Consider the following 57,671-nt stretch of genomic DNA (forward strand, 5'->3'; position numbering starts at 1 on the left):
TGCGCTTCGATTTTTTTGACCAACCCGTCATGCATCGCCTGTCTCCTGGTTTGCTCTTGTATGAGTCAGGCGATTCTGAACAGCGAAGCTGACTGCGCGCTTACTCGATCATTCGCGGGCAGCATTCCGGGCACTATGGTTTTCCCTAGCGGTGCCGGGTGTGGCGGCAGCATGGCCGGCCCGCGTCACCGCTCATGGATCGAGCGCGCCGCCCGACCAGCCGGCCGACGGCCGCGAACCCGTCAGCTTCAACGCGACATCGCCTTGCGCGACCAGTCGCTCGCGGTTGCGTGTGACGATGCGCCCGGCCTGCGGCGCGACCAGCACGTGCTCGCTGCCGGGCACGCCAGGATGCGCGACGATCCGCGCGACGCGCTCGCCGGCCTCGACCGTTGCACCGAGTTCGCATTCGTAGACGAGCACGCCCGACGCGGGCGCGATGATCGTTTCCATGTGCGCGATCGGTATGGCCTCGCCATGCCAGTCGGGCGCGCCGGGCGATTCCGCGATCACGCCACGGCCGCGCAGGAACGCGAGCACGCCGTCGGCGTCGCGCTCGGCGAATGCGTCCGACACGTCGGACTGCCCGCGCAGCTCGACGGTCGCGACGAGCCGGTCGCGCAGCCCGCCGTCGCGCATCCAGTGCGCAGCAACGGCACCTTCGAACGCGCCGTCTTCGTCCTCGTCCCACAGGATCGCGACATCGGCGCCGAGCGCCGCGACGAGGTCGCGTCCGGCTGGCCACAGGTCGCGATGCAGGTACACGTACGGCAGCGCCTCGGAATCGGTATGGAGGTCGAGCACGATATCCGCAGCGCACGCGGCGGTAAGCAGCGTGCGCTGCCACGCGGCGAACGTCGTCGCGGGCCGGCGCGTCGCCGCGGATTCGTGGAAATGCCGGTTGAAATTGCGGTGTGTCGCTTCGTGGAAGCGGCCCAGCAGCCGCCCCTGCCGGAATTGTGCGAGCCCGAGCGGGTTGGCCTGCGGCACGACCGTCACCGTGCCGCGCAGCACGCCGCGATCGTGCGCGGCGCACAGTTGCGGCAGCAGCCGGTGCAGCACGAGCATGCCCGCGATCTCGTCCGCATGCACGCCGGCCTGCAGGTGCACGCGCGGCCCGTCGCCGGCCGACAACCGCCATGCGCGGATCGCGAGCGGTTGCCCGTTGTCGCCCGGCACCTGCCAGGCAAGCGTTTCGATCATCGTCTTTTCTCCTTCAGGACCGGCGCGTCATTCACGGTGATTCACGGCGATTCACGAAGTCGAGTGCGAACCGGAGTCGAGGCCTGCGACGAACGCGGCAATGCGCTCGCACGCGTCGGTCAGCCGCGCGTCGTCGACGACGAAGCCGAAGCGCACGAAACCCGACGCGGTGTCGCCGAACGCGCTCGCGTCGAGCAGCGCGACCTGCTTCGCGCGGAACAGCCCCCACGTGAACGCATGCGCGTCCAGCCCGGTGCCGCGCACGTCGACCATCATGAACATCCCCGCCTCCGGCAGCAGGCAGCGCAGCCCCGGCACGTCGCGCAGGCGCGCGTACGCGAGATCGCGGCGGCGCCGGTAGAGTTCGCGCATGTCCGCGACGATCGCGGCCCGGTTGTCGAGCGCGGTGACGGCCGCCTGCTGGATGAAACCCGGCAGCCCGTACAGCATGCATAGCGCGAGCCGCTCCGCGTGCTCGATCAGCTCCGTCGGGCCGATCGCCCAGCCGACCCGCCAGCCCGGCATCGCATGGGATTTCGACAGGCTGCCGAGCGTCACCGTGCGTTCGGCCATCCCCGGCAGCGACGCGATGCTGACCATCTCGCGCTCGAACGTCAGCGCCGCATACACCTCGTCGGACACGACCCACAGATCGCGCTCGCAGGCGAGCCGTGCGATCCGTTCGAGGTCCGCGCGCGGCATCACGACGCCGGTCGGGTTGCATGGCGTCGCGAAGAAGATCGCTTTCGTGCGCGGCGTCACGGCCGCTTCGAGCGCGTCGAAGTCGAGATGAAAGCCGCGCGACGCGTCGACCGGCACCGGCACGAGCGTCGCGCCCGACGCGCGCACGCTCGCCTCGTAAGTGAGGTACATCGGCTCGGGCACAAGCACTTCGTCGCCGGCCTCGCACAGGCACATCGCCATCGCGAACAGCGCATTCTGCGCACCGGCCGTCACGATCACGTGCTCGGCGCCGACTGCCTGCCCCGACGCTTTCGTGTGCTCGCGCGCGATCGTCCCGCGCAGTTCGGCGCGGCCGCGCACTTCGCTGTAATGCGTGTCGCCGCCGCGCAGCGCTTCGACCGCACGCTCGACGATCACGTCGGGCGTCGAAAAATCGGGATCGCCGACGCTCAGGATAATCGCCGGCTCGCCGGCCGCGACCGCCTGCTGCGCCGCGTAATGTATGTCCCATGCGCTCGTGCGCTTGCCCTGCAGGCGATCGACCAGCTTCGAATAGTTCATGCATCCTCCATCGCGCGGCGCCCGTCCGGCTGCCGCGCCGTCAGTGGGTTCATTCAGCGCGGCATGCGCACGGGCACACGCCGCTCGAGCCGGCCGAACGCGCGCTCGATCACGAACGCGAGCGCGACATAGATCACCGCGATCGCCAGCAGCGGCTCGTAGGTCCGCAGCGTCTGCGCGCGGATGTAGTTCGCGGCGCCGAGCACGTCCATCACCGCGACCGTCGACGCGAGCGCCGTCGATTTCAGCAGCATCACGGTCTCGCCTGCCAGCGTCGGCAACAGGATCTGGACCGCACGCGGCAGCCACACGCGCCGTGCGATCATCGACGGGCGCATCCCCATCGCGCGCGCGGCCTCGATCTCGCCTTTCGGCACGCCGCGCAAGCCCGCGCGCAGCACCTCGCCGACATACGCGCCGACGCTGATCACGAGCGCGAACGCGACATACCAGAAGCCGTCGCGCAGGAACGGCCAGAACACGCTGTCGCGCAGCGCGGGCCAGCCCGCGAACAACGAGCCGACGCCATAGTAGATCAGATAGATCTGCACGAGCAGCGGCGTGCCGCGTATCACCTCGGTGAACCCCTTGCTCACGCGCGCGATGACCGGGTTCGGCGACAGGCGCGCGAACGCGACGGCGATCGCGAGCGCGAAGCCGAATACGGCCGAGATGACGAGCAGCTTGACGGTGGTCAGCACGCCGAGCAGCAGCAGCGACCCGTAGGAAGACAATACGCTCAGATCCATGACGTTGATCCGGTTCGATGGGAAAGCATGCGGAAAGGCGCGGTGCGGCTCACGATGCCGGCATCCAGCGGCCGAAGCGACGTTCGATTTCGCGGAACAGCACACCCGACAGCGACGTGATCGCGAAATACACGGCCGCCACCATCAGGTAGTAGTGCATGTACTCGCGCGTCGAGCCGGCCGCCTGCTTCGCGGTGTAGAGCAGCTCGCTGTAGCCGACCACGCTGATCAGCGCACTGTCCTTCACGAGGATCAGCCACAGGTTCGCGAAGCCCGCCAGCGCGTACGGCGCCATCGCCGGCAGCGTCACGCGCCGGAACACGAGCCCCGGCGGCGCGCCAAACGCGCGGCCGGCCTCGATCTGCCCGTACGGGATCGCGAGGATCGCGCCGCGGATGATCTCCGCCGCATACGCGCCCTGCACGATGCCGAGCACGATCACCGCCGCCGCGAAGCCGTTGACCGCGATCGGCCCGACGCCGATCGCCGTCATCAGCAGGTTGATCGCGTCGGTGCCCGCGTAATAGAGCAGCAGGATCAGCAGCAATTCGGGCACCGCGCGGCACAGTGTCGTGTATCCCTGCGCGATCCGTTCGAGCGCGCGCACGCCGGACAGCTTCGCGGCCGCGCCCAGCAACCCGAGCACGATGCCGACGACGAACGCGCCGAGCGAAATCTCGAGCGTCACGCCCGCGCCTTGCAGCAGCGCGACGCCCCAGCCGTCCGGGTCCATGCCCAGGTAGCTCACCCATCCCCAACCGTCCATGCCGCCTCCTCGTCCGTGCGTGCGCCGGTGTATCCGTGTGCCGGTAGCGGCGCGATCAGTGCGGCCAGAGGTCGATCGGGAAATACTTCTTCGCGATCTGCGCGTACTTGCCCGACGCATGCAGCTGTTCGAGCGCCTGGTCCATCTGCAGCTTCAGCGGCGCATCGGCCTTGCGCATTCCCGCGCCGACGCCGTAGCCGAAGATCGCCGGATCCATCTTCACGCTGCCGGGGCCCTTCAGCTCGAACGCCGAACCGTCCTTCGACTTCAGGAAATCGAGAATGCCGAGCTGGTCGAGATACATCGTGTCGATCCGGCCCGCGACGAGATCCGCGTTGCAGTCGTCCTGCGTGTTGTACAGGCGCACCGTCGCGCTCTTGCCGTACGCCGTCTTGATGAACTCGGCGTTCGCGGTCGAACCCTGCACGCCGATCACCTTGCCCTTCAGCCCGTCGGGCGTCAGCGTGAGCTTCGCGTTCTTCGCGCCGACGAAGGTGCCCGGCGTCTCGTAATACGGCCGCGAGAACGCGATCACCTTCTGGCGTTCCGGCGTGATCGACATCGAGTTGAAGATCACGTCGATCTTGTCGCTGAGCAGCGCCGGGATGATGCCGTCCCACGCGACTTCCTTGATCTCGCACTTCGCCTTCATCTGGTCGCACAGCGCGCGGATCAGGTCGGCCTCGAAGCCGCTCCATTGCCCGGTCGGACTCTTCATCAGGAACGGCGGATACGGTTCGGCAGCGACACCGAAGCGCAGCACGCCCGACGACGCATGCGCGGAACCGAGCGGCGCGAGCGCCGCGACGACGATACTGAACAGGCACAGCAGACTGCGTACGACACGTTTCATGGTCGGACTCCTTGCAGGAAAGATTCGGATGTGGCGAGCCGACCCGCGCGCTCGCGGGCGGCTCCGGTGATTCAGTGATGCTGCCGGTGCGCGTTGACGAACTGGCGGCAGCGTTCGCTCTGCGGCGCGTCGAAGATTTCCGCCGGCGTGCCGCTCTCCTCGACGCGCCCCTGGTGCAGGAACAGCACCTTGCTCGACACGTCGCGCGCGAACGCCATCTCGTGCGTGACGAGAATCATCGTGCGGCCTTCGCACGCGAGATCGCGGATCACCTTCAGCACTTCGCCGACGCGCTCGGGATCGAGCGCGGAAGTCGGCTCGTCGAACAGCATGACTTTCGGCCGCATCGCCAGCGCGCGCGCAATCGCGACGCGCTGCTGCTGGCCACCCGACAGGAAAGCCGGATAGACGTTGCGCTTGTCGGCCAGGCCGACGCGTTCGAGCAGTTGCTCGGCGCGCGCGATCGCTTCGGCGCGCGGTTCGCGCAACACATGCACGGGCATCTCGATCACGTTCTCGAGCACCGTACGGTGTGCCCACAAGTTGAAACTCTGGAAGACCATGCCGAGCCGGGTGCGGACCCGCTCGACCTGGCGCGCATCGGTCGGCACCGTACGCCCCTTGCGGTCAACTTTCAGCCCGATCTCCTCGCCGTCGACGACGATGCGCCCGCGGGTCGGCGTTTCAAGCAAGTTGATGCAGCGTAGCAGCGTGCTCTTGCCCGATCCGCTCGCGCCAATCAGCGAGATCACCTCGCCTTCGCGCGCGCTCAGCGACACGCCCTTCAACACTTCCAGGTCGCCGAACCGCTTGTGCAGATCTTCCACCTGCACGCGTTCCTCGACGTCCGTTTTCATGCTCTCCACCCGCGCCAACATGCTGTCTCCTGTGTCGAATTCTCACGCTCGTCCCGTGCGGGATCGCAGCGTCTTGTTGAATGGCCGACCAACCTCATGCGGAGTCGAGTATAGGTGCTGTTGAACAATGGTTCAACAGTTTTAAAATAATCCAGAGCAAGGGTTTTCGCGGGTTTCGCGACGCTTTCATCACCGTAATTGAACAAGCGTCCGGCACTCCCCTATAATCGGTACCATAACGATTCCGTAAGGTCACCACGTGAAAAAGACTCCTGGCACGGCACCGGTTCAGGCACGCAGCCGCGGCATCCGAGAAACACCCGCGGTGCGTCAGCAATCGATCATCGACGCGACGATGCGCTGCATCGCGCGCTACAGCTATTCCGAGACCACGATCGACCGCATCTGCGTGGAAGCGAAGGTCTCGCGCGGGCTGATCAATCATCATTTCCAGTCGAAAGACGAACTGATGGCGCAGACCTACAAGCGGCTCGCGACCGACCTGCTCGACGTGTCGCGCGCGGCGGCCGCGAACGCAACGGGCCCCGAGGAAAAGCTCGATGCGATCATCAAGGTCTGTTTCGCCGCGCCGGTGTTCGCGCCGAAGAACGTGAAGGTGTGGCTCGGCTTCTGGAGCGTCGCGCACAGCGACCCGGTGATCCGCAAGGCGCACAAGGAGCTGTACAGCGGCTACCGGCAAGCGCTGAAGAAGCTGTTCGACCAGATCGCGGAAGTGCGCGGCGGCACCGTCGACAGCGATCTCGCCGCGCTGACGCTGACGGCCGTGATCGACGGCTTCTGGCTGGAGCTGGCGCGCGACCCGACGTCGTTCACCGCGCAGGACGCGCTGACGGGCTGCCTGCGCGTCGTCGACACGTTCCTCCCGCCGCCGAAGACGGCCCGCAAGCGGGCGTAACCGGCTCAGGGCCTGTTCACGCCGATAACGGGCTTGCGCTGGCCCTGACGCGCGCACGCGCCGCCTGGCACCGGCGGCGGCAACGACGGCCTCGCACAATGCGAGGCCGTTCGTCCTTTCAGGCCGCGCGGATCTCGATCAGGTACGGCGCGTCGTGGGCCGCCGCTTCGCTCAGCGCACCGGCCAGCGACGCCCCCTCTTCGACCCGCTGCGCCCCCCACCCGTACGCGCGCGCGATCGCGACGAAATCCGGCGTGTGCAGATCCACGCCGACCGGCTCGACACCCACGTCGACCATCGCGCGCTTGATCTCCCCGTACCCGCCGTTGTTCAACAGCACGACGATCACGCGCGCGCGGTGCTGCACCGCGGTGCCGAGCTCCGCGAGCGTGTACTGGAGCCCGCCGTCACCGGCCACGCAGACGACCGGGCGCGTCGCGTCGCCGAGGCTCGCACCCACGGCGGCCGGCAACCCGTAGCCGAGCGAGCCGAATCCCACCGATGCGTTGAACCAGCTGCGCGGGCGCGGCGCCGCGAAGCCGACGTTGCCCGCATAAACGATGCGCGTCGAATCGCCGACGATCGCCGCATCGGGCAACGCATCGCGCACGCTGTCCAGCAGCGCGAGATCGCGCCTCATCTCGTCGTTCAGTTCCTGCCGCGCCGCCGCGCGGCATACCGCCGCGCGTTCGGCGCCGTCGCCGTCCGCACGCGTGTGCGCATTGGCCCGCCAGAGGCGCCGGAATGCGCGCACGGTTTCGCCGACGTCGCCGAGCAGCGGCAGCGCGGGCACCGCGTTGCGGCACAGCTGCTGCGGATCGATGTCGACCCGCACGAGCGGCGCGGGCATCGCGAAGCTGCGGGTCGCGTACAGATCGTAGTCGGTCGGCCCCAGCTCGGTGCCGAGCGCAACGATCAGGTCGCTGTCGCGCATCAGCGCGCGCACCGCGTCGCTCGACGCCGACCACGCGATGCCGAGCGGATGCGCGGGCGGCAGCACGCCGCGCCCGTTGATCGTCATCACGACCGGTGCATCGAGCGTTTCCGCGAGCCAGCGCACGTCGTCGGCCGCATCGAGCGCGCCGCCGCCCGCGAGGATCAGCGGCGCGCGCGCGGCGGCCGCCTTTGCGCGGAATGCGTCGATGCCCTGGGCCGACGCGGGCCCCGGCGCGATGCGCGGCGGCGCGGCAGGCACCGCCGGCAATGCATCGGCAGGCGCCGCGAGCACGTCGAGCGGAATCTGGATGTGCACCGGGCGCGGGCGTCCGCCCGAAAACACCGCGAATGCACGCGCGATCGCCTGCGGCAGCGCGTCGGCGCGCGGCACCGTGTAGCTGAACGCGGCGACGTTCTCCGCGAACGCATGCTGGTCCGGCAATTCGTGCAGATGGCCGTTGCCCGAGCCGATGTCGCCGGACACATTCACGCTCGAAATGACCAGCATCGGGATCGAATCCGCGTACGCCTGCGCCATCGACGTCGCGATGTTCGTCATGCCGGGCCCGGTAATGACGAAACACACGCCCGGCTTGCCGGTCGCGCGCGCATAGCCGTCCGCCATGAAGCCGAGGCCCTGCTCGTGGCGCGCGCTCACGTGACGCAGCGTGCTGCCGGCCAGGCCGCGGTACAGCTCGATCGTGTGCACGCCGGGAATGCCGAACACCGTGTCGACGCCATAGGCGGCGAGCAGGTCGACGAGGTACATGCCTACTGTTTTCATATCGTTTCCATTCTTCAGAACAGGTTTCAGGATCGTGCAGCGACCGATGCCGTCAGTGCGCGAGCCCCGGCAGCAGTTCGCGCACGCCTTGCGCGAGCATCTGGAACGCGATCGCGGTGAGCACGATGCCGGACAGCCGCTCGACCAGCGTCCTGCCGATCTCGCCGAGCCGGCGACACCACGACGCCGAGCACGCATACGTGAGCCCGATCACGCCGGCATGCAGCACGCAGGCTGCGCTCAATGCCAGCAAGTCGGTTGGCGTATGGAAGCGCGTCGCCGTCGTGATCACGAGCGACATCACCGCACTGCCGATCGACAGCGGGAAGATCAGCGGCACCGCGATGTAGTTGCGCCATTGCGCATACTCGAGCCGCGTATCGCCGCCGTTGCGCTCGTCGTTCGCCGTCCCGCGCATCATCGGGATCGACCACAGGCACAGCACGAGGCCGCCGGTCAGCGTCAGTGCGCCAAGTGTCAGGCCGAGCATGCGCAACAGGAACTGCCCGCCCCATACGGCGCCGACCATCAGCGTCGCGATCCACGCGAACAGCCGGAACGCGATCTGCCGCTGCGTCGCGTCCGGGAAATGCCCGGTGACCGCCGCATACATCGGAATCGCGACGGGCGGACAGAACAGCGTCAGCAGGCCCGTCAGGAACAGCAACACGTCGCTCGACGTCAGGGTCATCGTTCGCACTCGGATGCGGTCGGGTGGATGAGAGGCGCAATGGCATGCGTGGCCGTCGTTCGTCGTCAGCCGAGCTCGGCGCAGAGTTCGGGGATCGTCGAGAACAGATCGCCGACGAGGCCGTAGTCGGCCACGCTGAAGATCGGCGCTTCCGGATCCTTGTTGATCGCGACGATCACCTTCGAATCCTTCATGCCGGCCAGGTGCTGGATCGCGCCCGAGATGCCGACCGCGATGTACAGCTGCGGCGCGACGATCTTGCCGGTCTGGCCGACCTGGTAGTCGTTCGGCACGTAGCCGGCATCGACTGCCGCACGTGAGGCGCCGAGCGCCGCGCTCAGCTTGTCCGCCAGCGGCTCCAGCACTTTGGTGTAGTTCTCGCCGCTACCCAGACCACGGCCACCCGACACGATGATCTTCGCGCTCGTGAGTTCCGGACGATCCAGCTTCGTCACTTCACGGCTCACGAATTGCGACTTGCCGGCGTCGGCTGCCGCTTCGATCTTCTCGACCGTCGCGCTGCCGCCTTCCGCTGCAACCGGGTCGAAGCCCGTCGCACGCACCGTGATGACCTTGATCGGGTCGCTCGACTGCACCGTCGCGATCGCGTTGCCCGCGTAGATCGGGCGCTCGAACGTGTCGGCCGACACGACCGCCGTAATCTCGGAGATCTGCGCGACATCGAGCTTCGCGGCAATGCGCGGCGCGATGTTCTTGCCATAGGCCGTGGCCGGCGCAAGAACGTGCGAGTAATCCTTCCCGATGTTCAGCGCGGTCGCTTCGATGTTTTCCGCCAGGCCCGCTTCAAGTTGCGGCGCGTCGGCCAGCAGCACCTTCGACACACCTGCGATCTTCGCTGCCGCTTGCACGTTGTGGCCCGCGACCAGCACGTGAATGTCGCCGCCGACGAATTTGCCAATCTCGGCTGCCGCCGCCACCGTGTTCAACGTCGCGGCCTTGATCGACGCGTTGCCCACCGTGGGGGCTTCCGTCGGGGCGTCGTACTCTGCAATCACCAGAATCGTCATTTCTTTGCGCTCCCTCTTACAGCACCTTGGCTTCGGTCTTCAGCTTCTCGACCAGCGTCTTCACGTCCGGCACCTTCACGCCGGCTACGCGCTTCGGCGGCTCGACGACCTTCAGCGTCTTCAGACGCGGCGCGACATCCACGCCCAGGTCTTCCGGCTTCACGGTTTCCAGCGGCTTCTTCTTCGCCTTCATGATGTTCGGCAGCGTCACGTAGCGCGGCTCGTTCAGGCGCAGGTCCGTGGTGATCACGGCCGGCAGCGACAGCGACAGCGTTTCCGCGCCGCCGTCGACTTCGCGTGCCACCGTTGCCTTACCGTCGGCCACCGTCACCTTCGACGCGAACGTCGCTTGCGGGAGACCTGCCAGCGCGGCCAGCATCTGGCCCGTCTGGTTCGAATCATCGTCGATCGCCTGCTTGCCGAGGATCACGAGCGAAGGTTGCTCCTTGTCGACCAGCGCCTTCAGAATCTTCGCGACGGCCAGTGGCTCGACGCTGTCGTTCGATTCGACGAGGATCGCGCGATCCGCGCCGATCGCCAGCGCCGTACGCAGCGTTTCCTGCGCCTGCGTGACGCCCACCGACACGGCGATCACTTCGGTCGCCACGCCCGCCTCCTTCAACCGCACGGCCTCTTCCACCGCGATCTCGTCGAACGGGTTCATCGACATCTTCACGTTCGCGATGTCGACACCGGATTGATCGGACTTCACGCGGACCTTCACGTTGTAATCGACCACCCGCTTCACTGCCACCAGTACCTTGATGCTCATTCATCCCCCGTCATTGAATCGTTCAGTCCTGCGCGACTTCCTGCGGCGCGCGTTCGCGCGGTCGCATGTCGCCATCGAAATCGTCGAGCGTCGGGAACGCCATCGGTTCCAGCCGGTCGAGCTGCGCCAGGTATGCGTCGTAACGTTCGAGCACGGCCGCGCGCTCGGCGTCGCCGATATACGGCACGTGATAACCGACGAACGACGGCAGCACGTCGAAACCCGCATAACCGAGCGTGCCGCGAAGCACGTGGCGCAGCATCAGGTCCATCTCGCCGTGTACGCCGTCCGCGCCGAACATGGTGTCGCGGCCGCCGCACGTGTAGGCGAGCAGCGCGCGCTTGCCGCGCATCCCGCCGCGATCGTAGAAACGCACGCCGCCGTACACCTTGCCCGACACGAGCACGCGGTCGATCCAGCCTTTCATGATCGCCGGCATCGAGCACCAGAACAGCGGGAAGCTCAGGATCAACAGGTCGCATGCGATCAGCTTGTCGAGTTCGGCGGCAATGTCGGGCGCGATCGCGTGCGCGGCGACGTTCTCGCGCTGCTCCAGCGCATAGACGAGATAGTCCGGGTTCTTTCGCACGCCGAAATCGGCCGCGCTCGCGACCGGGTTCCACTGCATCGCGTACAGGTCGGACACCGTCACGGTATGCCCCTGCGCTTCGAGCGTGCTCACCGCGCGATGCAGCATCGACGTCGTGAACGACTGCGATTCGGGATGGGCGTGAACGATCAGGACTTTCATGGTGCTTTTCTTCTCCGCAACATAACGTTGAAATCAGACGGACCCGGCCGCGCGCTTGCGCAGCAGCGACAGGCCGATCGCGACACAGGTGGCCGCCAGCAACAGCGTGGAGACCGACGCGATCGCCGGATCGACGTTCTCGCGCATCCCGTCCCACATCCGGCGCGGCAGCGTGTAGACACCCCGGCTCGAAATGAACAGCGTGACGACCAGTTCGTCCCACGACAGGATGAACGCGAACACGGCCGCCGACAGCAAGCCGGGCCGGATCGACGGCAGGATCACGTAGCGCAGCGTCTGCGCGAGGTTCGCGCCGAGGCTGCGTGATGCCTGCTCGATCCGCAGGCCAACCGTCGCGAGCGACGCGGACACCGCGACGACCACGTACGGCACCGACAGCACGACATGCGACAGGATCACCGCCGGATAGCTGTCGAGCATCCCGAGCTCGCCCCACAGCCGGTAGAACGCGAGCGCCGACACGATCGGCGGCACGATCAGCGGAAACAGGATCACGCCGCGCACCAGCTCGCCGCGCCGCGATGCGACCTTCCACAAGCCGATCGCGCACAAGGTGCCGAGCGTCACCGAGATCGCTGACGAAACGAGCGCGATCAGCCCGCTCTGCAGGAAACTCGACACCCAGCCGTCGTCGTCGAGCAGCACGCTGTAATGCCGCAGCGACAGCGCGCCGTCCGGCATCGACAGGTAGTCGCTCGGCGTCAGCGACACGGGCACCGACACGAGCAGCGGCAGCATCAGGAACAGGATCGCGGCCCATGCGACGCCGATCACCAGCGCGCGGCCGGCCGTCAGTCTGGTCTTCATCTTCGATTCCTCCGGTCGGATTCAGCGCGCGCCGAACAGCTCGCGCAGGTCGACGAAACGCGCAAGCAGCGCGAGCGCGGCCAGGATCGACGCCAGCAGCAACGACGCGAGCGCCGCCCCGCTGCCCCAGTTCATGAGCTGCAGGATCTGCGTGCTGATGTATTCGGCGATCATCACCGTGCGTCCGCCGCCGAGAATCACCGGCGTCACGTAGAAGCCGAGCGAGAAGATGAACACGAGGATCGCTGCGCCGACGATGCCCGGCCGCGTCTGCGGGAAATACACCTTGCGGAACGTGACGAGCGCGCCCGCGCCGAGCCCCTGCGATGCGCGCGCGAGCTGCGGGTCGATGCCTTTCATGTTCGCGTACAGCGGCAGCACCGCGTACGGGATCATGAAGTGGATCATCCCGATCACGACCCCGATCTCGTTGCGCATCAGCGGCAGCGGCGCGTCGATCAGCCCGATGCGCATCAGCAGCGTGTTGACGAGCCCCTGCTCGCCGAGCAGGAACAGCCACGAGAACGCGCGCACCAGCACCGACGCCCAGAACGGCACGAGCAGCCCGAACATCAGCGCCATCCGCTGGCGCGGCCCGACGTGCGCCATCGCATACGCGATCGCATAACCGAGCGCGACCGAGCACACGGTCGTGACCGCGCATACGCGCAGCGTCGTCCACAGCACACGGTGCACGCCACGGTTGTCCAGCAGCCGCGCGTAGTTGTGCAGGCCGGGCTCCGGCACCGTGAAGCCGAGCCACAGCACGCGCACGAGCGGATACACGTACAGCACGATCAGCACCGCGAGCAGCGGCACGACGAGCAGCCAGTAGCGATCGGCTTTCGCGCGGTCGAGCGGGACGGCGCCCGCGACAGGGGAAGACAGGGTATTCATGGCGTCACACTCACGAGGCGGCGGCTCAGGACGACATCAGGTCGGTGTACTGCGCGAGCGTCGCTTCGTAATGCTGCGCCCACCACTCGGGGTTCACCTTGCACTGCCTGGCCCAGTTCTCCGGCGTGCCGGGATTGTCCGCGCGCAGCGCCTGCGGTACGGCGGCCGTCGCGGCCGGCGTCACCGGCCCGTTGCCGAGCAGCGACAGCAGGCGCACCTGCGGCTCGATGCCTTGCACGAACTTGATGAACTGCCACACCGCGTCGCCCGACGGATTGTTCTTCGGCACGCCCCACACGTCGCATGACGCGAGCCCCTGCTCCCACGTATAGCGGAACCGTCCGCTGCTCTCGCGCTGCAGCACGTTCGCGCGCGTATGCCAGATGCACGCCATGCTGACTTCGCCGTTGCGCAGCAATTGCAGGCTGTCCGCGCCGGAATCCCACAGCAGCACGTTCGAGCGCAGTTCCTTGAGCTTCTTCATTGCGCGCGGCACGTCGATCGGGTAGACCTTGTCCTTGTCGACGCCGTCGGCCATCAGCGCGGCCTCGAGTGCGCCGCCCATCCACTTCCACAACCCGCGCTTGCCCGGAAACTTGCCGACGTTCCAGAAATCGGCCCAGTTCTTTGGCGGGTTCGCACCGAACTTGCGCGCATCGTAGACGAGCACGTAGCTCAACAGATACGACGGCACGCCGAAATCCGATGCGAGCCCCGGCAACGCATTGCGGCCGACGACCGAATAATCGATCGGCCGCAGGAACCCCTGCTTGCCGAGCTTGATCGCCGCGAAACCGTCGAGATCCATCACGTCCCAGATCACGTTCCGGTTCTCGACCATCGCCTTGATCTTGCCGTCCTCCGGCGACGAGTCGTAGCCCATCCTGATCCCGCTGGCCTTCGTGAACGGGTCCATATAGGCGGAGCGGAACGCGGAACGTGCCTCGCCGCCCCACGCGCTGAGCACGATTTCCTTCGGGTTCGCGGCCAGCGCGTCCTTCGCGCCCGCCGCCAGCAGCGTCGGCGCGAGGCCGGCGGCCGCGCACAGCCGGAGGAAGTCGCGCCGGCGTTGCGATGGCGCGGATTGAAGTTCGCGTGCCTGGTCGAGCAGGTCCTGCAGATGGCGGTTCGTCATGGTGTCTCCTCCTGGCTTGGCAGCGCCCGCACGCATCTCGTCGTTTCCGGGCACCGTTGAATCGGCCGGCGACGCGGGCACTCGCCGCGTCGCGCGGGATGCATCGTTCGTCGCGTCAGTCCGACGCGATCCGGCAAGTCGCGTCGCGCTCCCACTGCACGAATACGTCCATGCCGGTGCGCGGCGACGCGAGTCCGCGCCATGCGGGCACGTCGGCGGTCACGCAGCCGAGCGCCGCGGTCTCGATCTCGAAGCGGTACGACGAACCGAAATAGCTCCAGTGGCGAATCCGGCCGGCCACTTCGTTGTGCACGCCGCCGCACGATGTGGCGGAGACACCGACCTTCTCCGGCCGCAGCGCGAACAGCAGCGCGTCGTCCGGCCGCGCGCCGCAGGCGGGCGCGACAAACCGCGCGTCGCCGACGCGATAGTGCGTCGCCGCGCCATCGCCGCCGAGCGCGACAGCTTCGATGAAGTTGCTCTTGCCGAGGAAATCCGCGACGAAGCGGTTGGCGGGCTGTTCGTACAGCCCGTCCGGCGTCCCGATCTGTTCGAGCCGGCCGTCGCGCATGATCGCGATGCGGTCCGACATCGACAGCGCCTCCTCCTGGTCGTGCGTGACGAACAGGAACGTCGCACCGAGCCGCTCGTGCAGCGCCTTGAGTTCGACCTGCACCTCGCCGCGCAGCTTGCGGTCGAGCGCGCCGAGCGGTTCGTCGAGCAGCACGAGATCGGGATCGAACACCAGCGCACGCGCAATCGCGACGCGCTGCTGCTGGCCGCCGGACAACTGGCGCGGCAAACGGTCCGCGAGATGGCCGAGCCGCACGAGATCGAGCGCGGCCTTCACGCGCTTCACCGCGTCGGGCCCCTTCTGCTTGCGCACCATCAGCGGATACGCGACGTTCTGCTCGACCGTCATGTGCGGAAACAGCGCATAACCCTGGAACACCATCCCGAAGTTGCGTTTCTCGGGCGGCAACCCGACGATGCTGCGGCTGCCGACCCGCAGGTCGCCGGTGGTCGGATGCTCGAAGCCCGCGACGATCGTCAGCAACGTCGTCTTGCCGGAACCCGACGGCCCGAGGATCGTCAGGAATTCGCCGCGCGGAATGTCGATCGTCGTTTCCCGCAGCGCCTGCACGCTGCCGTAGCGCTTCGACACGCGGTCGATCTGCAGGCCCGCGCCGCTCGCCGTGCGCCCCGCCGATTCCGCATGAACCGGATGCGCACCGGGCCTTCCCCGCTCCACACCTGCCGACGTCTCCATCACCGCGCTCATCGTGTGTCTCCTGGTCAACTCACATTTGGGTTGAACGTTCATTTAACAGAACTTATACTATGCCGAAATGCGGTTCGCAAGTAGCGGCGACCCTTGCCGGCTCTGACACACACAACACCCAACACCAAGGAGACAGTGATCAGTATGAGCAACGAGGACATCCGAATCGAACGGCACGACGGCGTCGTGACGCTTCGCCTGAACCGCCCGGCGAAGCGCAATTCGCTCGCGCGGCCGCATCTCGACTTTCTTCGCGACACGCTCGATGCGCTCGCGAACGACCCGGCCGTGCGCTGCCTCGTGCTGACCGGCACCGGCAGCGCGTTCTGTGCGGGTGCGGACGTCGACGAATGGGCCGAGGCCGAGCGCAACGGCGAACTCGACACCTACGGCTGGAGCGAGCGCGCGCACCGGTTCGTCGAAGCGCTGGCCGCCTTTCCGCGCCCCACCGTCGCGGCGCTGAACGGCTCGACGGTCGGCGCCGGCGCCGACATCGGCTTCGCCTGCGACTTCCGCATCGCGAGCACGGCCGCGACGCTGCGCTGCGGCTATACGGGCATGGGCTACAGCCCCGACATGGGCGGCAGCTGGTTCCTGCCGCGTCTCGCACGGCCCGACGTCGTGCGCCGCTACATCTTCCTGAACGAACGCTGGAACGCGCAGGACGCGCTCGCGGCCGGCTTCGTGTCGGACGTCGTCGATGCCGACGCGTTCGCGCAGCACGTCGCCACCTTCGCCGCACGTCTCGCGCAAGGGCCGAGCGTCGCGTTCGGCCATGCGAAGGCGCTGCTCGCGCAGTCGCTCACCCACACCCTCGCCGAGCAGTTGCGCGGCGAGCTGGCGGCCTGCGTCGCTTGCGGTCACAGCGAGGACGGCCAGGAAGCGCTTCGCGCGTCGGTCGAGGGGCGCGCACCTAATTTTGTCGGGAGATGATTCATGGATTTTTCGCTGACTCATGAGCAGGAAATGCTGGTGTCGTCGCTGCGTCAGTTCGTCGAGAAGGAACTGCAGCCCCATGAATTCGCGGTCGACCGTGCGGACGACGTGTCGCCCGAACTCGCCGATTCGATCCGCCGCAAGGCGCTCGAACTGGGCTTCTACGCGTTCAACATGCCCGAAAGCGCCGGTGGCCCGGGCCTCGACTACCTGACGCAGGCGCTCGTCGAGCGCGAGCTCGGCCGCACGAGCTGGGCGCTGCACGTGTTCGTCGCGCGGCCGAGCAAGATCCTGATGGCCTGCAAGGGCGACCAGATCGAGCGCTACCTGAAGCCGACCGTGCGCGGCGAGCGCGTGGACTGCTTCGCGCTGACCGAGCCGGGCGCCGGTTCCGACGCGATGGGCATCCGCACACGCGCGGTGCGCGACGGCGACGACTACGTGATCAACGGCAGCAAGCACTTCATCAGCCACGCGGATACGGCCGATTTCGTGATCCTGTTCGCCGTCACCGGCGAGGAGGAAGTGCGCGGCCAGAAACGCAAGCGCGTGACCTGCTTCCTGATCGACAAGGACACGCCGGGCATGACCGTGCGGCGCGGCCCGCACTGCACGAGCCTGCGCGGCTACCACCAGTCGGAGATCTTCCTGACCGACTGCCGCGTCAGCACCGCACAGATCCTCGGCGAAGAGCATCGCGGCTTCGAGCTCGCGAACGACTGGCTGACCGCCGGCCGCGTGATGGTGGCGGCCAACAACATCGGCCGCGCGCAGCGCGCGTTCGAGATGGCCGCCGAATGGGCCGCGACGCGCCACCAGTTCGGCAAGCGCATCGGCGAATTCCAGGGCACGTCGTTCAAGCTCGCCGACATGCAGACCGAAATCCGCGCGGCGGAACTCGTCACGCTCTACACCGCGCAGAAGCTCGACCTGGGCACGATGACCGACGGTGACGCCGCGCTCGCGAAGCTGCTGGCGACCGAAACGCTCGGCCGCGTGACCGATCATGCGGTGCAGATCTACGGCGGCATGGGGCTGATGGACGAACTGCCGATCGAGCGCTTCTGGCGCGATGCGCGCATCGAGCGCATCTGGGAAGGCACGTCCGAGATCCAGCGGCACATCCTGTCCAAGGAAATCCTCCGACGCTACAGCTGACGCGAACCGTCGCGCCGGCAGGCCCGGCGCGACTTCCGAAAGGACTTTTCATGACTTCCTCTCCCGCAGTCAGGGATCGCCGCACCACCGCCGCGGCCAACCTGCGCCGGCTGCTCGAGCCGGCCAGCCTCGCGTTCGTCGGTGGACGCGGCATCGCGGGCGCCGTGCAGCGCTGCCGCGACTTCGGTTACGCCGGCGATATCTGGCTCGTCAACCCGAACCATGCCGACATCGACGGCGTACGCTGCCACGCGAGCGTCGCCGACCTGCCCGCCGCGCCCGACGCCGTGTTCGTCGCGGTGCCCGCGCGCCAGGCGATCGACGTCGTGCGCGCGCTCGCCGAACGCGGCGCGGGCGGCGCGATCGTCTATGCATCGGGCTTCTCCGAGACCGGCGCCGACGGCGCCGCGCTGCAGCAAGCGCTCGTCGACGCGGCCGGCGACATGGCCGTGCTCGGACCGAACTGCTACGGCCTGATCAACGGCCTGAACGGCAGCGCGCTGTGGCCTGTTGCGCACGGCGCGCCGCGCGTCGAATCCGGTGTCGCCGTGATCACGCAGAGCGGCAACCTCGCGTACAACCTGTCGATGAGTGCACGCTCGGTGCCGTTCGCGTACCTCGCGAGCGTCGGCAACCAGGCATCGGTCGACATCGCGCGCCTCGTCGACGCGTTCGTCGACGATCCGCGTATCCGTGCGATCGGCGTGCATCTCGAAGGCCTGAAGGACGTGCGTGCGTTCAGCGAAGCCGCCGCACGCGCGCTCGCACGCGGCGTGCCGATCGTCGCGCTGAAGAGCGGCACGTCGACGCTCGGCGCGCAGCTCGCGATGAGCCACACGAGTTCGCTCGCGGGCTCGGACGCGCTGTACGACGCGCTGTTCCAGCGGCTCGGCGTGATCCGTGTGAAGGACCCGGTCGGCCTCGTCGAGACGCTGAAGCTGCTCGCGATCGCCGGTGTACCCGAGCGCCGCACGCTGGCCGCGCTCGCGACGTCCGGCGGCGACGCGGGGCTCGTCGCCGATCTCGGCGAAGCACGCGGCATTGCGTTCCCGCCGGTCGGCGACGCGGGCCGCGACGCGCTCGGCAACGTGCTGCCCGCCTACGCGACGATCGCGAACCCGCTCGACTTCACGACGACGCCGTGGGGCGACCCCGACAAGATGCGCGCATGCTGCGACGCGCTGCTGGCCGATCGCCCGGGCGCGGCCGCGATGATCCTCGACTATCCGCAGGAAGCAACCGGCGAACGGCCGCTGTGCGACATCGCGGCCGGCGCGTTCGCGGCGTCCGCGCGCCAGCACGGCGTGGTCGGTGCGGTCATCTCGGTGTTTCCCGACCTGACGCCGCCCGCTCACGCGGCACGCATGGCCGCGGCCGGCATCGCGCCGCTGCAGGGGCTCGCCGAAGGGATCGACGCGATCGGTGCAGCCATGACCTACGGCGACACGCGCCGCCGCATCCTCGATGCCGATGCGCTGAACGCACTGCCCGTACTGCGGGCCGGTCATGGCGACGACGGCACCGCCACGCTGCACGACGAATGGGCAAGCAAGCGGATGCTGGCCGCGCACGGGCTCGACGTGCCGCCAGCCGAATGCGTCGCCCCCGCCGATGCGCCGGCCGCCGCCGAGCGGCTCGGCTTTCCGGTGTGCGTGAAGGTCGTCAGCGATCGCCTGCCGCACAAGACCGAGGCCGGCGCGGTCGCGTTGAAACTTGCGTCACCCGAGGCCGTCGCCGAGGCCGTTGCACGGATGACCGAGCAAGTCGCACGCTACGCGCCTGACGTGCGCGTCGAGCGCATCCTGGTCGAAAAAATGGCCGACGCGCCGCTGCTCGAACTGATCGTCGGCGTGAAGCGCGAGCCGAACTTCGGTCTCGCGATCGTGCTCGGCGCCGGCGGCGTGCTGGTCGAACTGATCCGCGACACCGCGACGCTGCTGCTGCCGGTACGAGAAAGCGACGTGCGCGATGCGCTGCTCGGGCTGAAGCTCGGGCCGCTGCTGACCGGCTATCGCGGGCGGCCGAAGGCCGATCTCGACGCCGTCGTCGCGAACGTGATGGCGATCGCGCGCTTCGCGCAGGCGCACGCGGACACGCTCGTCGAACTGGACGTCAATCCGCTGCTGGCGATGGAACACGGCGCGGTGGCGGTCGATGCGCTGGTGAGGCTCGACACGTAACGCCGGCCTGAAGTGCGCCGGCCCGCTCGCGTTTTACGCGGGCGGGCCGGTGTCGATCGGGCGGAACGAAGCTCAGAGCACCTTGCCGGGATTGAGCAGCCCGAGCGGATCGAATGCGTGCTTGAGCCTGCGCATCGCGGCCACCTCGGCGTCGCTGCGCGAGCAGCCGAGCCAGTCGCGCTTGTAGCGCCCGATTCCGTGCTCGGCCGACACCGAGCCGCCCGCATCGCGCACCAGCGGATACAGCACCGCGTCGACGTCGTGCGCGCTTTCGCCCGCCGCATACGGCGCCGATACGCAGACATGCAGGTTGCTGTCGCCGAGATGCCCGAAGAAGAACACGTGCGCGCCGGGCCAGCGCATCGTCAGCGCGCGATCGCACGCGTCGATGAACGCCGCCGTCTCGCGCGGCGGAATCCCCACGTCGAAATTCACCAGGCCGGGCAGCGCGTCGATCGCGAGCCCTTCCCGCAGCGTCCAGAACGCCTGCGCGTCCGCGGCGCTCTGCGCGAGCGCCGCGTCGTCGATCAGCCCGCGTTCGAGCCAGCCGGCCAGCACGGTTTCGAACCGCTCGGCGGTCTGCGCCGCATCGCCGCTCGCGCACTCGATCAGCACCTTGACGCCGCCATCCGCCGGCAACGGCGCACGAAGGCCCGGCGTGTGTTCGGCGACGTAGCCGTAGAACGCCGACCACATCGTCTCGAAACTCAGCAAGTCCGCGCACGACGCCCGCGCGTCGCGCAGCAGCGCGAGCGCCGCGGCCGTGTCGCGCACCGCGCACAGTGCGGTCGACGGTGCGGCGATCTTCGAATGCAGCCGCAGCACGACACGCGTGACGATGCCGAGCGTACCTTCGCTGCCGACGAAGATCTGCCGCAGGTCGTACCCCGCGTTGTTTTTCAGCAGCTTGTTCAGCGAACTCAACACGGTGCCGTCGGATAGCACGACTTCCAGGCCGAGCACCTGCTCACGCGTGGTGCCGTAGCGGATCACGCGGTTGCCGCCCGCGTTGGTCGCGACATTGCCGCCTACCTGGCACGAGCCGCGCGCGCCGAGATCGATGCCGAGCGCGAACCCCGCCTCGTCCACCGCCTGTTGCAGATCCTGCAGCGTGGTACCGGCCCAGGCCATGACGGTCGCCGCCTCCGCGTCGATCTCGACGACGCCCGTCAGCCGCTCGAGCGACAGCGCGACATCGCCCGCGGCCGGCGCCGCGCCGGCGGCGAGCCCCGTCATCCCGCCCTGCGGCACGACCGTCTGCCGGTATGCGGTGCAGATCGCGAGCGCGCGGCTCACGTCGCCGACGCTGCGCGGCCGCAGCAACGCACGCGGCCGCACGCCCGGCGCTTCGCCGTAGTTCGTGAAATGACGCGCGCCGATCGCGTCGCCCGTGCTCACGCAATCGTCGCCGAGCGCATCGCGCAGCGCGGCGACGACGTCGCCGTTCGAGGAAGAATCGGACATGGTCGACGGGGCCGGCCGTTCCCGGCCCATGGAAAAAGAAGGATCAGAAGTTGTGCCGCATGCCGACGCGCGCGGCGGCCTGCGTGCGGCTCGTCGACGGCGCGAAGCTGTAGCCGATCACCGCGTCGACGCCGTTCGACGCACGCATCCAGTCGACGGCCGCATACACGTCGGTGCGCTTCGACAACGCGTAGTGCGTCCCCAGCGCGACCTCGTGCCAGTGATGGCCTTCGAACGTCGTGTACTGGTAGCCCGCGACGAGCGACAGCGGCGCGGTCGCCTGGTACACGCCGCCCGCCTCGTACACGCGCATCGTCGACGATTGCCCGTAGCCCTTGAACGTCGTGTTGCTGAAGTCGGCGCTGAGCGTCAGCTTGCCGAGCACGTACGATGCGCCGATCCCGAAGATCGACTGCGAATTGATCGCAAACGGCGTCGAGTCGTGCAGGTCGGTGACGGCGCCCGTCGCCGGATCGATCGTCGCGACCGTCTGCCCGAGCATCGTCGTCACGCCCATCTGCGCATACGGGTCGAGCGCCGCGAGCCCGCGCGGCGAATTGAGCCGCGTATAGTTGCCGCCCGCCGAGAAATCGCCTTGCGTATAGGTCGCGCCGACGCTCCACGCGCTGCCGTCGTGGAAACTGCCCGCGTCGTTGCTGAACGAGTACATGCCGCCGACCACCAGCCCGTGGAAGCTGTTGCTGACGAACTTCACCGCGTTCTGCAACCGGTCGCCGCTCTGGCGGTCGAAATCGCCGAGGTGCACGCCGTAGCCGCTGCCGAACGCGCTGACGTTGAACGCCGCGGTGAAGTCGAATGCGAAGTCGTACTGATTGCCGAACGTCAGCGTGCCCCAGTCGTTGCCGAGCCCCACGTAAGCCTGGCGCCCGAACATCGCGCCGCCCTGGTTCAGCTTGCCCGTGCCGAGTCGGAAGCCGTTCTCGAGCTTGAACACGGCCTTGTTGCCGCCGCCGAGATCCTCGGTGCCCATCAGGCCGACGCGGTTGCCGTACGACACGCCGTCGTCGAACAGGTACGCGTGCGCGCCGCCCGTGTTGTTCACGTAGGTGATGCCGCCGTCGATGATCCCGTACAGCGACACGCTGCTCTGCGCGTGCGCATGACCGTGGACCATCACCGACATCATGCCGGCCAGCAGGAAGCGTTTCTTCATTTCCGGTGTCTCCAGTTTCCGCGCGACGCGGATCGATTGTCGTTGTTCGTGAAAGACCGCCCGCCTGCTTCGCTTCGGCATCGCGGCGCTGGCGAGTATAGGTTTCGTTGAATGAATGTTCAATCGATTGAGGCATCGATCGGCACCGGTGTTTACACGCATCGGCGATATCTTTATTGAAAAAACGTTCAACCCGTCATAACATCGGCCGGCAGCCCCGCGGACGACATGCGGGCCCGTTCCGAACCTCGGAGTGCACCGGATGACGCACCACCTCAGCCCCGCCGCCGAGCCGCGCCTGCGCTCGGCCTACGAAGGACAGAAGTCTCGCCCGTACGACCCCGCCGCGCCGATTGCGACGCCGCTGGAACTGCACCGCTGCACCGTGCAGCCCGAATGGGTCGACTACAACGGCCACATGAGCGAATCGTGCTATCTGCTCGTGTTCGGCGACAGCAGCGACGCGTTCTTCCGCTACTTCGGCATCGACGACGACTATCGCGAATCCGGCCGCTCGATCTATTCGGCGGAGACGCACATCCGTCACCTGGGAGAAGCGATGCTCGGCGAACCGCTCAGGCTGACGCTGCGTCTGCTCGATGTCGACGACCGGCGCCTGCACGTGTTCCATTCGATGCATCACGCGACGACCGGCGCGCAACTCGCGACCGGCGAGCAGCTGCTGACGCACGTCGACATGCGCGCGAAGCGTTCCGCGCCGTTTCCCGACACGATGCGCCGGCAGCTCGACGCGATTCACGCCGAACACGCACGCGCACCGCGCGAACCTCATGCGGGCCGCGCGATCGCGATCCGCCGCCCCGCCCCCGCTTCACGCTGAACCCCGACGGAGCCTTCCATGCAGACGAACGACGCCTGGCGTACGCGCGCCGGCCAACTCGAAATCGAATCGCGCGCCTTTGTGGACGGCGCGTTCCGCGACGCACACGACGGTGCGACCTTCGCATGCACGAGCCCGATCGACGGCCGTGTGCTCGCCCAGGTCGCGCATTGCCGGCAGGCCGAAGCCGACCTCGCGGTCGCGGCCGCGCGGCGTGCGTTCGAGCACGGCGCATGGCGCGGCGCGACGCCGCGCGAACGCAAGCGCGTACTGCTGCGCTGGGCCGCGCTGATCCGCGAGCACGCGGACGATCTCGCGCTGCTCGAAACGCTCGACACCGGCAAGCCGATCGCCGATACGACCGCGGTCGACGTTCCGTCCACCGCGTATTGCGCCGAGTGGTTCGCGGAAGCGATCGACAAGACCGGCGGCGAAGTCGTGCCGGCCGACGCGCATCTCGTCGGGCTCGTCACGCGCGAGCCGATCGGCGTGGTCGCCGCGGTCGTGCCGTGGAATTTCCCCGCGATGATCGCGATGTGGAAATGCGCGCCCGCGCTCGCGGCCGGCAACAGTGTCGTGCTGAAGCCGTCGGAGAAATCGCCGCTGAGTGCGCTGCGGCTCGCCGCGCTCGCGGCGCAGGCCGGGTTGCCGGCCGGCGTGCTCAACGTGCTGCCGGGCTTCGGCGACGCGGGCGAAGCGCTCGCGCGCCATCCGGACGTGGACTGCATCGCGTTTACCGGCTCGACCGCGGTCGGCCACAAGGTCGCGCGCTGCGCGGCCGATTCGAACCTGAAGCGCGTGTGGCTCGAACTCGGCGGCAAGTCGCCGCAGATCGTGCTGCCCGACTGCCCCGACCTCGACCGCGCGGCACGCACCGTCGCGCATGCGGTGTTCTACAACACCGGGCAGATGTGCACGGCCGGCTCGCGCCTGCTCGTCCACCGCGCGATCCGCGACGCGTTGGTCGCGCGCGTGCTCGAGATCGCGCCCGAATACGCACCTGGCGACCCGCTGTCGCCCGACACGCGGATGGGCAGCCTGATCGACGCGGCGCAGGTCGAGCGCGTGCTCGGTTATGTCGAGGCCGGCCGCGACGAGGCGACGCTGCTGGCGGGCGGCAAGCGTGCACGTACCGCGAGCGGCGGCCAGTACGTTGAGCCGACCGTGTTCGACTGCCCGCGCGCCGACGCGCGGATCGTGCGCGAGGAGATCTTCGGGCCCGTGCTCGCGGTCACGACTTTCGACGATCTCGATACGGCCATCGCGCTCGCCAACGACACGCGCTACGGGCTCGCGGCTTCGGTGTGGACAGCAAACTTGACGACCGCGCACGAAACCGCACGCCGGCTGCGGGCCGGTACGGTGTGGGTGAACGGCTACGAGGAAACCGACGACATGAACTTCCCGTTCGGCGGCTTCAAGGAGTCGGGCAACGGGCGTGACAACTCGCTGCACGCGCTGGAGAAATACACGGAGCTGAAGTCGACGATCATCCGGCTGCGGTAGCGCGAAACGGGCAGCGCTCGCGGGCCGGACCGCGAGCGCGTCGCGAGCCGGATTCGGCGGACGGGATTCCGCACCGGTCGCTGCATGACCGCAATGCGGTCAACCTTCGCGCGGCACGGCGAGCCAGTCTTCGACTTGCAGCCCCGGGACGCGCTCGAATTCCCGGATGTTATGCGTGACCAGCACCAGTTGCCGCGCGCGTGCCTGCCCTGCGATCAATGCGTCGTAAGGGCCGATCGGCGTCCCGGCCGCGATCAGATGCGCACGAACTTCTCCGGCGTGTTGTGCATCCTCGACATCGAACGATACGACCTCGAACTGAAGCGCCTCGACACGCGCCACGTTCGCAGCCACTCGCTGGCTTTTGTAGGCGCCGTAATAGAGTTCATGTGCGACGATCGCCGGCATCCCGAAATCTCCCGGCTGATGCGAGCGCAGTCGTGACAGAATGGCCGGCTCGCCCTTGAGAATGGCGATCACCGCGTTGGTATCCAGCAAGAACTTCATTCAAACACGTCCAGACCCGACCGCTCCTGCGCGGATGGCTGCGTGGTCGCCGCAGCCTCGAAGTCGGCGTCGACCGGACCGATCAGCGGCGTCAGCCATGCCCAGTCCTGCGGCACCGGCTCGAGAACGACGGACGATCCGTGGCGGCGAATCCTGACTTCGGCCGTATCGAAACGGAAATCCTTCGGCAGCCGGACGGCCTGCGATCCGCCATGCTTGAAGATCTTGGCAATTTCCATCGTCACGCCCTCACGTATCTACAAAATGTATCTATTTTAGCAACTCTACGTGAGGATAACGAGTCGGCCGATCGGCCTGTTGTCGGTGGATGCTTCGGCATTCAGTCCACTCCAGGCGCTGCGATGACGGTGATTTGTCCCCAACATGATCCAACGCCGGATTCATTCCCGTCAGGAAACAATCAATCGCACACCGGCGATTCACCTCCCTGCCCGCACGCTCTAGACTGTCGCATCGCTTCTCATCCCGGATTCACGCAATGACCGACGTCCTGCCGCTGACCACCGACCCCGAATCGGGCCTCAAATACCGGCTGCGCCCGGCTGCCGGCCGCCCCGTTGCCCGCCTGTTGCTGCTGCATGGCGTCGGCGGCAACGAAACCAACCTGCTGAACGTGGCCGGCGTCATCGATCCGCGCATCGAAATCGCGTTCCTGCGCGGTCCGCTCACGTTCGGGCCCAACCAGCACGCCTGGTTTCCGGTGCGTTTCGGCCCGAACGGCCCCGAAATCGACGCGGCCCGCGCGGACGAAAGCCGCATCCAGCTGATCACGCTGCTGCGTGCCTTCCGCTCCCGCGATAACGCGGACTCCGCGTTGCCGACCGTGATCGCCGGCTTCAGCCAGGGCGGCATCATGAGCGCGGGCGTCGGCCTCACGTCGCCGGCCGACGTGACCGCGTTCGCCGTGCTGTGCGGACGCATCCTGCCCGAAATCGATCCGCTGATCGCGCCGCGCGATGCGCTTCGCCCGCTCCACGCGCTGATCGTGCACGGGCGCTTCGACGACAAGCTGCCCGTCTCGTGGGCCGACACCGCCGATGCGAAGCTCACGGCGCTCGGCGTCGCACACGATACGCGGCTGTACGAGGCCGGCCACGAATTGACCGCGGAAATGGCCGGCGATTTCGGCCGCTGGGTTGGCGAACGCACCGGCTTGAACTGACTGCACCGGCGCGCCGGCCGCGAACGGGCCGGCGCCGGTGCGTTCCGTCAGGCGCCCCGCGCCGAATCTGCGACAGCACCCGTACCCGCGGACGCACGCGCATCCGCCGCCAGCTCACGCGCGGCACCGCGCTTCGCCAGCTTCCACCCGACCACCAGCGCGAGCACGACAACCGGAATCGTCGCGATGGTCCACGTGCCGCCCGGATAGTCGAACGCCATCAGCACCAGCACGCCGACGAGGAAGGCCAGCGTGAGCCACGACGTGAACGGCGCGCCGGGCATCCGGAACGACACGGCCTTCAGCTCGCCGCGATCGACCGCGCGGCGGAACAGGATCTGGCACATCACGATGAAGCCCCACGTCGTGATGATCCCGAGCGACGCCATGTTCAGCACGATCTCGAACGCCTGCGCCGGGACGATGTAGTTCAACGGCACGCCGATCGCATTGATCGCGACCGTGATCAGGATCCCGCCGTACGGCACGCCGCGTGCGTTCATCCGCGACACGAAGCGCGGCGCCGATCCGCCCATCGCGAGCGAACGCAGCACGCGCCCGGTCGAATAGAGGCCGGAGTTCAGGCTCGACAGCGCGGCCGTCAGCACCACGACGTTCATCACGGTACCGACGTACGGCACGCCGAGCTTGCTGAAGAACGTGACGAACGGGCTTTCGTGCGAGCTGTACGCCGTCCACGGCAGCAGCATCGTCAACAGCACGACGGAGCCGACATAGAACAGCGCAATGCGCCACATCACGCTGTTGATGGCTTTCGGCAACACCTTGCGCGCATCGGCCGTCTCGCCCGCCGCGACGCCGACGAGCTCGATGCTCGCGTACGCGAACACGACACCCTGCACGATCAGGACGGCCGGCAGGATGCCGTGCGGAAAGATCCCGCCGTGATCCGCGACCAGGTGCAGCCCCGGCATCTGGCCGGCGACCGGATGGCCGCTCGCGAGGAACACGGCGCCCACCGCGAGGAACACCGCGAGCGTCCCCACCTTGACGAGCGAGAACCAGAACTCCATCTCGCCGAACACCTTCACGCCGATCATGTTCATCACCGACACGATCCCGAGCGCACCGAGCGCGAACACCCACTGCGGCACGTCCGTGAACACGGCCCAGTACTTCATGTAGATCGCGACCGCCGTGATGTCGACGATGCCGGTCGTCGCCCAGTTCAGGTAGTACATCCAGCCCGCGACGAACGATGCGCGCTCGCCCATGAACTCCCGCGCGTACGACACGAAGCTGCCGCTGGTCGGCCGGTGCATCACGAGCTCGCCGAGCGCGCGCATGATCAGGAACGCGAACACGCCGCAGACGAGATACACGATCGCGAGCGCAGGCCCCGCGCTCTGCAGGCGTCCACCCGCACCGAGAAAGAGGCCGGTGCCGATCGCGCCGCCCATCGCGATCATCTGCACGTGCCGCGGCTTCAACTGCTTCGCGTAACCGGCTTCGTGCGACGCGAACATCGCATCGGGGTCGGCATGACGGGAATCCGCGCCGCCGGCCGGACCGGCCGGGCGCTCGCTGTTGTGTTTCATCGTGAGTCTCCGTTGTTTCTTGATGTGTCGCGCCCCGCGCGGGGGCGTTTATCGAATGATGGCGCGCAGGGCGCTCATGGCATGCACCGGCGCCCCACGGCCGGCGTCAAAGCACGCGCGGCCGGATCAGCGCTTCGGGCCGAAGCGCCTCGTCGACCTGCGCATCGGTCATCCACTCGCGCTCCAGCACGACCTCGCGAATCGACTTGCCGGTCGCGTGCGCTTCGGTCGCCACGTCGGTCGCGCGCTTGTAGCCGATATACGGATTCAGCGCGGTCGCGAGCGCGACCGAGCGCTCCATCGTTTCGCGCAGCCGCTCGGGATTCGCGGTGATTCCGCTCACGCAGCGCTGCGCAAGCGTCGTGCAGGCAGCCGTCAGATGGCTGAAGCTGCGGAACAGCGCGCTGGCGATCACCGGCTCGAACGCGTTGAGCTGGAGCTGTCCCGCCTCGGCGGCGAAGGTCACGGTCAGGTCGTTGCCGAACACCTCGAACGCGACCTGGTTGACGACTTCCGGGATCACCGGATTCACCTTGCCGGGCATGATCGACGAGCCGGCCTGCACCGGCGGCAGGTTGATCTCGCCGAACCCCGCGCGCGGGCCGCTCGACAGCAGTCGCAGGTCGTTGCAGATCTTCGACAGCTTCACGGCGATCCGCTTGAGCACCCCCGAGACCTGCACGAACGCGCCGCAATCCTGCGTCGCTTCGATCAGGTTCGGCGCGGTGCTCAGGTCGAGCCCGGTAATGCGCCGCAGTGCCGCCAGCGCCTTCTCCGCGTACTGCGGATGCGCGGTGATCCCCGTGCCGATCGCGGTCGCGCCGAGGTTGATCTCGCGAATCAGCCAGCCGGCTTCCTGCAGGCGCGCAATGTCTTCCGTCAGCATCACCGCGTAGGTCGAGAATTCCTGGCCGAGCGTCATCGGCACCGCGTCCTGCAATTGCGTGCGGCCGAGCTTCAGCAAGCCGGAGAACGCGTCGGCCCGCTCCGCGAACGCATCGCGCAGGCGCGCCATCGCTTCGAGCAGGTGCTCGACCGCGAAGCAGGTCGCGACCCGGATCGCGGTCGGATAGACGTCGTTGGTGCTCTGCGCGAGATTGACGTGTTCGTTCGGATGCAGGTATTCGTACTGCCCGCGCGCGTGCCCCATGAGTTCGAGCGCGCGGTTGCAGATCACCTCGTTCGCGTTCATGTTGGTCGACGTGCCGGCCCCGCCCTGGATCACGTCGACGACGAACTGGTCATGCAGGCGCCCTTCGCGAATCTCGACGCATGCGGCGGCGATCGCATCGCGGTACGGCTGCGGCAGCAGCCCGAGCTCGCAGTTCGCGTCGGCCGCGGCCTCCTTCACGGCGGCAAGCGCCATCACGAGGTACGGCAGCGACGCGATGGTGCGCCCCGAGATGTCGAAATTCTCTTTCGCGCGCAGCGTATGGACGCCGTAGTAGGCGTCATCCGGAATGCTTCGTTTACCTAAAAGATCCGCTTCGACGCGGAAGCCGTTTTCTGTCATCGTGCCCTCCTGAATGTCTCGTGCCGCTCGTCGTCCGTCGCTTCCCGACGCGACGGGTTCGCATTCTATGCCTTTGCAAAAACAAGCTCGAATCTGTATTATCGAAAGCGGTTTTGCGTGGGACGCAACAGCGAGAATCGAATGAAGAAAAGCGCGAGAGAAACCGGCATCGATCACATGGGCGCGATGCGCGCGTTCGTGAAAGTGGTCGAAACGGGGAGTTTTTCGGCGGTCGCGAAGGAGATGCACGTGTCGACGTCGACGGTCGCGCGCAAGGTCACGGCGATCGAGGAGGCGCTCGGCGTCGCGCTGCTGCACCGCTCGACGCACAGCGTCACGCTGACCGAAGCCGGCCACATCTACCTGGAACGCGCGGTCACGCTGATCGCCGATCTCGACGATACGCTGCGCGTCGTCGCCGAGCTGAACGCGCAGCCGAGCGGCCCGCTGAAGCTCACCGCGCCGGTTGCGTTCGGCCGCCGCCATCTCGCCCCGCTGGTCGCACCGTTTCTCGCGCGCTACCCGACGATCCAGCTCGACGTGCGGCTCACCGACAACCACAACGACCTCGTGGCCGGCGGCTTCGATCTCGACATTCACGAAGGCGAGAACTACCTGGACAACCTCGTCGTCCACCGCCTGTCGCGCAACGACAGCATCCTGTGCGCGACGCCCGGCTATCTCGACCGCTGCGGGCGCCCGTCCACGCCGGACGATCTCAAGCAACACAACTGCCTGCGCTACGTGCACCCCGAAGGCGATCCGCGCTGGGATCTCGTGAAAGGCGACGCGCATCACAGCCTGCTGCCGGCCGGCAACCTCGTCACCGATCATTCCGAGCTGCTGCTCGAAGCGACCTGCGCGGGGCTCGGCATCGCGGAGTTCGAGATCTGGCTGGTGCGCGACTTGCTCGCGAGCGGGCGGCTCGAAGCCGTGCTGCCGCGCTACCGGCTGCAGAACCGGCTGACGGGCGAATACATCTACATCGCGTATCTGGCGAACCGGCGCAGCTCGGCGAAGCTGCGCGTGCTGAAGGACTTTCTCGCGGAACACCTCGCGCACATCGGCGAGCTGTCGGCGCTGGAACTGACGAAGATTCGCGGCGCAAGCGCGTAGCGCCCGCGCCCGCGTTCACGCCCGCACCAGCCGGCAGGCATCCGCACGCCGCCGCGCACGGCCCGGGTCGCGGGCCGGCGGCAGCGGCGCATCCGCACCGCTCAGGCCGGCTGCAATTCGAACGGGAACGTGGCGTGCCCGATCTCGACGCCCTGCGTGTTGAGCATTGGCGGCCGATGGAAGCCGGCCAGTTGCGCGCGCTGCCCGGCCGTGCCGATCTGCAGCCGCTCGAGGAGTTCGCTGACGACCATGTACAGCACGTCGAGATTGCCGTCCTCGATCTTCACCGAGATGCCGAGCGCGCCATCGGCGCCAAGCTGCCGCGTGCGCGCCGACGCCCGCACGCCGATCCCATAGCACGCATCGGCGCCGAGCTTGCCGACCACCTGCCCGTCGAACGCGTTCATCAGCACCGTGCAGTAGCGCCCGTCGCCGGCCACCAGCTCCGGATAGGCGGTCATCGCACGATGAATGCGCGCCAGCGCGCGCACGCGATCGCTGATTGCGTCACCGCCCGCCTCCACCGTATCCGCGCCGTCGGCCAGCGATGCGTAGAGACGCGCGAGCCGGTCCAGCGCAAACGCCGGCGTCGGCAGGTTGCACCCGTCGATCGCCCAGCCCACTTCATCGTCGCGCAGCCCGCACGCATCGGCCACCACCTGTTTCACGCGCACCTGCATCGGATGCTCGGGCAGATGGTAATCGGCGATCGCGGCGCCGATCGCCTGCGCACCGGCCAGCATCCCGACATGCTTGCCCGAACAGTTGCTGCACATGCCGGTCGGCGTGTAGTCGCGCTTGATCCACGCGCGGTACACCGCGTCGGACAACGGCGGATGGCCGCCGCAACGCAAATCCGATTCGTGCGCGGCGACCTTGGCGAGCATCGCGCGCGTGCGTTCGATGTGCCGATCCTCGCTGCTGTGCGACGCACACATCAGCGCGATGTCCGCATCGTCTAAGCCAAAGCGTTCGGGCGCGCCCGTCTCGATCACCGACAGCGCCTGGGCCGGCTTGGCCGCCGATCGCGCGAGCGTCATCCGGAACGGATCGCCGAACCGGGCCAGCAGCCTGCCGCGTGCATCGACCACAGCCACATGGGCGACGTGCGTGTTCTCGATCGCCTGACCGCGGTACGTGACGACTGCCGGGTGTTGGGTGTCCATCGTGTGTTGTCTCCTTGCTCGGGGCCTGCTTGCCGGGGCCCGTCCAACCGGTACGGCAGTGTATCGAGTCACCGCCGCCGCACACCGGCCGGGCGATGGAAAGCGGTGTTGCACGCGACGCAAAGGCAATCGCGCCCCCACGAAAACCTGACTGAATTAGTACAAGAACCATTCGATCGTTTACAGAATTGGTACCAATCCGTACAATTGCGACCGCAAACGCGAATCATACGCATTTACATTGACGTTTTCCGATGTTCCGCGCTGCCTGGACGGCATCGAGAAAACGCGCCCGCTCACCGAACCTTCTGCTGCCTCTCGATATGCCCGCCCAGTTCAAGACGAGGCCTCGTGCCCTCGTATCGGCGCTGACCTGCTCCGTTTTCCTGACGCCGCTGCTCGCCTCCGCCGAAACCGCCCCGGCTCCCGCCCCCGTTACCGACCAGCCGGCCCCGTCCGCCGACGTGCAGGCGACGCTGCCGACGATCACGATCCAGTCGTCCGCACCATCGGACCTGCAGGTGAAGCGCTCGCCGTCGTACAAGTTCACCGCGCCGCTGCTCGACACGCCGCGTTCGGTCACGGTGATCCCCGAGCAACTGATCAAGGAAAAGAACGTCACGTCGTTCGCGGACGCGCTGCGCTCGGTGCCGGGCATCACGTTCCTCGGCGGCGATGCGGCCGCGAACCCGTCGGCCGACCGTCCGGTGATCCGCGGCTTCGAATCGCGCAACTCGATCTTCGTCGACGGCATGCGCGACTCGGGGCTGCAGAACCGCGAAACGTTCGCGGTCGAGCAGATCAGCGTGATCAAGGGTCCCGACTCGGTCTACGCGGGCCGCGGCTCGGTGGGCGGCAGCATCGACATCGTCACGAAGACGCCGAAGAACGACAACTTCATCAACAGCAGCATCGGCTTCGGCACCGACGGCTACAAGCGCGCGACCGTCGATGCGAACCACAAGATCAACGACACGACGGCCGTGCGCCTGAACGTGATGGGTCACGACGCGAACCAGGCCGGCCGCAACGACGTGTACAACAAGCGCTGGGGGGTCGCGCCGTCGATCGTGTTCGGGCTGAACACGCCGACCACGGTCACGGTCAGCTACTACCACCTGAACTCGTACGACATGCCGGACTTCAGCGTGCCGTTCCGCGCGTCGGGCGGCACGCCGGTGCCGACCGATCGTGGCCAGTTCTTCGGGCTGAACACGCGCGACTACCGCTACGGGCAGACCGACACCGCCGAAGTGCGCGTCGAGCACAAGCTCAACGACGACTGGAAGCTGAAGAACACGACGATGTTCGGCCGCTCGACGCTCGATTACGTCGCGACGAATCCGCAGATCCTCGCGTCGAACCCGAACATGCTGAGCCTGCAGGCGAAGAGCGGCAAGTACGCGCTCAACGGCTTCTCGAACCAGACCGAAGTGACCGGCAGCGCGAGCCTGTTCGGCATGAAGCACACGATGACGGCCGGCGTCGAGTTCAGCCATGAGCAGGCACGTTACGAGGGCTACCTGGTGTCGGATTCGGCCGGCAACAACATCCGCTCGGGCGGCCCGTGCTCGGTGGCCGGCAACTGCACGCCGCTCGCGGGCGGCTGGAACCCGAACATGCCGTGGACCGGCAACATCGTGCTGAACGGAGACAAGGGCTTCCCCGGCGCGACGACGAACACGCGCACCGATACGGTTTCCGCGTACATCTTCGATACCGTGAAGCTGTCCGAGCGCTGGCAGTTCAACACGGGGCTGCGCTTCGACCGCTACGACACGACCGGCAAGCAGGCCGGCGTCGCCGACCTGTCGAACACGTCGAACCTGTTCAGCTACCAGTTCGGCCTCGTGTTCAAGCCGGTGAGCAACGTGAGCCTGTATGCGTCGTACGGCACGTCGTCGAACCCGCCGGGTTCGAACGGCGGCCTCGGCGGCGGCACCGACCAGATCACCGCGACCAACCAGGATCTCGCACCGGAGCGCTCGCGCAACATCGAGATCGGCGCGAAGTGGGACGTGCTGCAGGACCAGCTGTCGCTGACCTCCGCGCTGTTCCAGACCGAAAAGACCAACGCGCGCGTGAGCGACGGCCTCGGTCACACGGTCAACGCGGGCAAGCAGCGCGTGCGCGGTTTCGAATTCGGTTTCGCGGGCAACATGACGCCGAAGTGGCACGTGTTCGGCGGCTACTCGTACCTGAACGCGATCACGACCGACGCGGGCCCCGGCAGCCCGGGCGCATCGGGCCTGCCGATGGTGATGGTGCCGAAACACAACTTCACGCTGTGGACGAGCTACGACGTGATGCCGAAGCTCACGCTCGGCGCCGGTGCGACGGTGATGAGCCAGACCTATGCGTCGGTATCCGCGACGACGAAGAAATGGACGCCCGGCTATGCACGCTTCGACGCGGCCGCGACGTGGCGCGTGAACAAGACGATGGACGTTCAACTGAACGTGCAGAACCTGTTCGACAAGAAGTATTACGCGAGCGCGTACCCGATCTACGCGACGTGGGCGCCGGGCCGTTCGGCGATGGTCACGCTCAACTTCTATCAGTAATGCGGTTCGCGGCGGGAGGGCGCGATGCGCCCTTCCCCGCCTCGCTCACCACGGCAGCGAATACGTCTTCACGTTCGTGAAGCTCTTCATCGCTTCCTGCACGCCTTCCTTGTAGCCCAGCCCCGAATCCTTCATGCCGCCGAACGGCGTGACTTCGAGCCGATAGCCCGGTACTTCGCGCACGTTCACGCTGCCGACTTCCAGCTCGGTGATGAAACGCGTGATGTGGTCGAAGCGGTTCGTGCACACCGACGACGACAGCGCATAGTCGGTGCTGTTCGACATCCGGATCGCTTCGTCGATGTCGCAAAAGCGCATGATCGGCGACACGGGGCCGAAGGTTTCGTATTTCACGAGCGGCATGTCGGGCGTCACGCGATCGATCACCGTCGGCGAATACAGTGCGCCGTCGCGCACGTTGCCGACCAGCAGCCGCGCACCGCGCGCGATCGCATCGTTCACCTGCTGCTCGCAGAACTTCGCGGCGGCCTCGTCGATCACGGTGCCCATGTCGACCGACGGATCGGACGGGTTACCGTACGACCACGCGCGCGTTTTTTCGACAACCAGCTCGGTGAAGCGATCGGCCACCGACTCGTGCACGAGCATCCGCTTGATCGCGGTGCAGCGCTGCCCCGAGTTCTTGTATGAACCCGACACCGCGAGCGTGCTCGCTTCGTCGAGATCGGCGTCTTCCATCACGATGATCGGATCGTTGCCGCCGAGTTCGAGCACCGCGCGCCGGTAGCCCATCCGCGACGCGATCGACTTGCCGATCGATACGCCGCCTGTGAACGTGATCAGGTCGATCGCCGGGTTCGTGATCAGCTCGTCGGCGATCTCCTGCGGATCGCCGGTGATCACTTGCAGCATCTGCGGCGGCAGGCCGGCTTCGTACAGGATGTCCGCGAACAGGTAACACGACAGCGGCACCTTCTCAGACGGCTTCACGACGATCCGGTTGTTGGTCGCGACCGACGGCACGATCTTGTGCGCGACCTGGTTCATCGGGTGGTTGAACGGCGTGATCGCCGAGATCACACCGAGCAGCGGATCGCGCTGCGTGTACACGCGGCGCTTCTTGCCGTGCGGTGTCAGGTCGCACGAGAAGATCTGCCCGTCGTCCTTCAGCACTTCGCCGGCGCCGAACGTCAGCACGTCGGCCACGCGGCCCGCTTCGTACGTCGAGTCCTTGATGCACAACCCGGCCTCGGCCGTGATCAGCGCCGCGATCTCGGCGGTGCGCCCGCGCACGATGTCGGCCGCACGGCGCAGGATCGCCGCGCGATCGTGACGCGTGAGCGTCGGCCGGTAGGCACGCGCGGCCGCGAACGCGCGGCGCACGTCGTCCAGCGTCGCCTTCGGCACGGTGCCGACCAGCGAACCGTCGTACGGGTTGCGCACGTCGATCACTGCGTCGCGCCACACGCGCTGCCCGTCGATGCGCAACGCTTCGTGCCGCACGTCGGATGCGGGAATCGGCTTCAGGACCGTGCTCATGTCGTCTCCGTTTTCGTGCTGCGTGATCGTCGCCACGCTATCGGGTGTCGCGGCGCGCACTAGCGCACCACGACCAGCCCTTCGTATTCGAGGCAGCGGCACAACGTCGCCCATGCCGGCGTATCGGGCCATTCACGCGCGCGGGCATCGATGCGAATCGGCCGCCCGAATTCGCGCGATGCACATGCCAGCAGCGTGTGCGCGATGCCGCTGCGCCGGTAGGCGGGTTCGACGTACAGCCGCGTGAGCGACGGCGATCGCGCGGCACCGGCGCCGCCGTCGATACCGAGTTCGCCGATCGCCTCGTCGTCGCGATACGCGACCGCCGTCGCACGCACATCGTCGAACACGATACGAATCACGCGCTCGCAGCGATCCCTGAACACGACGACATGCATGGCGCCCCCTTCTCCGCATCACGATGCAGACGAACGCGATGCGCGCACGCCCTCCTGCGCCCGCGTACCGGGGAGTTATCCGGATCGTCCAGGGGCGACGAGTTGAGTATCGTCTTGCCACGTCGGCGCGCAGTAGTGCCAGACGACACCTTTCATTGAGTCCACATCCGCGGCGCGACGCGCGTATTCTCGCGACACCGCGCCTCTCGCAGGCCGCGTGCACACCACACGCACCGCCTCGCGTTTCCCGTACCGATCACAGGAGGAAGCATGCCGAGTCGTACCCCGACCGCCCTATGGGCCCAGCAGTTCCGGCGGTCGTCGGCGTCGAGCCTGCAGGACCAGATCCGGCGGATGCTCGTGGCCGCGATCCTCGACGGCCAGCTCGCGCCCGATGCCGCGCTGCCGTCGAGCCGCGAGCTCGCCGACCAGCTCGGCGTCGCGCGCAACACCGTCGTGCTCGCGTACCAGATGCTCGTCGAAGAGGGTTATCTGATCTCGCGCGAACGCAGCGGGCACTTCGTGAACCCGAAGATGCTGGAGGGCGTGCCCGGCTTCGCAACCGCCAAGCCCGGCGAGAAGCCGGACGACAACGACACGCCGGGCCGCCCCGCGTGGGAGAAGCGCATCGCGCATCCGCCGTCGAAGCAGCGCAACATCGTGAAGCCCGCGAACTGGCAGCACTACGAATTTCCGTTCATCTACGGGCAGTTCGACCAGTCGCTGTTTCCGACCAACGATTGGCGCGAATGCTGCCTGAAGGCGCTGTCGGTGATGGAGATCCGAAACTGGGCGCCCGACCTGATCGAGCGCGACGACGAATCGCTGATCCAGCAGATCCGCACGCGCGTGCTGCCGCGGCGCGGCGTGTTCGCGATGCCCGACGAGATCGTCATCACGAACGGCTGCCAGCAGGCGCTGTACCTGATCGCGGACCTGCTGTGCGGCAAGCACACGACGGTCGGCTTCGAGAATCCCGGCTATCCCGACGCACGCAACATCTTCGAGAACCGCAACGCGCGGCTGCTGCCGCTGCCCGTCGACGGCCAAGGGATCGCACCCGACACGCTCGGCGATACGCTGTCGCGCTGCGACTACGTGTACGTGACGCCGAGCCACCAGTGCCCGACCACCGCGACGATGCCGGTCGAACGCCGCCGCGCGTTGCTCGATTGCGCGCAGCAGCACGATTTCGTGATCATCGAGGACGACTACGAAAGCGAGAACACGTTCTCCGGCACCCCGCATCCGGCGTTGAAGAGCCTCGACACGGCCGACCGCGTGATCTACGTCGGCAGCCTGTCGAAGACGTTCGCGCCGGGGCTGCGGCTCGGCTACGTGGTCGGGCCGCGCGAGCTGATCCGCGAGCTGCGCGCGCTGCGGCGGCTGATGGTGCGCCATCCGGTCGCGTACATCCAGCGCGCGTTCGCGACCTTTCTCGCGCTCGGTCATCACGACGCGCTGCTGCGCCGCCTCGCGCATGCGTACAGCGAGCGCTCGCAGGCGCTGATGGCCGCGCTCGATGCGCATCTGCCGGAAGCGCGGCATGTGCGTGTGACGGGCGGTGCGTCGTGCTGGGTCGAGGGGCCGCCGTGGCTCGATGCCACGCGCCTCGCGACCGACACGCAGGAGGCCGGCATCCTCATCGAGCCAGGGAACGTGTTCTTCATGGAGGACACGGGCGACGCGCGCCGCTGCTTCCGGATGGGGTTCTCGGCGATCCCGCTCGAGCGGATCGAGCCCGGCGTGCGGGCGCTGGCGGAATGCATGCGGGCGCAGAAGCCGGGCGCCTGAGTGGATGCGGACAGGTGTCGCGCAGCGGATCGCGCGACCGCCCTCGCGCCTCGCGTCTCGTGCCTCGTGCCTCGTGCCTCGCGTCTCGCGTCTCGTGCCTCGCGTCTCGTGCCTCGTGCGTCGTGCCTCGTGCGTCGTGCGTCGTGCGTCGTGCCTCGTGCCTCGTGCCTCGTGCCTCGTGCCTCGTGCCTCGTGCCTCGCGCCTCGCGCCTCGCGTCTCGCGTCTCGCGTCTCGCGTCTCGCGTCTCGCGTCTCGCGTCTCGCGTCTCGCGTCTCGCGCCTCGTGCCTCGCGTCTCGCGTCTCGTGCCTCGTGCCTCGCGTCTCGCGTCTCGTGCCTCGTGCGTCGTGCACAATCACGCATTCCGGCAACGATTTCGACTATCGTTGCACCGGAAGCATGCCGTCGGTGTCGCGCGAGTCGCTCCCGTGCGACACGCGCAGATGCCCATCGTAACGATCGATCTGCCCTGCGGGGCAACTTGCGGCCCCGCGCCTGCGGACTGCCTATCGAGTACCGGCTGCCTTCACGCGAGCACGCAACATGCATCGATTCGATCGGCACGTTGTTGCTCTCCTTGTCGAAGCGCACTGCGCTCGCCACTCGCCCTCCGAGTCTCCCCGCCAATAAGGCGCCAACGTCGCCTCATCGTTTCCATTCGTTTAGTAAATCTAATAAAAACATTACAAATCCGTTATTCGGATTGACAACAAATTCATACGAATTCTAGTGTTACGACGCAACACGACAGCAACAACCCACAGCGATCCCGGGATTCGATCGTCGGGATCGTCAAGGCAAAAGATGCATCTCCGACTGGAGGGGGCGATCATGAATCGATTCACGACGCTCGCGGCGTTGCTGGCCGCGGCGTGCGCATTGAGCGGGTGTGGAGGCGGTGACGGCAGCGACGGAACGGCGGCCTCGATATTGGCCGCACATCTGGCGGAATCGTCGGCCGGTGCGGCCGACACGACCAAGCTCGACGACAACCGCAGCCTGTCGCTGACGCAATATGTCGATCCGCTGATCGGCACACTTGCGAGCAATTCGCCGAATCCGGTGCCGGCAGGACAGGCCGGCAGCGTCGTGCCGGCCGCCGGGCTGCCGTCGGGCATGGTGCAATGGTCGCCCGACACCAACACCACGCCGGCGCCGAACGACAGCAAGGAACCGAACTCGCCGGCCGGCTACTACTACGACATCCACTCGATCCAGGGTTTCAGCGTCACGCACATGCCAGGCGCCGGCTGCAGCGGCAACAACGGCGAATTCCCGGTCATGCCGACCACCGACGCGACGCAGCTCGTCCCGACCTTCAGTCATGCGAACGAAACGGCCCGGCCCGGCTACTATTCGGTCCTGCTCGATTCGCAGATCAAGGTGGAACTGACCGCCACCCTGCGCACCGGCTTCGGCCGGTTCACCTACCCGGCCGGCAAACCTGCGCTGCTGGTGCTCGACGCGACACGCACCAATACGAAGACCTCGACCACCGGCGCGATCACACAGGTTTCCGACAGCGCCATCTCGGGCAGCACGATCGGCGGCGGCTTCTGCGGCAACTCGGTGCCGGTACCCGTCTACTTCTATGCCGCGTTCGACCAGGCCTTCACGTCGGCGTCGATTTCGCATGGCGTGGCCCAGCTCGGCTTCAGCCCCGGCCAGGCAGTCAGGATGAAGATCGGCATTTCGTACGTCAGCGTCGCCAACGCAAAGGCCAACCTCGACGCGGAAAATCGCGACTGGGATTTCGAGGGCGTGCGTACGCAGGCGGACCGCACCTGGAACGACCGCCTCAACGCGATCCGCGTGGCGGGCGGCACGCTCGACGCGAAGAAGAAGTTCTACACGGCGCTCTATCACGCGCTGTGGGCGCCCAGTACCTTCAGCGACGTGAACGGCCAGTACATCGGCTTCGACAACACCGTGCATCAGGTCGCCAACGGCCAGAAGGCGCAGTATTCGTCGTTCTCGGGCTGGGACATCTACCGCTCGCTGATCCAGCTCAAGTCGATCCTCAACCCGTCCGAGACCAGCGACATGATCCAGTCGCTGATCAACGACGCCGACCAGTGCGGCGCGATTCCGCACTGGGTCAACGACAACGTCGAGGACGGCGTGATGCCGGGCGATGCCGGCTCGCTGATCGTCTCGAGCGCCTATGCATTCGGCGCCCGGCGCTTCGATACGCGCGCCGCGCTGCAGCACATGGTGAAGATGGCGAACATCCCCGGCACCGCGTGCAACAACGTGACCACCAACGGCGGCCGCGCGAGCTACCTGCAGGGCGGCTACATCACCGGCGGCGAGTGGGGCCAGGCTTCGTCGACGCTCGAATACACGAGCAGCGACTTCGCGATCTCGCGCTTTGCCGGCGCACTCGGCGATACCGCCACGCAACGCATGCTGCTGAGCCGCTCGGCCTACTGGCAGAACCTGCTCAATACCGCGCTGACGCCGCCGCTGATCGCGGCGCGGCAATCGAACGGCGCGTGGATACCCGAAACGCCGAGCAGCGGCGACAACTACGTGGAGGGCAACGCCGAACAGTACACGTGGATGGTGCCGTACGACGCGGCCGGCCTGTTCGCGCAGCTGGGCGGCAATACGGCCGTGACGTCGCGGCTCGACCAGTTCTTCACGGTGCTCAATGCCGGCATGAGCCTGCCGAATTTCTACATGGGCAACGAGCCGACCTTCGAGGTACCGTGGCTCTACAACTGGGCCGCACAACCGTCGGGCACGCAGCGCGTGGTGCAGCAGATCCTCGCCAGCGCGTTCGGCACAGGCCCCGACGGCCTGCCGGGCAACGACGACCTCGGCGCCGTGTCGGGCTGGTACGTGTGGGGCGCGCTGGGCCTGTACCCGCAGATCCCCGGCGTGGCGGGCCTGGCGATCGGCAGCCCGCAGTTCCCGCAGATCGACGTGCGGCTCGGCAACGGCCGCACCTGGCGGATCCGTGCCGAGGGCGCGCCGGCCTCGAACTATGTGCAGTCGCTGTCGATCAACGGCCGCGCCCACCCCGCCGCGTGGGTCGCGTACGACGACATCGCCAATGGTGCGACGCTGCACTTCGCGATGGGCAGCGCACCGTCGCAATGGGGCGCGCAGACCCAGCCGCCGTCGTTCGGCGTGCCGGTGGCGGTCAACGCGGCCGACAGCTACAACAACCGCGGCTTCAGCACGGATGGCGCGACCAATACCGACGGCCAGGGCGCGGACTTCGACGGCAGCCTGTTCAGCTACTCGATCAATGCGCTGGGCGCGGCGGGCGTGCAGCCGGGCAAGCCGTTCGCGGTGGCCGGCGCCACCGTGACGGTGGCGGGCGGGCCGCTCTCGCTCGACAACACCGTGACCGTCGGCCAGACCGTGATGCTGCCGCCCGGATCGGCCGGCACCGGTGTCGTGGTGCTCGGTTCGGCCAACAACGGCCCGAGCAGCGGCACCGCGCAGCTGAACTTCGCGGACGGGTCGAGCCAGGCCGTCACACTGGCCTTCGACGACTGGACCCTGAACGGCGGCAGTGCGAGCCCAGGCTCGACGGTGGCCGTCACGATGGCCTACCGCAATGCCGGCAACGGCCAGCAGGACAACGTCAAGACCTACATCTTCGCGCAGAAGATTCCCGTGCCGCCCGGCAAGGTGGTGACGAGCATCGTGCTGCCGCGGCAGGTCAGCGCCGGCAAGATGCACGTGTTCGGTATCGGCATGGCGGCATCGTGATGGCCGCATGAACGGCGGGGGTACGTCGCGCGCGGCGATGTACCCCCGGACGCCTTCTGCTTGCCCGCGTCGCGCGACGTGAAAACCGCCGGGTCGAAGCGGGTTCGCTCCCGATGCCGGTCGAATCCCCCTTCCGCCACTTTCCGGGCACGCCACGCTCACCGACCTGATTCCCCGTCGCGTCATGCGAGACGTTACGAAATCGGATCAAGCTGCGCGTCCCGCCACGTCGGGAACGCCATGAACGGGCGAACGTGCCCGGCGTCCGCCACTGGCCCAACCGAATCCCCCGAACTGGCGCTACCGCCAAAAACGAGCGCTCACTAACGTGTCGATACCGCGTGCCGCATGCGCGCCAGCGCCTTGCGCACCGCCCATCATTCGACAGGAGACACGTTATGTCCGACACGCTCACCGCCCCCGTCACGGCCGCCACGCTCGCGGCGTTTTCCGATGCATTCAACCGGCATGACGCGAATGCGCTGATGGGTTTCATGACCGAGGACTGCGTCTTCGACGCAGCCGGCGGCCCCGACATCCACGGTACGCGTTTCGTCGGCCGCGACGCCGTGCGCGCCGCGTTCGAAGCCGTGTTCAAGACCTTCCCCGACGCGCACTGGGGCCATGGCCGTCACACCGTCACCGGCGAGCGCGGCGTTTCCGAGTGGGTGTTCACCGGCACACACGCCGAAGGCTGGCGCATCGAGGCCGAAGGCTGCGACCTGTTCGAATTCCGCGACGGGCTGATCGCCGTCAAGCGCGCATTCCGCAAGGAACGGCCGAAGCAGCCGGCCTGAGCGCGCTCCTCGCGCGCCAATCACGTCACCCTGCCTGGCGCGCATTTTGAAACGAATCGATTCATTTCATTCCACATTCCCCAACGACAGGCGGAATGGCTTGACCGGCTTTCCCCAGCAAATAGCATCTGGAACAAGACGTTCCATTAATTGAACAATCGGAGACAACCCATGAGCGAACAATCCACTTCCCTGCGTGCATCGACCAGCGGCCCGCAGGACATGACGCCGTCCGAAGCCTTCGTCGAGACCCTCGCGGCCAACGGCGTGACCGACATGTTCGGCATCATGGGCTCCGCGTTCATGGATGCGATGGACATCTTCGCGCCGGCCGGCATCCGCCTGATCCCGGTCGTGCACGAACAGGGCGCGGGCCACATGGCCGACGGCTATGCACGCGTGTCGGGCCGCCACGGCGTCGTGATCGGCCAGAACGGCCCCGGCATCAGCAACTGCGTGACGGCGATCGCGGCCGCGTACTGGGCACATAGCCCGGTCGTGATCGTCACGCCGGAAGCCGGCACGATGGGCATCGGCCTCGGCGGCTTCCAGGAAGCGAACCAACTGCCGATGTTCCAGGAATTCACGAAGTACCAGGGCCACGTCACGCACCCGGCGCGGATGGCCGAATTCACCGCGCGCTGCTTCGACCGCGCGCAGGCCGAGATGGGCCCGACGCAGCTGAACATCCCGCGCGACTACTTCTACGGCAAGGTCAGGGTCGAGATTCCGCAACCGCGCCGGCTCGATCGCGGCGCCGGCGGCGAACAGAGCCTGGACGACGCGGCCGCACTGATCGCGCAGGCGAAGTTCCCGGTGATCATCTCGGGCGGCGGCGTCGTGATGGCCGACGCGATCGAGGAATGCAAGGCGCTCGCCGAACGGCTCGGCGCACCGGTCGTCAACAGCTACCTGCACAACGACTCGTTCCCGGCGAACCATCCGCTGTGGTGCGGCCCGCTCGGCTACCAGGGCTCGAAGGCCGCGATGAAACTGCTGTCGCGCGCGGACGTCGTAATCGCGCTCGGCTCGCGCCTCGGGCCGTTCGGCACGCTGCCGCAGCACGGGATGGACTACTGGCCGAAGGACGCGAAGATCATCCAGATCGACGCCGACCACAAGATGCTCGGCCTCGTGAAAAAGATCTCGGTCGGCATCTGCGGCGATGCGAAGGCTGCGGCCGTCGCACTCACGCAGCGCCTTGAAGGCCGCACGCTCGCAAGCGACGGCTCGCGCGGCGATCGCGCCGACCAGATCGCGACCGAAAAGGCCGCGTGGGAAAAGGAACTCGACGACTGGACGCACGAGCGCGACGCATACAGCCTCGACATGATCGACGAGCAGAAGCACGAGAAACCGTTCAGCGGTGGCCAGTACCTGCATCCGCGCCAGGTGCTGCGCGAGCTTGAAAAAGCGATGCCCGAGGACGTGATGGTGTCGACCGACATCGGCAACATCAACTCGGTCGCGAACAGCTACCTGCGCTTCAACAAGCCGCGCAGCTTCTTCGCGGCGATGAGCTGGGGCAACTGCGGTTATGCGTTCCCGACGATCATCGGCGCGAAGGTCGCCGCACCGCACCGTCCGGCCGTGTCGTATGCGGGCGACGGCGCGTGGGGCATGAGCCTGATGGAAACGATGACCTGCGTGCGCCACAACATCCCGGTGACGGCCGTCGTGTTCCACAACCGTCAATGGGGCGCGGAGAAGAAGAACCAGGTCGACTTCTACAACCGTCGTTTCGTCGCGGGCGAACTCGACAACCAGAGCTTCGCGGCGATCGCGCGTGCGATGGGCGCCGAAGGGATCACGGTCGATCGCCTCGAGGACGTCGGCCCCGCGCTCAAGCGTGCGATCGACATGCAGATGAACGAAGGCAAGACCACGATCATCGAGATCATGTGCACGCGCGAACTCGGCGATCCGTTCCGCCGCGATGCGCTGTCGAAGCCGGTGCGCATGCTCGACAAGTACAAGGACTACGTGTGATGCCGCGTCGCTGACGCAAACGCTTCAGGCCGCGCGCATCGCCGCACGGCCTGAACCCGGCCGGACGCCGTGCCCCGTGCGGGCCGCCGCATCCGGCCTTTTTTACTTCGAATTCCCGATGAAAGCCCTCGACCGCATTCTCGAATCCGCGCGCCGCCAGCCGATGCGCATCGCGTTGTGCGAAGCCGACGATCCGCGCGTGCTGCAGGCCGCCGCACGCGCGACGCGCGACGGCATCGCCCGCATCGTGCTCGTCGGCAACCGTTCGGCGATCCATGCGGCGGCCGCACGCGACGCGATCGACCTCGATGGCATGACGCTCGTCGATCCGGCTACCGCCCCGCAACGCGATGCGTATGCCGACGCGCTGCATGCGCTGCGCGCCAAAAAAGGCATGACCGCCGACGCAGCACGCGACGCCGTGCGCGACCCGTTGACCTGCGCGAACCTGATGGTGCGGCTCGGCGACGCGGACGGCTCGGTCGCGGGCGCCGTGCATGCGACCGCCGACGTCGTGCGCGCCGCGATCCAGCTGATCGGCGTCGATCCGGCGTTCCGGATCGTGTCGAGTTTCTTCCTGATGATGCTGTGCGAGCCGTTCCACACGATCAAGGGCGGGCTGATCTTCTCCGACTGCGCGCTCGTCGTCGATCCGGATGCCGATCAACTCGCCGAAATCGCGATGGCCGCCGCCGACAGCGCGCACGCGCTGCTCGGCGAGGCGCCGCGCGTCGCGATGCTGTCGTTCTCGACGAGCGGCAGCGCGCATCACGCGGCGGTCGACAAGGTGACGGCTGCGACCGCGCTGGTGCGCGAACGGCGCCCCGCCCTCGCGATCGACGGCGACGTGCAGCTAGACGCGGCGATCGTCGCGGAGATCGCCGAGCGCAAGATCGCGCATTCGCAGGTGGGCGGCCACGCGAACGTGCTCGTGTTCCCGAGCCTCGAAGCCGGCAACATCGGCTACAAGCTCGCCGAGCGGATCGGCCGCGCGAAGGCCGTCGGCCCGCTGCTGCAAGGCTTGCGCCGGCCCGCGAACGACCTGTCGCGCGGCTGCAGCGCCGACGACGTGTATCACGTGATCGCGGCGACCACCGTGCAGGCGCAGGCGGCCGCGCAGCGCGCCGCGACCGGCGAGGCCGCGCACGCATGACGGCCGACAAACTGGCGATCCTGATCGCGGTGATCGGCGCCGGCAGCTACTTCCAGACCGTCACCGGCTTCGGGCTCGGGATGATCGTGATGGGCGCGACGAGCGGCTTCGGGCTTGCGCCGCTCGCCACCGTCGCCACGCTGATGAGCGTCGTGTCGCTCGCGAACGGCGCGGCCGCGCTGCCCGGCCGGCTGCATCACATCGACTGGCGCGCAGTGGGCGCGGCGACGCTCGGCATCCTGCCGTCGGTCGTCGCCGGCGTGCTGCTGCTCGAATGCCTGAGCCGCTCGGCGGCCGACCTGCTGCAACTGATCCTCGGCGCGGTCGTGCTGTACGGCGGCCTGAGCGCGGCGCTGCGCCCGACGCCGCTCACGGCGCGCTCGGACAACCGCAGCTTCTTCGTCAGCGGCCTGTTCGGCGGGCTGCTGAGCGGGATGTTCGGCGTGTCGGGGCCGCCGCTGATCTTCCAGTTCTACCGGCAACCGTTGACGCTCGTGCAGATCCGCTGCGCGCTGATCGTGCTGTTCACGACGACCTCGGCCACGCGCGTGCTGTACAGCGCATGCGAAGGCCAGCTCGATCGTGACATCTGGCTGCTGGCCGCGATCGCGACGCCGGTCGTGATGCTGACGACGGTCGCCGCGCGCCACTACCCGCCGCCGCTGTCGCCGGTCGCGTTGCGCCGGCTCGCGTTCGGCGTGCTGATGGCGATCGGCATCGGGCTGATCGCGACGTCGCTGCCGACGCTGCTACGCGGCGTGTAGTGCCGCGCCACGCGCACCGCATCGAGCCGCACTGCGCGGCATTCGGCCGCGACGCGCATATGGTGCCCGCTTCACCGCCGTGCGCCGATCCAGCTCGCGATTTCGACGAGCCGCTTCATGTCCGGCGCCGACGCGAGGTCGATCGCGAGCCGGTGCCGGTAGTACGGGCCGAGATCGAGCCCGACGCCGAGCCCGAGGACTTCGACACGGCCGGCCGCCTCCTGGCGCGCGACCACCTGCTTCAGGTGGTTGTCGAGGTAGAACGGATCGTTCGCGAGCGCCGTCGCGCCGTCCATCGGGCTGCCATCCGAGATCACGACGAGGATCTTGCGCGCCTCCGGCCGCGCCGCGAGCCGCGCACACGCCCATTCGACCGCTTCGCCGTCGACGCCCTCGCGAAACAGGTCGGCCTTGAGGAGCGCGGCGATGCCCGCGCGCGCATGCCGCCAGCGCATGTCCGCGTCCTTGAACACCAGGTGGCCGGTTTCGTTGAGCCTGCCCGGATGGCGCGGCTTGCCGCGCGCGAGCCAGTCCTGCCGCGCGCGGCCGCCGTTCCAGGCGAGCGTCGTGAAGCCGAGCACTTCGGTGGCGAGACCGGCGGCGTCGCCCGCGCGGGCCAGCGTGTCGACCATCAGCGCGACGCCGTCGATCCACGTCTTCATCGATCCCGAGCAGTCGATCAGGAACGCCAGCGCACAGTCGGCGTGCGGCCGCACGCGTTCGAGCCGGAACAACCGCCGTTCGGCCGGCGAGCTGACGAGCTGCGCGAGCCGGCGGCCGTCGAGGCGGCCGTGCTCCTCGCCGAACGACCAGCCGTCGGCCTGCGGCACGACGAGCGCCGCGCGCAGCACGCGTGCGAGCCGCGTGACGTTGATCCGCTGCGCGGCGACCTGGCCGTCGAGCCGGTCGCGATACTCGCGCAGCAGTGTCGCGCGGATCTGCGCGGCCGGCCGGAGTTCGCGGTCGTAACGCGTCGTGTACGCGCGGTAGACCGCGTCGCCGCCATGCAGCACGACGCTGTCGCCCGTCTCCACGAGTGCCGGCAGGTCGATGCCGGTATCGTCAAAATCGACCCATAGCGAGAAATTCGTCAGTGCCTCGTCCTGCTCGCGGGCATCTTCCGTCGCCGTTTCGACGACCGCCGCGCGCGCGTCGCGGATCATGGCCGCAATGCGGCGCGCGAGCGCCAGCGCGTGTTCCGCGAATGCGCGCTGATCGTGCCGGCACCGCTTGAGCCCCGCGAGCGGCACGCCGATCTCGGGCGCAATCGCCGCGCGCGACGCTTCGATCAGATCTTCCGTTTCTTCGAGCACCGGCCAGCCCGTCAGCCGCGACCAGGCGATCTGCGCCACCGTGTACACGAGGATCCCGACATGCGTATCGGCCTGCCCCGACCGGTAAAACGCGCGCGACCAGGTTTCGAAACGATGACGCAGGTTCTGCACGACGCCACGCATCGCGGGTGGCACAAGCGACTCGCAGCGCAGTTGCTCGAGCATTTCGAACAGCACGCGTTCGACGGGATCGTTGCCGCACAACGCGCGATGCAGTTCGGCATCCGAATGCAGGATGCGCAGCGCGGCGCCGTCGGCCGCACCGCGCCACGACGCGAGATCGTCGTCGGCGGCCTGCGCGCGCAGGTGCGGCGCATGGATCGGCAGCGGCCGCAGGTCGCGGCACACGCGGCCCGCGCGGTAATGCAGCGCCGCATCGCGGGTCAGCGCGCGCACGGTCGACGCGCCCAGCGCTTCGCGCGCCGACGCACGGCGCGCGGCGTCGCGATCGGCGCTCACCGCCCGGCTCCCGGCTCGCCCGCGCCGGCACGCGACGCCACCGCCAGCTCCTCGCCGAAACAGCGCTGGTAATACTCGGCGACGACCGGCCGCTCGGCGTCGTCGCACTTGTTCAGGAACGTGAGCCGGAACGCGAGCGCCGGATCGCGAAAAATCTGGCAGTTCTCGGCCCAGTTGATCACCGTGCGCGGCGACATCAGCGTCGACAGGTCGCCGGTCGCGAAGCCGTTGCGCGTCAGCTCGGCCAGGCTCACCATCGATTCGAGCAGCGGGCGGCCGGCTTCATCCGCGAGTTCCGGCACGCGCGCGCGCACAATGCCGATCTCCTCGTCGCGCGGCAAATAGTCGAGCGTGGCGACCACGTTCCAGCGATCCATCTGCGCATGGTTGAGCATCTGCGTGCCGTGATAGAGCCCGTTCAGGTTGCCGAGCCCGACCGTGTTCGCCGTCGCGAACAGCCGGAACGACGGATGCGGATGAATCACGCGGTTCTGGTCGAGCAGCGTGAACTTGCCGTCGCGTTCGAGAATCCGCTGGATCACGAACATCACGTCGGGCCGCCCCGCATCGTATTCGTCGAAGATCAGCGCGACGGGCCGCTGCAGCGCCCACGGCACGATCCCTTCCTGGAACTCGGTCACCTGCACGTCGTCGCGCACGACGATCGCATCCTTGCCGACGAGATCGAGCCGGCTGATGTGGCCGTCGAGGTTCACCCGCACGCACGGCCAGTTCAGCCGTGCCGCGACCTGTTCGATATGCGTCGACTTGCCGGTGCCGTGCATCCCCTGCACGAGCACGCGGCGGTTGCGCGCGAAACCGGCGAGGATCGCTAGCGTGACGTCAGGGTTGAAACGGTATGCGTCGTCGATATCGGGCACGTGGTCGTCGCGCGCGCTGAACGCGGGCACCATCAGGTCCGAATCGAACCCGAACCGTTCGCGGACCGACACCATGCAGTCCGGCTTGTTCGTCACCCCATCCATTGCGTTGCGCTCCTGTCGTTGCTTGTCGTTGCTTGTCGTTGCTTGTCGTTGCTTGTCGTTGCTTGTCGTTGCTTGTCGTTGCTTGCCGTTGCTTGCCGTTGCCTGTCTTTGCCCGATGAGCAGACGTCGATCGGGCCTGCGCCGATCATGTTTACGGAACGATTCGTTCCATCGCTGAAAATCCATGCCGGCTTGCCGCGCCCGCCGCCCGGCGCGGCCGGCCCGCCGGGCCGTTCGGTACAATGCCCGCAGTCCAGTTTCCGGAACGCCTGCCATGCTGCCCGCGGATACGCCCACGCTGCGCGCCTTCGCGCTGCTCGAACATCTCGTCCAGGCCGGTGATGCCGTGTCGCTCGCCGATCTCGCGCGCGAGGTCGACATTCCGAAGGCGTCACTGCACCGGATGCTCGCGTCGCTCGAAGCAGGCGGCCTCGTGATCCGCGAGCCGGGCCGCAAGAACGCGTATGCGATCGGCCCGCGCCTCGCACGGCTCGGCACCGGCGTGATGCTGCATGCGGGCGCGCGGCGGCTGCGCCATGCGATCCTCGAACGGCTCGTCGCCGATCTCGGCGAAACCTGCAACCTGACCGCACTACACGACACGGAAGTCGTCTATCTCGACCGCGTCGAAGCCGACTGGCCGCTGCGGCTCGACCTGAAGCCCGGCTCGCGCGTGCCCGCGCATTGCAGCGCCAGCGGCAAGCTGCTGCTCGCACTGCTGCCGCGCGACGAACGCGCCGCGCTGGTGCGCGCGCTGGCGCTGCCGCGCTACACCCCGAATACGATCTCGGATCCCGAGCTGCTCGAAGCCGAACTCGATCGCACCGCGCACAAGGGTGTCGCGATCGACAACGAGGAATTCGTCGCGGGCATCGCCTGCATCGCGGCCCCGATCGTCGGCGACGACGGCGCGTGCATCGCCGCGGTCGCCGTACATGCGCCCGTGTCGCGCGCACCGCTGTCGCGGCTGCTCGACTGCATGCCGCGCCTGCAGGAAGCGGCCGGCGCGCTCGCGGCGACTTTCTAGCGCCGCACGGCGGCACGCGCGCAACGTCATGACGCGCGCTGGTAATAGATGTTCTGCGGATGCCGCGCATCCGCGAAGAAGAACCAGCGTTCCGCGACCAACCCCGCATACTGGATCACGAATGCCGCGCCGAGCGCGACGGCCGCCGCGACCGACGTCGGCGCGAGCGCACCCGCACCGGTCAGCACGAACGGCACCGCGAATGCGCCGATCAGGAAGCCGGCCTTCACCGCACGCAGCGTGCCGTTGCCCTGCCCGTGAAAGAACTCCCGCGTATTGAATGCGCTGGCCGTGAAACCGCGCGACTTCTGTTCGACCTTCGCGTTGCGGATCCCGGTCGCGCTCTGCACGGTCGACTTCGGCCGCAGCCGCGCATTGCGCGCGAGCGACGCGACCCGTGCCACGCAGCCCGCGAGCGTCAGCACGCAGGCGGCCACCGCGAGTCGGCCCACCAGCGCCGGTGCGAGCCACGCGGCGCACGCCGTCGCCAGCGTGCAGCCCGACGCGCAGCCGAGCAGCACGAAGTTCACGAGTGTCAGCGGGCTCGCCCATTCCTGCAGGAAGCGCAGGCATGCGTAGATCATCGCGGTACACACGAACAGCGCGACGCTCGCAAGCGCGCCGGCCGCGCCGATCAGCAACGTGCCGGGCCAGCCGAACAGGTGTGCCGCGCCATACGCGAACGTGCACGCGAGAAACACCGGCAGCGCGATGCATTCGCGCGACAGCCACGACGTGCGCCACATCGCGATCGCGCGCCATGCGCGTTCGGGGTGGCCGAGATGGAAGAACGACGCGAGCAGGCCGAGCACGCCGAGCGCGACCGACAGCGCGGCGCCCGTCACGTAGAACGACGCGGCCACGTCGACGCCGGCCACGCGCGCGAGCGCCTCGACGATCACGAGCGTCAGCAGCAGGCCCTGTGCGGCGCCGCACAGCGTGGTGAGGAAAACGACCGAAAAGGCTGGGCGCATGGGAACTCCGTCTGTTTCTGGATGAAAGGCGCGGTGCTCAGCGCTGCGTCGCGAGCGACACGAGATCGACGTCGCCGCGCGCCGCGCGGGCTTCGAACGACTCGCTCTCGTCGCGGCCGCCCGACCCGCTGCCGCATCCGCCGCTGCTGCCGCACGCGCACGACGCTTCGGTCTTCACGCGCGGCAGGTAATGGTTCGACGGCCGCGTGTCCCATTCGGGCATCAACGCATAGCCGCCGCGTTCGCGGATCGCGCGCGACACCTCCGATTCGGGATCGTGCACGTCGCCGAACAGCCGCGCCGACGTCGGGCACGCGAGCACGCACGCCGGTTTCCGGTCGCGTTCGGGCAGCGCTTCGTTGTCGATGCGGTCCGCGCACAGCGTGCACTTCGTCATCTCCTTGCGGCCTTCGTCTAGCTCGCGTGCGCCGTACGGGCACGCCCATGCGCAGTACTTGCAGCCGATGCACTTGTCGTAGTCGACCAGCACGATCCCGTCCGACTTGCGCTTGTAGCTCGCGCCGGTGGGACAGACGGGCACGCACGGCGGATCCTCGCAGTGCAGGCACGACTTCGGGAAGTGGATCGTGTCGGTCATCGGGAACACGCCCGCTTCGTAGGTCTGGACGCGGTTGAAGAACGTGCCGGACGGATCGTCGTCGTACGGGCGCAGATCGGCGAGACTGCCGGCTTCGCCCGACGTGTTCCATTCCTTGCAACTCGTCACGCAGGCATGGCAGCCGACGCACACGTTCAGGTCGATGACGAGGGCCATCTGGGTCACGGTCGTGCTCCTTCGATCAACGGTCGTCAGGTTTCGGGCCGGCGGACGTCGCGCGCCGCAGCCGCGCGGCGAATGCGCCGGTTCCCGCGAAATACGCCTGCACGCGCTGCAGCACGCGCGGCGTGCCGGGCAGCGGCGGCATCGGCGCGAACTGCGGCAGCGTGGTCGCCGCATCGGCCTCGGCCGGATAGATCCGTACCTGCACGTCGTACCAGCCGGCCTGCCCCGTGACCGGATCGGAGTTCGACATCCGTGCGCCGTCACGCGCCGCATCCGGCAGCTCGTCGGTAATCACGTGGTTCAACAGGAAGCCGCGCTGCGATTCGCCCGCCTGCGGCCCGAGGTTCCACGCGCCGGCCGCCTTGCCGATTGCGTTCCACGTCCATACGGTGCCGGGCTCGACCGCCTCGCTGTAGCGCGCGCGGCACCGCACCTTGCCCCATGGCGATTCGACGTAGATCCACGCGCCGTCGTCGATCTGCTGCGCGGCGGCCGTCACCGGGTTCACGAACAGGTGGTTCTCTCCGTGGATCTGCCGCAGCCACGCGTTCTGCGAATCCCACGAGTGGTACATCGCCATCGGCCGCTGCGTGATCGCCGCGAGCGGATAGCGGCTCGCATCGGTCAGCCCGCTTTCGAGCGACCGATGCCAGAACGGCAGCGGGTCGAAATAGCGCGCGATGCGTTCGCGCAGATGGTCGGGCGGCTGGCGGCCCGACGTGCGCCCCTGTGCGGCGAGCCGGAATTTCTGCATCACGTCCGAATAGAGCTGGATGACGATCGGCACGCCGAACTTGCGCATCCCGTTGTCGACCGCCCACTGCATGTACGGGCCGTTGCAGTTGCGCATGTACTGCAGCGGCTCCGGCAACCGGTGGTGGTACACGCAATTGTTCTCGGCATAGCGCTTCCACTGGTCGGGGTTCGGCTCGCCGACGACGGCCTTGTCGCCGTCCTTGCCGCGCCAGCCGATCAGGAAACCGGTGCCCGAATTCGGCGCGGTCTGGAAATTGATGACGAAATCGGGATAGTCGCGGTACTTGCGCTGCCCGTCCGCCGTCGTGAACGCCGGAAACTTCAGCCGGCTCGCGAGCTCGATCAGCACTTCCTGGAACGGCTTGCATTCGCCGGTCGGCGGCACGACGGGCACGCGCACCGAGTCGACCGGCCCGTCGAATTCGGAGATCGGCCGGTCGAGCACCGACATCACATCGTGACGTTCGAGGTAGGTCGTGTCGGGCAGGATCAGGTCGGCGAACGCCGTCATCTCCGACGCGAACGCATCGCACACGACCAGGAACGGGATCCGGTATTCGCCGTCGTCGCGCTTGTCGACCAGCATCTTGCGCACTTCCGTCGTGTTCATCGACGAATTCCACGCCATGTTGGCCATGAAGATCAGCAGCGTATCGATCGGATAGGGATCGCCGCGCCACGCATTGGTGATCACCGAATGCATGAGCCCGTGCACCGCGAGCGGGTATTCCCACGAGAACGCCTTGTCGAGCCGCGCGGGCGTGCCGTCCGGATGGACGAACAGGTCCTCGGGGCCGGCGGGCCAGCCGAGCGGGCCGGTGGCGAGCGGCGTGTTCGGCCTGATCTGCGCCGGGTCGTTCGGCGGTTTCGCCGAAGGCGGCACCGCGCGCGGATACGGCGCCTTGTGCCGGAAGCCGCCTGGTCGGTCGATCGTGCCGAGCAGCGACATCAGCACGGCCAGCGCGCGGATCGTCTGGAAGCCGTTCGAATGTGCGGCGAGCCCGCGCATTGCATGGAACGCGATCGGCACGCCCTTCACCGATTCGTGTTCCTTGCCCCACGAATCGGTCCAGCGCACCGGCAGCTCGATCGCGTGCTCGCGCGCAACCGTCTCCATCTCGCGCGCCAGGCGGCGGATCGTGTCCGCCGCGATGCCGGTAATGTCGGCCGCCCATTCGGGCGTGCAATCGGCCACCTGTTCGCGCAGCAGCGTGAACGACGGCGCGACGGGCGTGCCGTCGTCGAGCGTATAGCGGCCGTCGAGCGCCGGCTCGGCGCCTTCCGTGTGATGCAGCACCGCGCGGTTCGTCTTCGTGTCCCACCACATCCGGTTCTGCGGATACAGCGCGTTGACCTCCGGCGCGCCGGCATCGCGCACGAACAGCCCGGACGTGTCGGCATCGGCGCGCAGGTCGATCAGCTCGCCGGCGTTCGTAAAGCGCGACACGAATTCCATGTCGAACGCGTCGCGCGCGATCAGCTCGTGCATCAGCGCCATGAACAGCGCGCCGTCGGTGCCGGGGCGGATCGGAATCCATTCGTCGGCAATTGCCGCGTAGCCGGTACGCACCGGATTGATCGCGATGAAGCGGCCGCCCGCGCGCTTGAACTTGCCGAGCGCGATCTTCAGCGGATTCGAATGGTGATCTTCCGCGGTGCCGATCATGAAGAACAGCTTCGCGTGGTCGAGATCAGGCCCGCCGAATTCCCAGAACGAGCCGCCGATCGTGTAGATCATCCCGGCCGCCATGTTCGCCGAGCAGAACCCGCCATGCGCCGCATAGTTCGGCGTACCGAACTGTTTCGCGAACAGGCCGGTGAGCGCCTGCATCTGGTCGCGGCCCGTGAACAGCGCGAAACGCTTCGGGTCGGTGGCGCGCAGGTGCGCGAGGCGCTTTTCGAGCACGTCGAATGCGACGTCCCACGACACCGGCTCGAACTGCGCATCGCCGCGCTCGGCGCCCGGCTTGCGCATCAGCGGCTGCGTGAGCCGCGCGGGCGAATACTGCTTCATGATTCCCGACGAACCTTTCGCGCAGATGACGCCCTGGTTCAGCGGATGCTCCGGATTGCCGTCGATGTAGCGCACCTCGCCGTCGCGCAGGTGCACACGGATGCCGCAGCGGCACGCGCACATGTAGCACGTCGTCGTCTTGATCTCGGCCTGCTCGTCGCGCTCGCGTGCCCGATGTTCCATCGTCTGTCCTCGTTCGCGGATGAAGGCGCACCCCGCCGGGGGCGCACCCGTGAATCGGTTCATCCATGCTAGTCGCGCCGGCCGCCGACATAAAGTCGCATCCGCCGATCGGTTCTATCGTGCGGCCCGATAGTTGACCCCGGGATCCATCGGGCCGCCGCCGCAAGCCGCATGCGCAAAGGCCCGGCTTGCGTGCCGGGCCTTCGGCGTCATGCGTTACCGGGCATTACCGCGGCGGATAGGCGAGCAGTTCGCTGTCGTCGAGAGGCTCGCGGCGGCTGCGGCGCGTCAGCCCGTATGCGACGACCAGCACGCCGAGGCTTGCGACGCCGAGCCACAGCGGCTTGCGCTGGTCCGGGATGAACGCCATCGCGACGAGGATGCCGACCATGCCGACGATCGCGACCCAGGTGAGGTACGGATACGCCCACATCCTGACGCGCAGCTGGCCGGCGGCCACCGGGTCGAGACGCTTGCGCAGGCGCAGTTGCGAGAACGCGATCAGCACGTACACGAACAGCGCGACGGTGCCGTACGAATTGACGAGGAACGCGAACACGGTATCGGGCGACACGTACGACATCACGACCGACACGTAGCCGAACACCGTGCCGAGCAGGATCGCGCGCACCGGCACGCCGCGCTTGTTGACCTTCGCGAGCGCGGCCGGCGCGTCGCCGTGGCGGGTCAGCGCGAACAGCATCCGAGACGCCGCGTAGAGGCCCGAGTTGAGCGCGGACAGCACGGCCGTCAGCACGATCGCATTCATCACGTTGGCGGCGGCCGGCAGGCCCATCACTTCGAGCGCGCTCACGTACGGCGTGGCCATCTGTTGCGAATTCCACGGGACCAGCGCGACGACGAGCGCGACCGAGCCGACGTAGAACACCAGCACGCGGGTGATCACCGAATTGGTGGCCTTGGCGACGGCTTTCGCGGGCTCCTTGGCCTCGGCCGCCGCGATCGTGACGATCTCGGCGCCGAAGTAGAAGCCGGTCGCCGCGACCGCCCCGCTCATCACCGGCCCGATGCCGAGCGGCATGAAGCCGCCGTGGCCGAGCAGCGTCGGCAGCACGGAAGTCGTGTGCATCGACGCGGGCCACAGGCCGAGCACGTAGAGGCCGCCGAGGAACAGGAACACGATGATCGCGCCGACCTTGATCGACGAGAACCAGAATTCGAACTCGCCGTAGCTGCCGACCGAGATCAGGTTCGTGAGCGTCAGCACGACCAGCAGCGCGAGGCTGATGATCCACGCCGGGGTATCCGGCAGCCAGAACTGGATCAGCTTCGCGCCGGCGACCGCTTCGAGCGCGACGACGATCACCCAGAAATACCAGTACATCCAGCCGGTCAGGAAGCCTGCCATCTTGCCGGGCCCGCGCCAGTTGCCGAATGCGAGCCGCGCGTATTCGTAGAACGAACCGACGGCCGGCATCGCGCAGGCCATCTCGCCGAGCATCCGCATCACGAGCACGACGAGCCCGCCCGTGATCAGGAACGACAGGATCGCGGCCGGCCCGGTCTGCTGAATCACCACGCCGCTGCCGACGAACAGCCCGGCACCGATCACGCCGCCAAGCGCGATCATCGTCATGTGGCGCTGCTTGAGCCCACACTTCAGGTCACTCTGGTTCTTCGAGGGTTGCATGTCTTCTCCATATCCAGTTGTCCGGCGCCGCCCGCGCATCACCGTCGGGTGAGCGCGGGCGCCGCCGGCGACGGCGCGTGCAGGGGCGCCTGCAGCCCCGGCCGCACGGATTTCTGTTGCTTTTCTTGTGTTGGACAGCCCGGCGCACGTTGCGTCACGCCGGGCGATATGCACTGCGTTCAGGGCTTTTCGTCGTTCCTGAAGTACGACACGTAGAGCATCCGCTGCCCGAGCCGCCGGAACGGCGCGAACGGGTGGCCGGGCAGCGGCGACGCGAAGATCGGCAGCGTCTGGCGTGCGCCCTTCCCCGCGATCTGCTCGGCGAGCCGGCGGCCGGCCTGCTGCGAATACGACACGCCGTTGCCGCCGTAGCCGAGCGCGTAGTACACCGACTGCCGCGGGTCGGGCTGGCACACGCGAGGCATCATGTCGTGACTCACGTCGACCCAGCCCCACCACGAATAATCGATCTGCACGCCGCGCAGTGCGGGGAACTTGCGCGCCATCCCTTCCTTCAGCAATTCGAAGTGGCGCGGGTTCGGCGCATCGTCGCCGGTGATCGCGCTGCGGCTGCCGATCTGCAGGCGGCGATCGGGCAGGAAACGGTAGTAGAAGCGCAGCGTACGCGTATCGGTCAGCACCTGCGTCGTGCGGAAATTGCACGCGTCGATCTCCGCATCGGTGAGCGGGCGCGTGACCATCGAGTTCGACAGGATCGGCATCACCTTGCTGCGCAGCGACGGATGCAGCGTCTGCGCCGTGTACGCACCGGTCGCGATGCCGACCGCGCGGGCCCGCACGACGCCGCCGGGCGTGCGCAGGT

General features: G+C 67.6%; 48 protein-coding genes (2 of these 48 cut by a window edge). 16 read left to right on the top strand and 32 right to left on the bottom strand.

Annotated elements, in window-relative coordinates; genetic code table 11:
* From HAV18_RS04990 to HAV18_RS05020, 7 genes are all read right to left on the bottom strand, one after another.
* Nucleotides 1-35, bottom strand: the 5' portion of a protein-coding gene (locus HAV18_RS04990; RefSeq protein ID WP_166953354.1) for a DUF485 domain-containing protein. Its footprint begins 274 nt before the window's first position; the window shows 35 of its 309 coding nt (coding positions 1-35); the start codon lies at nt 33-35; the stop codon falls past the left edge of the window.
* A 157-nt stretch (nt 36-192) separates the two neighbouring features.
* Nucleotides 193-1,203 carry a succinylglutamate desuccinylase/aspartoacylase family protein gene (locus HAV18_RS04995; RefSeq protein ID WP_166953356.1) on the bottom strand — a complete coding sequence of 337 codons (1,011 nt, stop codon included), beginning with the start codon at nt 1,201-1,203 and terminating at the stop codon, nt 193-195.
* A 51-nt stretch (nt 1,204-1,254) separates the two neighbouring features.
* On the bottom strand, nt 1,255-2,448 hold the full coding sequence (locus HAV18_RS05000) for a pyridoxal phosphate-dependent aminotransferase (RefSeq protein WP_166953358.1): 1,194 nt from the start codon (nt 2,446-2,448) through the stop codon (nt 1,255-1,257).
* Between the two features lie 53 nt (nt 2,449-2,501).
* The gene (locus HAV18_RS05005) at nt 2,502-3,197 is read right to left on the bottom strand and encodes an ABC transporter permease (RefSeq protein ID WP_166953359.1); all 696 of its coding nucleotides are present in this window, start codon (nt 3,195-3,197) and stop codon (nt 2,502-2,504) included.
* 49 nt (nt 3,198-3,246) lie between these two features.
* On the bottom strand, nt 3,247-3,963 hold the full coding sequence (locus tag HAV18_RS05010) for an ABC transporter permease (protein ID WP_166953361.1): 717 nt from the start codon (nt 3,961-3,963) through the stop codon (nt 3,247-3,249).
* 55 nt (nt 3,964-4,018) lie between these two features.
* Nucleotides 4,019-4,816, bottom strand: a complete 798-nt coding sequence (locus HAV18_RS05015; RefSeq protein ID WP_166953363.1) for a transporter substrate-binding domain-containing protein — start codon at nt 4,814-4,816, stop codon at nt 4,019-4,021.
* Between the two features lie 71 nt (nt 4,817-4,887).
* The gene (locus HAV18_RS05020) at nt 4,888-5,673 is read right to left on the bottom strand and encodes an ABC transporter ATP-binding protein (RefSeq protein WP_208101694.1); all 786 of its coding nucleotides are present in this window, start codon (nt 5,671-5,673) and stop codon (nt 4,888-4,890) included.
* A 259-nt stretch (nt 5,674-5,932) separates the two neighbouring features.
* On the opposite strand from HAV18_RS05020, the gene HAV18_RS05025 reads away from it, so the two are divergent.
* A complete protein-coding gene (locus HAV18_RS05025; protein WP_347814730.1) occupies nt 5,933-6,589 on the top strand; it encodes a TetR family transcriptional regulator C-terminal domain-containing protein in 657 nt (218 codons plus the stop codon).
* Between the two features lie 118 nt (nt 6,590-6,707).
* Here the strand turns inward: HAV18_RS05025 and HAV18_RS05030 are convergent, their stop codons facing one another.
* The 9 genes from HAV18_RS05030 to HAV18_RS05070 all read right to left on the bottom strand — a co-directional run bounded on the left by HAV18_RS05030 (nt 6,708) and on the right by HAV18_RS05070 (nt 15,693).
* On the bottom strand, nt 6,708-8,309 hold the full coding sequence (locus tag HAV18_RS05030) for a 5-guanidino-2-oxopentanoate decarboxylase (protein ID WP_166953367.1): 1,602 nt from the start codon (nt 8,307-8,309) through the stop codon (nt 6,708-6,710).
* A gap of 52 nt (nt 8,310-8,361) precedes the next feature.
* Nucleotides 8,362-9,000: a MarC family protein gene (locus HAV18_RS05035; protein ID WP_166953369.1), complete on the bottom strand. Its 639-nt coding sequence runs from the start codon at nt 8,998-9,000 to the stop codon at nt 8,362-8,364.
* Between the two features lie 65 nt (nt 9,001-9,065).
* Nucleotides 9,066-10,028, bottom strand: a complete 963-nt coding sequence (locus HAV18_RS05040; RefSeq protein WP_166953371.1) for an electron transfer flavoprotein subunit alpha/FixB family protein — start codon at nt 10,026-10,028, stop codon at nt 9,066-9,068.
* A gap of 16 nt (nt 10,029-10,044) precedes the next feature.
* Nucleotides 10,045-10,794, bottom strand: coding sequence for an electron transfer flavoprotein subunit beta/FixA family protein (locus HAV18_RS05045; protein ID WP_166954147.1), 750 nt, complete (start codon nt 10,792-10,794; stop codon nt 10,045-10,047).
* Nucleotides 10,795-10,822: 28 nt separating this feature from the next.
* On the bottom strand, nt 10,823-11,551 hold the full coding sequence (locus HAV18_RS05050; RefSeq protein WP_166953372.1) for an NAD(P)H-dependent oxidoreductase: 729 nt from the start codon (nt 11,549-11,551) through the stop codon (nt 10,823-10,825).
* 33 nt (nt 11,552-11,584) lie between these two features.
* Nucleotides 11,585-12,379 (bottom strand): ABC transporter permease, encoded by a 795-nt coding sequence (locus tag HAV18_RS05055; RefSeq protein WP_166953374.1) that lies wholly within the window; start codon nt 12,377-12,379, stop codon nt 11,585-11,587.
* A 21-nt stretch (nt 12,380-12,400) separates the two neighbouring features.
* Nucleotides 12,401-13,276: an ABC transporter permease gene (locus HAV18_RS05060; protein WP_166953376.1), complete on the bottom strand. Its 876-nt coding sequence runs from the start codon at nt 13,274-13,276 to the stop codon at nt 12,401-12,403.
* A 25-nt stretch (nt 13,277-13,301) separates the two neighbouring features.
* Nucleotides 13,302-14,411 (bottom strand): ABC transporter substrate-binding protein, encoded by a 1,110-nt coding sequence (locus HAV18_RS05065; RefSeq protein ID WP_166953378.1) that lies wholly within the window; start codon nt 14,409-14,411, stop codon nt 13,302-13,304.
* 115 nt (nt 14,412-14,526) lie between these two features.
* Nucleotides 14,527-15,693, bottom strand: a complete 1,167-nt coding sequence (locus HAV18_RS05070) for an ABC transporter ATP-binding protein (RefSeq protein ID WP_166953380.1) — start codon at nt 15,691-15,693, stop codon at nt 14,527-14,529.
* Nucleotides 15,694-15,837: 144 nt separating this feature from the next.
* Between HAV18_RS05070 and HAV18_RS05075 the strand changes: the two genes are divergently transcribed.
* From HAV18_RS05075 to HAV18_RS05085, 3 genes are read left to right on the top strand one after another with little or no spacing between them, the layout of a single operon-like run.
* The gene (locus tag HAV18_RS05075) at nt 15,838-16,626 is read left to right on the top strand and encodes an enoyl-CoA hydratase/isomerase family protein (protein ID WP_166953383.1); all 789 of its coding nucleotides are present in this window, start codon (nt 15,838-15,840) and stop codon (nt 16,624-16,626) included.
* Between the two features lie 3 nt (nt 16,627-16,629).
* Nucleotides 16,630-17,787: an acyl-CoA dehydrogenase family protein gene (locus HAV18_RS05080; protein ID WP_059530031.1), complete on the top strand. Its 1,158-nt coding sequence runs from the start codon at nt 16,630-16,632 to the stop codon at nt 17,785-17,787.
* 50 nt (nt 17,788-17,837) lie between these two features.
* Nucleotides 17,838-19,967 (top strand): acetate--CoA ligase family protein, encoded by a 2,130-nt coding sequence (locus HAV18_RS05085; RefSeq protein ID WP_166953384.1) that lies wholly within the window; start codon nt 17,838-17,840, stop codon nt 19,965-19,967.
* A 72-nt stretch (nt 19,968-20,039) separates the two neighbouring features.
* On the opposite strand, the gene HAV18_RS05090 is transcribed toward HAV18_RS05085, so the two are convergent.
* Together HAV18_RS05090 and HAV18_RS05095 are read right to left on the bottom strand one after the other, a co-directional pair.
* Nucleotides 20,040-21,431 carry an FAD-binding oxidoreductase gene (locus HAV18_RS05090; RefSeq protein ID WP_208101699.1) on the bottom strand — a complete coding sequence of 464 codons (1,392 nt, stop codon included), beginning with the start codon at nt 21,429-21,431 and terminating at the stop codon, nt 20,040-20,042.
* 43 nt (nt 21,432-21,474) lie between these two features.
* On the bottom strand, nt 21,475-22,605 hold the full coding sequence (locus tag HAV18_RS05095) for a porin (RefSeq protein ID WP_166953389.1): 1,131 nt from the start codon (nt 22,603-22,605) through the stop codon (nt 21,475-21,477).
* A 262-nt stretch (nt 22,606-22,867) separates the two neighbouring features.
* Between HAV18_RS05095 and HAV18_RS05100 the strand changes: the two genes are divergently transcribed.
* Together HAV18_RS05100 and HAV18_RS05105 are read left to right on the top strand one after the other, a co-directional pair.
* The gene (locus HAV18_RS05100) at nt 22,868-23,446 is read left to right on the top strand and encodes a thioesterase family protein (protein ID WP_166953391.1); all 579 of its coding nucleotides are present in this window, start codon (nt 22,868-22,870) and stop codon (nt 23,444-23,446) included.
* 18 nt (nt 23,447-23,464) lie between these two features.
* The gene (locus HAV18_RS05105) at nt 23,465-24,952 is read left to right on the top strand and encodes an aldehyde dehydrogenase (RefSeq protein WP_166953393.1); all 1,488 of its coding nucleotides are present in this window, start codon (nt 23,465-23,467) and stop codon (nt 24,950-24,952) included.
* 99 nt (nt 24,953-25,051) lie between these two features.
* Here HAV18_RS05105 and HAV18_RS05110 read toward each other — a convergent pair whose 3' ends face one another.
* Together HAV18_RS05110 and HAV18_RS05115 are read right to left on the bottom strand one after the other, a co-directional pair.
* Complete coding sequence (locus HAV18_RS05110) at nt 25,052-25,459, bottom strand: type II toxin-antitoxin system VapC family toxin (protein ID WP_166953395.1); 408 nt, start codon at nt 25,457-25,459, stop codon at nt 25,052-25,054.
* Nucleotides 25,456-25,698 carry an antitoxin gene (locus HAV18_RS05115; protein ID WP_166953397.1) on the bottom strand — a complete coding sequence of 81 codons (243 nt, stop codon included), beginning with the start codon at nt 25,696-25,698 and terminating at the stop codon, nt 25,456-25,458. Before HAV18_RS05115 ends, HAV18_RS05110 begins: the two co-directional genes overlap by 4 nt.
* 260 nt (nt 25,699-25,958) lie before the next feature.
* Between HAV18_RS05115 and HAV18_RS05120 the strand changes: the two genes are divergently transcribed.
* Nucleotides 25,959-26,642 (top strand): alpha/beta hydrolase, encoded by a 684-nt coding sequence (locus tag HAV18_RS05120; RefSeq protein ID WP_166953399.1) that lies wholly within the window; start codon nt 25,959-25,961, stop codon nt 26,640-26,642.
* 47 nt (nt 26,643-26,689) lie between these two features.
* Here HAV18_RS05120 and HAV18_RS05125 read toward each other — a convergent pair whose 3' ends face one another.
* Together HAV18_RS05125 and HAV18_RS05130 are read right to left on the bottom strand one after the other, a co-directional pair.
* The gene (locus tag HAV18_RS05125) at nt 26,690-28,201 is read right to left on the bottom strand and encodes an amino acid permease (protein WP_166953401.1); all 1,512 of its coding nucleotides are present in this window, start codon (nt 28,199-28,201) and stop codon (nt 26,690-26,692) included.
* A gap of 106 nt (nt 28,202-28,307) precedes the next feature.
* The gene (locus HAV18_RS05130; RefSeq protein WP_166953403.1) at nt 28,308-29,714 is read right to left on the bottom strand and encodes an aspartate ammonia-lyase; all 1,407 of its coding nucleotides are present in this window, start codon (nt 29,712-29,714) and stop codon (nt 28,308-28,310) included.
* Nucleotides 29,715-29,855: 141 nt separating this feature from the next.
* Here HAV18_RS05130 and HAV18_RS05135 point away from each other — a divergent pair, with 141 nt between their 5' ends.
* Nucleotides 29,856-30,830: a LysR family transcriptional regulator gene (locus tag HAV18_RS05135; RefSeq protein ID WP_166953405.1), complete on the top strand. Its 975-nt coding sequence runs from the start codon at nt 29,856-29,858 to the stop codon at nt 30,828-30,830.
* Nucleotides 30,831-30,931: 101 nt separating this feature from the next.
* Here the strand turns inward: HAV18_RS05135 and HAV18_RS05140 are convergent, their stop codons facing one another.
* On the bottom strand, nt 30,932-31,996 hold the full coding sequence (locus HAV18_RS05140) for an asparaginase (RefSeq protein ID WP_166953407.1): 1,065 nt from the start codon (nt 31,994-31,996) through the stop codon (nt 30,932-30,934).
* 323 nt (nt 31,997-32,319) lie between these two features.
* On the opposite strand from HAV18_RS05140, the gene HAV18_RS05145 reads away from it, so the two are divergent.
* Nucleotides 32,320-34,560: a TonB-dependent siderophore receptor gene (locus HAV18_RS05145; RefSeq protein WP_166953409.1), complete on the top strand. Its 2,241-nt coding sequence runs from the start codon at nt 32,320-32,322 to the stop codon at nt 34,558-34,560.
* Between the two features lie 45 nt (nt 34,561-34,605).
* Here the strand turns inward: HAV18_RS05145 and phnY are convergent, their stop codons facing one another.
* Both phnY and HAV18_RS05155 read right to left on the bottom strand, forming a co-directional pair.
* Nucleotides 34,606-36,060, bottom strand: coding sequence for a phosphonoacetaldehyde dehydrogenase (gene phnY, locus HAV18_RS05150; RefSeq protein WP_166953412.1), 1,455 nt, complete (start codon nt 36,058-36,060; stop codon nt 34,606-34,608).
* Between the two features lie 59 nt (nt 36,061-36,119).
* The gene (locus tag HAV18_RS05155) at nt 36,120-36,458 is read right to left on the bottom strand and encodes a GNAT family N-acetyltransferase (protein ID WP_166953414.1); all 339 of its coding nucleotides are present in this window, start codon (nt 36,456-36,458) and stop codon (nt 36,120-36,122) included.
* A 270-nt stretch (nt 36,459-36,728) separates the two neighbouring features.
* Here HAV18_RS05155 and HAV18_RS05160 point away from each other — a divergent pair, with 270 nt between their 5' ends.
* From HAV18_RS05160 to HAV18_RS05185, 6 genes are all read left to right on the top strand, one after another.
* A complete protein-coding gene (locus HAV18_RS05160) occupies nt 36,729-38,252 on the top strand; it encodes a PLP-dependent aminotransferase family protein (RefSeq protein WP_166953416.1) in 1,524 nt (507 codons plus the stop codon).
* A gap of 830 nt (nt 38,253-39,082) precedes the next feature.
* Nucleotides 39,083-41,977 (top strand): GH92 family glycosyl hydrolase, encoded by a 2,895-nt coding sequence (locus HAV18_RS05165; RefSeq protein WP_243771539.1) that lies wholly within the window; start codon nt 39,083-39,085, stop codon nt 41,975-41,977.
* 398 nt (nt 41,978-42,375) lie between these two features.
* The gene (locus tag HAV18_RS05170) at nt 42,376-42,774 is read left to right on the top strand and encodes a nuclear transport factor 2 family protein (protein WP_166953420.1); all 399 of its coding nucleotides are present in this window, start codon (nt 42,376-42,378) and stop codon (nt 42,772-42,774) included.
* 171 nt (nt 42,775-42,945) lie between these two features.
* Complete coding sequence (gene xsc / locus HAV18_RS05175) at nt 42,946-44,763, top strand: sulfoacetaldehyde acetyltransferase (protein ID WP_166953422.1); 1,818 nt, start codon at nt 42,946-42,948, stop codon at nt 44,761-44,763.
* A 118-nt stretch (nt 44,764-44,881) separates the two neighbouring features.
* Nucleotides 44,882-45,916 carry a phosphate acetyltransferase gene (gene pta / locus HAV18_RS05180; RefSeq protein WP_166953424.1) on the top strand — a complete coding sequence of 345 codons (1,035 nt, stop codon included), beginning with the start codon at nt 44,882-44,884 and terminating at the stop codon, nt 45,914-45,916.
* On the top strand, nt 45,913-46,680 hold the full coding sequence (locus HAV18_RS05185; protein WP_166953426.1) for a sulfite exporter TauE/SafE family protein: 768 nt from the start codon (nt 45,913-45,915) through the stop codon (nt 46,678-46,680). Before pta ends, HAV18_RS05185 begins: the two co-directional genes overlap by 4 nt.
* A gap of 71 nt (nt 46,681-46,751) precedes the next feature.
* Here the strand turns inward: HAV18_RS05185 and HAV18_RS05190 are convergent, their stop codons facing one another.
* Both HAV18_RS05190 and HAV18_RS05195 read right to left on the bottom strand, forming a co-directional pair.
* Nucleotides 46,752-48,473, bottom strand: a complete 1,722-nt coding sequence (locus HAV18_RS05190; RefSeq protein WP_166953428.1) for a cobaltochelatase CobT-related protein — start codon at nt 48,471-48,473, stop codon at nt 46,752-46,754.
* Nucleotides 48,470-49,459, bottom strand: coding sequence for an AAA family ATPase (locus HAV18_RS05195; RefSeq protein ID WP_166953430.1), 990 nt, complete (start codon nt 49,457-49,459; stop codon nt 48,470-48,472). Before HAV18_RS05195 ends, HAV18_RS05190 begins: the two co-directional genes overlap by 4 nt.
* 274 nt (nt 49,460-49,733) lie before the next feature.
* Between HAV18_RS05195 and HAV18_RS05200 the strand changes: the two genes are divergently transcribed.
* Nucleotides 49,734-50,486 carry an IclR family transcriptional regulator gene (locus tag HAV18_RS05200; protein ID WP_166953432.1) on the top strand — a complete coding sequence of 251 codons (753 nt, stop codon included), beginning with the start codon at nt 49,734-49,736 and terminating at the stop codon, nt 50,484-50,486.
* A 26-nt stretch (nt 50,487-50,512) separates the two neighbouring features.
* On the opposite strand, the gene HAV18_RS05205 is transcribed toward HAV18_RS05200, so the two are convergent.
* The 5 genes from HAV18_RS05205 to HAV18_RS05225 all read right to left on the bottom strand — a co-directional run.
* On the bottom strand, nt 50,513-51,460 hold the full coding sequence (locus HAV18_RS05205; RefSeq protein WP_166953434.1) for a DmsC/YnfH family molybdoenzyme membrane anchor subunit: 948 nt from the start codon (nt 51,458-51,460) through the stop codon (nt 50,513-50,515).
* Nucleotides 51,461-51,497: 37 nt separating this feature from the next.
* Complete coding sequence (locus HAV18_RS05210; RefSeq protein WP_166953436.1) at nt 51,498-52,244, bottom strand: 4Fe-4S dicluster domain-containing protein; 747 nt, start codon at nt 52,242-52,244, stop codon at nt 51,498-51,500.
* 16 nt (nt 52,245-52,260) lie between these two features.
* Nucleotides 52,261-55,197 (bottom strand): molybdopterin oxidoreductase family protein, encoded by a 2,937-nt coding sequence (locus HAV18_RS05215; RefSeq protein WP_166953438.1) that lies wholly within the window; start codon nt 55,195-55,197, stop codon nt 52,261-52,263.
* A gap of 226 nt (nt 55,198-55,423) precedes the next feature.
* Nucleotides 55,424-56,848 (bottom strand): amino acid permease, encoded by a 1,425-nt coding sequence (locus tag HAV18_RS05220; RefSeq protein WP_166953440.1) that lies wholly within the window; start codon nt 56,846-56,848, stop codon nt 55,424-55,426.
* Nucleotides 56,849-57,027: 179 nt separating this feature from the next.
* Nucleotides 57,028-57,671 carry the 3' end of an FAD-binding oxidoreductase gene (locus HAV18_RS05225; protein ID WP_166953442.1) on the bottom strand. Its footprint extends 772 nt past the window's final position, so only the last 644 of its 1,416 coding nucleotides appear in the window; its start codon lies beyond the right edge, outside the window — the gene reads right to left on this strand; the stop codon is at nt 57,028-57,030.

This window comes from Burkholderia sp. D-99 (assembly GCF_011605345.1).
In the GTDB taxonomy this organism is placed as follows: domain Bacteria; phylum Pseudomonadota; class Gammaproteobacteria; order Burkholderiales; family Burkholderiaceae; genus Burkholderia.

Bases quoted from the DNA above. Each gene is read 5' to 3' on its own strand.
- HAV18_RS05185 (WP_166953426.1), top strand. From the start codon at position 45,913: ATGACGGCCGACAAACTGGCGATCCTGATCGCGGTGATCGGCGCCGGC.
- HAV18_RS05215 (WP_166953438.1), bottom strand. From the start codon at position 55,197: ATGGAACATCGGGCACGCGAGCGCGACGAGCAGGCCGAGATCAAGACG.
- HAV18_RS05095 (WP_166953389.1), bottom strand. From the start codon at position 22,605: ATGAAGAAACGCTTCCTGCTGGCCGGCATGATGTCGGTGATGGTCCAC.
- HAV18_RS05155 (WP_166953414.1), bottom strand. From the start codon at position 36,458: ATGCATGTCGTCGTGTTCAGGGATCGCTGCGAGCGCGTGATTCGTATC.
- HAV18_RS05105 (WP_166953393.1), top strand. From the start codon at position 23,465: ATGCAGACGAACGACGCCTGGCGTACGCGCGCCGGCCAACTCGAAATC.
- HAV18_RS04995 (WP_166953356.1), bottom strand. From the start codon at position 1,203: ATGATCGAAACGCTTGCCTGGCAGGTGCCGGGCGACAACGGGCAACCG.
- HAV18_RS05115 (WP_166953397.1), bottom strand. From the start codon at position 25,698: ATGGAAATTGCCAAGATCTTCAAGCATGGCGGATCGCAGGCCGTCCGG.
- HAV18_RS05060 (WP_166953376.1), bottom strand. From the start codon at position 13,276: ATGAATACCCTGTCTTCCCCTGTCGCGGGCGCCGTCCCGCTCGACCGC.
- phnY (WP_166953412.1), bottom strand. From the start codon at position 36,060: ATGAGCACGGTCCTGAAGCCGATTCCCGCATCCGACGTGCGGCACGAA.
- HAV18_RS05035 (WP_166953369.1), bottom strand. From the start codon at position 9,000: ATGACCCTGACGTCGAGCGACGTGTTGCTGTTCCTGACGGGCCTGCTG.
- HAV18_RS05220 (WP_166953440.1), bottom strand. From the start codon at position 56,848: ATGCAACCCTCGAAGAACCAGAGTGACCTGAAGTGTGGGCTCAAGCAG.
- HAV18_RS05160 (WP_166953416.1), top strand. From the start codon at position 36,729: ATGCCGAGTCGTACCCCGACCGCCCTATGGGCCCAGCAGTTCCGGCGG.
- HAV18_RS05085 (WP_166953384.1), top strand. From the start codon at position 17,838: ATGACTTCCTCTCCCGCAGTCAGGGATCGCCGCACCACCGCCGCGGCC.
- HAV18_RS05030 (WP_166953367.1), bottom strand. From the start codon at position 8,309: ATGAAAACAGTAGGCATGTACCTCGTCGACCTGCTCGCCGCCTATGGC.
- HAV18_RS05195 (WP_166953430.1), bottom strand. From the start codon at position 49,459: ATGGATGGGGTGACGAACAAGCCGGACTGCATGGTGTCGGTCCGCGAA.
- HAV18_RS05145 (WP_166953409.1), top strand. From the start codon at position 32,320: ATGCCCGCCCAGTTCAAGACGAGGCCTCGTGCCCTCGTATCGGCGCTG.
- HAV18_RS05135 (WP_166953405.1), top strand. From the start codon at position 29,856: ATGAAGAAAAGCGCGAGAGAAACCGGCATCGATCACATGGGCGCGATG.
- HAV18_RS05040 (WP_166953371.1), bottom strand. From the start codon at position 10,028: ATGACGATTCTGGTGATTGCAGAGTACGACGCCCCGACGGAAGCCCCC.
- HAV18_RS05065 (WP_166953378.1), bottom strand. From the start codon at position 14,411: ATGACGAACCGCCATCTGCAGGACCTGCTCGACCAGGCACGCGAACTT.
- pta (WP_166953424.1), top strand. From the start codon at position 44,882: ATGAAAGCCCTCGACCGCATTCTCGAATCCGCGCGCCGCCAGCCGATG.
- HAV18_RS05130 (WP_166953403.1), bottom strand. From the start codon at position 29,714: ATGACAGAAAACGGCTTCCGCGTCGAAGCGGATCTTTTAGGTAAACGA.
- HAV18_RS05080 (WP_059530031.1), top strand. From the start codon at position 16,630: ATGGATTTTTCGCTGACTCATGAGCAGGAAATGCTGGTGTCGTCGCTG.
- HAV18_RS05055 (WP_166953374.1), bottom strand. From the start codon at position 12,379: ATGAAGACCAGACTGACGGCCGGCCGCGCGCTGGTGATCGGCGTCGCA.
- HAV18_RS05050 (WP_166953372.1), bottom strand. From the start codon at position 11,551: ATGAAAGTCCTGATCGTTCACGCCCATCCCGAATCGCAGTCGTTCACG.
- HAV18_RS05010 (WP_166953361.1), bottom strand. From the start codon at position 3,963: ATGGACGGTTGGGGATGGGTGAGCTACCTGGGCATGGACCCGGACGGC.
- HAV18_RS05140 (WP_166953407.1), bottom strand. From the start codon at position 31,996: ATGGACACCCAACACCCGGCAGTCGTCACGTACCGCGGTCAGGCGATC.
- HAV18_RS05020 (WP_208101694.1), bottom strand. From the start codon at position 5,673: ATGAAAACGGACGTCGAGGAACGCGTGCAGGTGGAAGATCTGCACAAG.
- HAV18_RS05205 (WP_166953434.1), bottom strand. From the start codon at position 51,460: ATGCGCCCAGCCTTTTCGGTCGTTTTCCTCACCACGCTGTGCGGCGCC.
- HAV18_RS05000 (WP_166953358.1), bottom strand. From the start codon at position 2,448: ATGAACTATTCGAAGCTGGTCGATCGCCTGCAGGGCAAGCGCACGAGC.
- HAV18_RS05110 (WP_166953395.1), bottom strand. From the start codon at position 25,459: ATGAAGTTCTTGCTGGATACCAACGCGGTGATCGCCATTCTCAAGGGC.
- HAV18_RS05170 (WP_166953420.1), top strand. From the start codon at position 42,376: ATGTCCGACACGCTCACCGCCCCCGTCACGGCCGCCACGCTCGCGGCG.
- xsc (WP_166953422.1), top strand. From the start codon at position 42,946: ATGAGCGAACAATCCACTTCCCTGCGTGCATCGACCAGCGGCCCGCAG.
- HAV18_RS05165 (WP_243771539.1), top strand. From the start codon at position 39,083: ATGAATCGATTCACGACGCTCGCGGCGTTGCTGGCCGCGGCGTGCGCA.
- HAV18_RS05200 (WP_166953432.1), top strand. From the start codon at position 49,734: ATGCTGCCCGCGGATACGCCCACGCTGCGCGCCTTCGCGCTGCTCGAA.
- HAV18_RS05015 (WP_166953363.1), bottom strand. From the start codon at position 4,816: ATGAAACGTGTCGTACGCAGTCTGCTGTGCCTGTTCAGTATCGTCGTC.
- HAV18_RS05090 (WP_208101699.1), bottom strand. From the start codon at position 21,431: ATGTCCGATTCTTCCTCGAACGGCGACGTCGTCGCCGCGCTGCGCGAT.
- HAV18_RS05120 (WP_166953399.1), top strand. From the start codon at position 25,959: ATGACCGACGTCCTGCCGCTGACCACCGACCCCGAATCGGGCCTCAAA.
- HAV18_RS05005 (WP_166953359.1), bottom strand. From the start codon at position 3,197: ATGGATCTGAGCGTATTGTCTTCCTACGGGTCGCTGCTGCTGCTCGGC.
- HAV18_RS05100 (WP_166953391.1), top strand. From the start codon at position 22,868: ATGACGCACCACCTCAGCCCCGCCGCCGAGCCGCGCCTGCGCTCGGCC.
- HAV18_RS05125 (WP_166953401.1), bottom strand. From the start codon at position 28,201: ATGAAACACAACAGCGAGCGCCCGGCCGGTCCGGCCGGCGGCGCGGAT.
- HAV18_RS05075 (WP_166953383.1), top strand. From the start codon at position 15,838: ATGAGCAACGAGGACATCCGAATCGAACGGCACGACGGCGTCGTGACG.
- HAV18_RS05070 (WP_166953380.1), bottom strand. From the start codon at position 15,693: ATGAGCGCGGTGATGGAGACGTCGGCAGGTGTGGAGCGGGGAAGGCCC.